We start from the raw sequence: 47,633 nt of genomic DNA on the forward strand, positions 1-47,633 counted from the left end.
TAAGTACCGCAGTTTCAGAAACTCATGCGGTGACACCCGTCACATGTCGGGATGCTTGTTGCCGTTGGTCTATGTGCGCTAGAGGAGGCTCAGGCTCCAGCGGCCCACGGGGGAAAGGGTGTTGGGGCCGGAGACGGTCATGCGGTCGGTCATGCGATCGGTCATGCGGTCGGTCACGTGGTCGGAGAGGCTTTGTCCTCGACCGCGTCCTCGGCGGCCTCCGCGCCTCGTGGGACGGAGTCCATCGCCAGCCGCAGCAGGCGGTGGCAGATCGGGCAGTGGCGGGTGAGATGGCGATACGAGGTGGCGGCCGACAGGTGCGCGCGGAGCAACGCCCGCGTCTCGTGCCTGACAGATGCCGCCATACGCCACCTCCGGGGCCGCACGAGGGGAACGAGCCCTGTTTTCTGGGTACCGGCGGAATGTGACGCCGTCAAGGGCGTGGGGCTTCGTCGGTCGGGCCGTTGTTCACAGGCGCCGGCGTTGTTCACGGGCGCCGGCGTCGATGCGGGCCTCCTCCGGGGGCTGCCTCCCCCAGACCCCCGCTTCGGCCTGAACGGCCTCGTCCTCAAACGCCGGACAGGCTGATGGGTGCGGACCGGCACTGGGCAGCGGGGGCATGGCGAAGGCCCGCATTCATCGCCGGATGCGGGCCTTCATCACTGCGGCCCTGACGGGATTTGCTTTGTCTGATTGCGGCTCCGCCGCGGGCGCGGCCTCCGCTGTGCAGAAGAGGCCCGCACCCATCGGGTGCGAGCCTCTTCTCTATGCGGTCCTGACGGGATTTGAACCCGCGGCCTCCACCTTGACAGGGTGGCGAGCACTCCAAACTGCTCCACAGGACCAGGTTTCGCGGCACTTTTTTCTGCGTTGCGCTGCGAGAACAGACTGTACAGGAGGGTGAGCCCCCGGTCGAACTCACCCAACGTGCACAGGCGATTACGGCACCACCGCGTCGATCGCCTTCACGATCCGCTTGTCCGACACGGGGTACGCCGTGCCGAGCGCGTGGGCGAAGTAGCTGACGCGCAGCTCCTCGATCATCCAGCGGATGTCCAGGACCGAGGACGGCACCGGACGGCCCTGCGGAAGCTGCTCCAGGAGCCAGGCGTACTCGTCCTGCATCTCGTGGACCTTCTCCATACGCGTGGTGTCCCGCTGGACCCCCGTCGGCATCTGCTGCAGCCGCCGGTCCGCCGCGACCAGATAGCGCATCAGGTCCGGCAGCCGCCGTATGCCGGCCCACGTCACGAAACCGGGCTTCACGAGGGCGTCCAGCTGCGCCCGAACGTCCGCCAGGTTCGCCAGCAGCGTGGGGCTCCGTACGGCCTTCAGGCGGCGCTCACAGGCCTGCCAGGCGGCGAGGACCTGCTGCACCTGGGCGACCGCACGGACCGTCGTGTCGACGATCTCCGCGCGCACCTTGTCGTACAGCTTCCGGTACGACTCCTCGTCCCACACCGGCCCGCCGAAGTCGGTGATCAGCCTGTCCGCCGCCGCCATCGCGCAGTCGTCGAACAGGGCCTGGACGGAGCCGTGCGGATTCGCCGACAGGGCGAGCTTCTGCGCGTTCGTCAGACGATCACTCGCGAATTTGGCCGGGTTGACGGGGATGTTCCGCAGGATCAGCCGCCGGGTGCCCTTCCACATGGCCTCCGCCTGCTCCTCCTCCGTGTCGAAGAGCCGTACCGAGACCGTGTCGCCGTCGTCGACCAGCGCCGGGTACGCCTTCACCGGCTGGCCGGCCCGGCGGGTCTCGAAGACGCGGGTGAGCGTGCCGATCGTCCAGTCGGTGAGGCCCTGGCGCTCCAGGGACTCCCCGCCCTGCCGCTCGGCCGTCGCCGCCGCGGCCTGGGAGAGGGCCTGGCGCGCCTTCGGCTTCAGACGGAGCTTCAGCACCTCCAGGTCCTTGTCCTCGGCCAGCTTGCGGCGCCGCTCGTCGACGATCCGGAAGGTGATCCGCAGATGGTCGGGGACCCGCGTCCAGTCGAAGTCGTCGGCCTCGAAGGGCACGCCGACCATGCGCTTCAGCTCACGGGCCATCGTGACCGTCAGCGGCTCCTGCAAGGGCACCGCCTTCTGCAGGAACGCCTTCGCGTAGTTCGGAGCGGGCACGTAGTGGCGGCGGATCGGCTTCGGGAGCGAGCGGATGAGCTCCGTCACCAACTCCCCGCGCAGGCCCGGGATCTGCCAGTCGAAGCCCTCGTCCGTGACCTGGTTGAGGACCTGGAGCGGGATGTGGACCGTCACACCGTCCGCGTCCGCACCCGGCTCGAACTGGTAGGTCACCCGGAACTTCAGCTGCCCCTGCCGCCACGAGTCGGGGTAGTCGGCCTTGGTGACCGCCTCCGCCGACTCCCGGATGAGCATCTCCCGCTCGAAGTCGAGGAAGTCGGGCTGCTCGTGCCGCTTGTGCTTCCACCACGAGTCGAAGTGGGCGCCGGAGACGACGTGCTCGGGAACCCGCTGGTCGTAGAAGTCGAACAGCGTCTCGTCGTCGACGACGATGTCCCGGCGCCGGGCGCGGTGCTCCAGCTCCTCGACCTCACTGAGGAGCTTGCGGTTGTCGGCGAAGAACTTGTGGTGCGTGCGCCAGTCGCCCTCGACCAGCGCGTTGCGGATGAAAAGCTCGCGCGAGGCTTCCGCGTCGATACGGCCGTAGTTGACCTTCCGCTGGGCCACGATCGGTACGCCGTACAGCGTGACCTTCTCGAACGCCATCACCGCCGCCTGGTCCTTCTCCCAGTGCGGTTCGCTGTACGTCCGCTTGAGGAGGTGCCCGGCGAGCGGCTCGACCCACTCCGGCTCGATCTTCGCGTTGACCCGGGCCCACAGACGGCTCGTCTCCACCAGCTCCGCCGACATCACGAAGCGCGGGGTCTTCTTGAAGAGGGCCGAGCCCGGGAAGATCGCGAACTTGGCGTTCCGCGCCCCCAGGTACTCGTTCTTGGCTGTGTTCTTCCCGCCCTCCCCCCCGGCGTTCTTCACGTCCTTCATACCGATGTGCGACAGCAGACCGGCCAGGAGGGAGACGTGGACGCGGTCGTCGGGGGCGTCCTGCTCGCTGAGGTGGATGCCCATCTGCTTGGCGACCGTGCGCAGCTGGGTGTAGATGTCCTGCCATTCGCGAATGCGCAGGAAGTTGAGGTACTCCTGCTTGCACATGCGCCGGAACGCGGACGAGCCTCGCTCCTTCTGCTGCTCGCGGACGTAGCGCCAGAGGTTGAGATAGGCGAGGAAGTCGCTCGTCTCGTCCTTGAAGCGGGCGTGCTGCTGGTCGGCCTGGGTCTGCTTGTCGGCCGGACGCTCCCGCGGGTCCTGGATGGACAGCGCGGCGGCGATGACCATGACCTCACGGACACAGTCGTTCTTGTCGGCCTCCAGGACCATACGGGCCAGCCGCGGGTCGACAGGCAGCTGGGCGAGCTTGCGGCCGGTGTCCGTGAGCCGCTTGCGCACGTCCTTCTGCGCGGGGTCGAGGGCGCCCAGCTCCTGGAGCAACTGCACGCCGTCACGGATGTTGCGGTGGTCCGGCGGATCGATGAACGGGAACTTCTCGATGTCGCCGAGGCCGGCGGCGGTCATCTGCAGGATGACGGAGGCGAGGTTCGTACGGAGGATCTCGGCGTCGGTGAACTCCGGCCGGGCGACGAAGTCGTCCTCGCTGTACAGCCGGATGCAGATACCGTCGGACGTACGGCCGCAGCGGCCCTTGCGCTGATTGGCGCTGGCCTGGGAGACGGCCTCGATGGGCAGTCGCTGCACCTTGGTCCGGTGGCTGTACCGGCTGACCCGGGCGAAACCCGGGTCGATGACGTACTTGATGCCCGGCACGGTGAGGGACGTCTCGGCGACGTTGGTGGCCAGAACGATCCTGCGGCCGGTGTGCGGCTGGAAGACGCGGTGCTGCTCGGCGTGGGAGAGCCGGGCGTACAGCGGCAGGATCTCCGTGAAGCGGTACTGCTTCCTGGTGAGCGCGTCCGCGGTGTCCCGGATCTCCCTCTCACCGGAGAGGAAGACGAGGATGTCGCCCTTCCCCTCCCCCATCAGCTCCTCGACGGCGTCGGTGATGGCCGTGATCTGGTCCCGGTCGGCGTCCTCGGAGTCCTCCTCCAGAAGCGGCCGGTACCGCACCTCCACCGGATACGTCCGCCCGCTGACCTCCACGATCGGGGCATCGCCGAAATGCCGGGAGAAGCGCTCGGGATCGATGGTGGCGGAGGTGATGACGACCTTGAGGTCGGGCCGCTTGGGCAGCAGCTGGGCCAGATAGCCCAGCAGGAAGTCGATGTTGAGAGACCGCTCGTGGGCCTCGTCGATGATGATCGTGTCGTAGGCACGCAGCTCGCGGTCGGTCTGGATCTCGGCGAGCAGGATGCCGTCCGTCATGAGCTTGATGAACGTGGCGTCCGGATTCACCTGGTCGGTGAACCGCACCTTCCAGCCGACGGACTCGCCGAGCGGGGTGTCCAGCTCCTCGGCCACGCGCTCGGCGACGGTACGGGCGGCGATACGGCGGGGCTGGGTGTGCCCGATCATGCCCCGGACGCCGCGCCCCAGCTCAAGACAGATCTTCGGAATCTGGGTCGTCTTGCCGGACCCGGTCTCACCGGCCACGATGACGACCTGATGATCACGGATCGCGGCCGCGATCTCGTCCTTCTTCTGGCTGACGGGCAACTGCTCGGGGTAGCCGACCGCCGGCACACGGGCGCGTCGCTCGCCCATCCGTGCCTCGGCCTTCGCGACCTCGGCATCGATCTCGGCGAGAACGGCGGCACGGGCCTCGGGCTTACGGATCTTGCGCGCACCCTCGAGCCTGCGCCCGAGCCGGTGCGCATCGCGCAGCGACAGCTCGGTGAGGCGGGGGGCGAGGGCGCCGAGGACGGGGGCTGGATGCGTAGACATACGCGGTCCAGGATCTCACCTCGGGGAAATTCGTGGCGAACCCTTTTGCGCGGGCCGCCGCCGCGCCTCGGACGGCCGCCCTCACCTGGGGCTTTACTCGCCGGCCCGCCAGTCGGTGAACGTCACGGGACGGTCCGTGAGCTTGCGGAAGTTTCCACCGTCCGCGGCGTCGACGACGTACGCGGCGCGTGTGCCCACGGTGTCGTCGTAGGCGTTGAAGGCGATCCGGCTGCCGTCGGGGGAGTAGACGGGGGTCTGGAGGAAGGACAGGACGCCGGTCCAGCCGCGCAGGTCGGTGATGGCTCCGGTGGCCACGTCGACGGTGTACAGGCCGTGCTCGGTGGTGAAGACGATCCGGCTGCCGTCGGGGGACCAGTCGACGGGCGTGCTCCCCACGTCGTGGCCGGTGGTGATCTGGCGCTCTTCGCGGGTCACCGTGTCGAGGAGGTAGATGTCGGTGCCCAGATCCCAGCCCTCGTCGGTCTCGTAGTACTCGCTCCTCAGGAAGGCGATGCTGCGGCCGTCGGGCGAGAAGGTGCCGTTGCGGCCGTAGGGGGTGAGCAGCTCGTCCCCGGTGCCGTCGGCGTTGATCCAGCCCAGGCCGGCTCCGGTGTCGTAGACGATCCGCTGCCCGTCGGGGGACCAGTCGGGGTGCCCGGCGTACGGGACGCCACCGCCCGTGCCGGGGACCAGGACGTGCGGGTCGCCGCCGTCCGCCGCGGCCAGCACCAGATCCGTGCCGTACGCGCAGCCCTCGGTCTGCGGGATGCAGGTGTCCTGCCGACGGATGAACGCCACCTGGGTGCCGCCGGGCGAGAGCACCGCGTCCTCCGCGCCCTGGGTGAGAGGTCCGGTGACGGATCCGCTGACGGGGTTGACGCCGACCATGGCGGGAGAGCCGGCCGAGTAGTCGGTGCCGGTCAGCCGGCCCAGTCCCCCTGTCCCTTCCGCCGCCGCGGTCCCCGCCGCCAGCGGCAGGCTCGTCGCGATCGCCAGCGAGACGGTCAACGCGGCCTTCTTGAAGTACACGTGAGCCCCTTCCTCCGTGTCAGGACCGGCGGTCCCGGCCCCAGGAGGAGGAGAGCAAAAGGATCAAGAAACGTCACAGCCCACGCACAGATAAGGCCCCCGGCAGGCCTGGGACACCTAGGCCCCTGAACCGCCGGAGCCGCCGGAGCCGCTGCCGCGGTGAGCGCCGTCCCCCAGGGCGATGGACTTGGCGGTGTTGGACACGGCCTTGATGCCTAGGTAGGCCGTGGTCAGGCTGCTGACCGCCGTGAACGCGGCCGTCAGCACACCGACGATCACCGCCTTGTCACCGTGCAGCCGCCACACCCCGAAGATCGCGACCCCCGCGATCGCGAGATTGCTGACGACCACCGCGAGCAGCCCGTAACGCGCCCGGTCCTTCTCCAACTCGGTGTCCCGAATGGCTCTCGACTCGTCCCGGCTCATCGTCCCCGCCCCCCAGAAATCCCGGCCGATCAGCCAGAACGTAGCGCTGCACGGCAGCCGTGCCAAGCGGCGCTGCGCGCATGCCCTGGATGTACAAGAAGGCCCCGATCCAGAGGATCGGGGCCTTTGCTGTGGCTGGGGCCGGGGTCGAACCGGCGACCTATCGCTTTTCAGGCGATCGCTCGTACCAACTGAGCTACCCAGCCACGAGGTTTCCGGGGAAACCTCAGCGGTCCTGACGGGATTTGAACCCGCGGCCTCCACCTTGACAGGGTGGCGAGCACTCCAAACTGCTCCACAGGACCAAGCTCTGTGTGCAACAGTGTCGCACACGATCTTGCGTGCCCCCAACGGGATTCGAACCCGTGCTACCGCCTTGAAAGGGCGGCGTCCTAGGCCGCTAGACGATGAGGGCGAACAGCCATACCGCTCTGCTTCGTCTTTGCGTTCCCGAAGGGGACGTGAGAAGCATGTGACTCCGCTTTCCCCGGTAAAGGGTTCCGCTTCTCCTCCGCTTCAGCAAAAGCTTTGGACGGTCAAGCCCTGACCGGCGCCCTTGGGCACGAACAGACTGTACTACGTGGCCTGGACGTGGGCCAAACCCGATAGCGGAGGGCGGCTCAGGGCTGGTTGTCCCCCGGGAGGTGGCGGCTGACCTCCGCCGTCGTCTGGCCCAGGCCGCCCAGTCTGATCTCGTCCCAGGCCTGGAGGCGGCGGGTGTCCCGGTCGAAGTAGAGGATCGACGCCTCGATCGGGTCGGGGTACCTGCCCTCCACGGCGCGCAGGCCGCTGCCGCCCGTCGAGCCCTCCAGGCGCAGCCGGGTGCCGTGTTTCATGAGCTCCGTCTGTTCGTGGTGGAGGTGGCCGGCCAGGACGAGGGGCACCTCGCCGTCCGTCCGGCGGGCGGCGGAGGGCTCGTGGGCCATGGCCACGTCGACGGGGGTGCCCGCGGCCCGCTGGTCGCGCAGGGCCGTGGCCAGGCGGTCGCCGGCCGTCTGTTCCACCGTGTCGCTGGCGGGCTGTACGGAGCGGTCGGGGGTGAACTGCGGGTCGCCGATGCCCGCGAAGCGCAGGCCCGCGACGGTCTCGGCCCGGCCGTCGTCCAGGACGTGTACGTTCCTCATCCGCTCCAGGTAGCGCTGGGTCAGGCGCGAGTCGTGGTTGCCCCGGACCCACACGTACGGCACGCCCAGGTCCGCGATCGGGTCCAGGAAGCCGTTCTCCGCCGCTGTTCCGTGGTCCATCGTGTCGCCGGAGTCGACGATCACGTTCACCTTGTACTCCCCGACCAGTGACGTGATGATCTTCCAGCTCGCCGGGTTGAGGTGGATGTCGGAGACGTGCAGGACCCGGATCGTGGTCGGGTCCGGCCGGTAGGCCGGGAGCGTGGAGGTGACGTCGTACAGCCTCGTCACGTTGCGCACCAGGCGCGCCAGTTCCTTCTGGTAGACGTCGAATTCGGTGACGATGCTGCGTGCGTTGCCGACCAGGGAGGGTGCGGAGGAGAGCAGGCCGGAGAACTTCGGTTCCAGGACTGACTTGGGGTTCCAGGTGGCGTACGCCGTGGCTCCGGAGGCGGCGAGGAGGGTCAGGGCCAGGCCGCCGGCGGTGAGGGCGCGCCGGGGGCGGCGGTAGACGGCCAGGCCGAGTGCCGTGGCTCCGGTGACGACGGCGACGCAGGACCGTAGGGCCAGGTCGAGCGTGCCGTGTTCGACGTCCCGGGTCACCTCGTCCTGGAGGCCGGAGAGGCGTTCGGGGTGGTCGACGAGGGCCTGTGAGCGGACGGGGTCGAGCTGGTCGACGTTCACGTCGAGGCGGACGGGTGCGGCGTGGCTGTCGAGTGTCAGTACGCCCAGCGGGGAGATGTTGATCTTCGTGCCGCCGGTGAGGGACGGACGCAGGGCCATGGTCGTGTTCATCGGGCCTATCGGGGCCCGTACGTTGCCGACGATCAGCAGACCCAGCCAGGCGCCGACGAGGACGACGGCCGTCATGCCGAGGGCGCGTGCCCAGGGGTGCGGACGGTTCGTCGGTTCCGGGAGGAGGGGGGAGGGGCGGGCGGGGCGGGTGCGGCGGGTGGGGCGTTGTGGGGTGAGCGAGCGGATGCGGTTGAGGGCTGCGACGGGGACGCGGGCCATTGGTCCCGTATGCCCGGGCCCGGGGTTGGATATGCGGCGGTTCGCGGCCGGCGTGGGTGGCGGTTCACGGCTGACGTGGTCGACGGTCGCGGCTCTCCTACGGCCGTCCCGGACGTCCCGTATCGGACAATGACCCTGTGCTGGAGATGACGCGCGAGGAGTTCGAGGAACTGGTCGCCGAGGCGCTGGACCGGATTCCGCCGGAGCTGACGCGGCTGATGGACAACGTCGCGGTGTTCGTCGAGGACGAGCCGTCCGCCGACGAGCCCGAGCTGCTCGGGCTCTACGAGGGGACCCCGCTGACCGAGCGCGGCGAGTGGTACGCGGGCGTGCTGCCGGACCGGATCACCGTCTACCGGGGGCCGACGCTGCGGATGTGTGAGACGCGGGAGGACGTCGTCGCGGAGACCGAGGTCACCGTGGTGCACGAAATCGCCCACCATTTCGGGATCGATGACGAACGGTTGCACGCGCTCGGATACGGGTGACGGCCGGCCGCGTGTCCTCCTGTGGGCGGCGGGAGTTGGGCACGGCGACTCCTTCATCCTCCCCCGGAGGTGGCCGCCGTGCGCCCCTTGTACGTACCCGTCCGTCTGGCCGCCGCGGTGTTGGTCGTGGCCGCTGCCGCCGGCTGTGTGAACGTGGGCGAGGACGGTGGCCGGGCCGCTCCCTCCCATTCGGCGGGGCGGCGGGGCGGCGGGGCGCCCGACGGGGGCTCGGCGGTGTCGGAGGGCGGTTCGGGGGACTCGGGGAGGGCGGGCGACGGCAAGCGCGGGCACGGGGGGAAGGGCAAGAAGAAGCCGGGGAAGTCGGCGTCGGCGTCGGCGAGGCCGTCGGAGGCGGGTGGCAGCGCGTCCGTGGCGCCGGTCAGGACGAGGAGCAGCCCGAAGCCGGCGGATCCGGCGCCGACCCAGGCGGAGCCGACCCCGACTCCGACGCCCCCCGCGCCGGAGCCCCCGGCGTCGTCGGCGCCGCCGCCCGTGACGGAGCCGCCGCCGGCCGAGCCTTCGGCGTCGGCGCACGAGGAGGCGGGGCCGCAGATGGAGCAGCGGGAGCCGGCGCCGGAGGCCGGGTTGCCGGCGTAGGAGGGGGCGGGACGGAGGACGTGACCGGCGTCTCCTGCTCTCGGTTTGCCTTGGGGGGTGGTGGGTGCGTATGGTGGTAGATCGTTTGATCCCATTTGCCCGGCGCCAACGCAGAGCGCGCCGTGTGGCGCGTACTCTCCCTTGCCGTGGCTGACCGCATTGAGGCGGTCGTAATGCGAACACGGAGTTGACGGGCGCGTGCCGACGAGACTCCGGAAGGTTTCGCTTACGCATGTCCATTTCCAGTACTGATCACGCCGTCCTGCCCGAGAACATCGAGGTCAGCGACGAGATCACCGAGACGGCCGACGCCGTCGTGGCCACCGAAGCTCCCGAGACCCCCGAGGCCCCCCAGATCACCTTCGCCGACCTCGGCCTGCCCGAGGGCGTGGTGCGCAAGCTCGCGCAGAACGGCGTGACCGTCCCGTTCCCGATCCAGGCCGCGACCATCCCGGACGCCCTGGTCGGCAAGGACATCCTCGGCCGTGGCCGTACCGGCTCCGGCAAGACCCTCTCTTTCGGTCTGCCGACCCTGGCCACGCTGGCCGGCGGCCGCACCGAGAAGAAGCGCCCCCGTGCCGTCATCCTCACGCCGACGCGTGAGCTGGCCATGCAGGTGGCGGACGCCCTCCAGCCGTACGGCGACGTCCTCGGCCTGAAGATGAAGGTCGTCTGCGGCGGCACGTCGATGGGCAACCAGATCTACGCCCTGGAGAGGGGCGTCGACATCCTCGTCGCCACCCCGGGCCGCCTGCGCGACATCATCAACCGCGGCGCCTGCTCCCTGGAGGACGTGCAGATCGCCGTTCTCGACGAGGCCGACCAGATGTCCGACCTGGGCTTCCTGCCCGAGGTCACCGAGCTGCTCGACCAGGTCCCGGCGGGCGGCCAGCGGATGCTGTTCTCCGCCACGATGGAGAACGAGATCTCCACGCTGGTCAAGCGCTACCTGGTCGACCCGGTCTCGCACGAGGTGGACGCCGCCCAGGGCGCGGTCACGACGATGTCCCACCACATCCTGATCGTGAAGCCCAAGGACAAGGCTCCGGTCACCGCGGCCATCGCCTCCCGCAAGGGCCGCACCATCATCTTCGTCCGCACCCAGCTGGGCGCCGACCGGGTCGCCGAGCAGCTGCGGGACTCGGGCGTGAAGGCGGACGCGCTGCACGGCGGCATGACCCAGGGCGCGCGTACCCGGACGCTGGCGGACTTCAAGGACGGTTACGTCAACGTCCTCGTCGCCACCGACGTCGCCGCCCGTGGCATCCACGTCGACGGCATCGACCTGGTTCTGAACGTTGACCCGGCCGGTGACCACAAGGACTACCTGCACCGCGCGGGCCGTACGGCCCGCGCCGGCCGCACCGGCACGGTCGTTTCGCTGTCCCTGCCGCACCAGCGCCGTCAGATCTTCCGTCTGATGGAGGACGCGGGCGTCGACGCGGCGCGCCACATCATCCAGGGCGGCGCCGCGTTCGACCCGGAGGTCGCCGAGATCACCGGCGCCCGCTCCATGACCGAGGTCCAGGCCGAGTCCGCGGGCAATGCCGCCCAGCAGGCCGAGCGTGAGGTCGCCCACCTCACCAAGCAGCTGGAGCGGGTCACGCGGCGCGCCGCCGAGCTCCGCGAGGAGGCCGACCGCCTCGTCGCCCGGGTCGCCCGTGAGCGTGGTGAGGACCCGGAGGCCGCGGTGGCCGAGGCGCAGGAGCAGGCCGAGGCCGAGGTCAAGGCGGCGATCGAGGTCTCCGTCCCGGAGCAGCCGGTGGCGCGGGACGTCGACCGTGGCGCCCGCGAGGAGCGTCCGGCGTCCTCGTCGTCGTACGAGCGCCGTGAGCGTCGTGACGACCGGGGTGGCCGTTCGTTCGAGCGTCGTGACGACCGTGGTGGTTTCAACCGGGACCGCGACAACCGCGACAGCCGTGACCGCGGTGGCCGTTCCTTCGAGCGCCGCGACGACCGGGGTGGTTTCAACCGCGGCCGTGACGGCCGTGATGGCCGTGACAACCGCGAGCGTGGCGGTTTCGGCCGTGACCGTGGCTTCGAGCGTCGTGACGACCGCGGTGACCGCGGCTTCGAGCGTCGTGACGACCGGGGTGGCCGTTCCTTCGAGCGTCGTGACGACCGCAGTGGCACCGGCTCCTTCGGCCGCCGTGACGACCGTGGTGGTTTCAACCGGGACCGCGACAACCGCGACAACCGTGACAGCCGTGACCGTGGCTTCGAGCGCCGTGACGACCGTGGTGGCTTCCGCCGGGACGAGCGCGGTGGGCACCGTGGCAGCGAGCGTCCGTTCAACCGGGACCGCCGTGACGACCGCCCCGGCTTCCGCTCCGCCGGGCACGACCGCCCCGCCGGGCACGACCGCTCCGCCGGGCACGACCGCCCCTACGGCCGTCGTGACGACCACCGCGGCACCGGCTCCTTCGGCCGCCGTGACGAAAAGCCGCGCTGGAAGCGCAACGGCTGACATCGGCCGACGGCATCTCTGAGCGCCGCGCCCCCTGCCCGATCCGGGCAGGGGGCGCGGCGCTTTGTCGTCCATGGCGCGTACAGGGGTACTTTCTGGCCACCTTGTGACGCATGTCACGCCACCGGCGAGGGAATTGCTGGGGGCATGACAGATGACGCGACAGTGCGCGGGCCGTCGGACGAGGAACGGCTTGCCCAGCTCGGTTACACCCAGGTCCTCGCCCGCAGGATGTCGGCGTTCTCCAACTACGCCGTCTCCTTCACGATCATCTCGGTCCTGTCGGGCTGTCTCACCCTCTACCTCTTCGGGATGAACACGGGCGGCCCCGCCGTGATCACCTGGGGCTGGGTCGCGGTCGGCCTGATGACGTTGTTCGTGGGCCTCTCGATGGCCGAAATCTGCTCGGCGTACCCGACATCGGCCGGCCTGTACTTCTGGGCCCACCGCCTGGCGCCGCCGCGCTCGGCCGCCGCCTGGGCCTGGTTCACCGGCTGGTTCAACGTGCTGGGCCAGGTGGCGGTGACCGCGGGCATCGACTTCGGTGCCGCGTCCTTCCTGGGCGCGTACCTGAACCTCCAGTTCGACTTCAAGGTCACCCCGGGCCGCACGGTGCTGCTGTTCGCCGGGATCCTGGTCCTGCACGGCCTGCTGAACACCTTCGGCGTCCGCATCGTCGCCTTCCTCAACAACGTGAGCGTCTGGTGGCACGTGCTGGGGGTCGCGGTCATCGTCGGCGCGCTCGCGTTCGTGCCGGACAAGCACCGGTCGACGTCCTTCGTGTTCACCCACTTCGTGAACAACACGGGTTGGGGCAGCGGGGTCTACGTCGTCCTGCTCGGCCTCCTGATGGCCCAGTACACCTTCACCGGCTACGACGCCTCGGCCCATATGACGGAGGAGACCCACGACGCGGCGACGGCGGGCCCCAAGGGCATCGTCCGCTCCATCTGGACGTCATGGATCGCGGGCTTCGTCCTCCTCCTGGGCTTCACCTACGCGATCCAGTCGTACGACGACGAACTCGCCTCCCCGACCGGGGCACCTCCGGCCCAGATCCTGCTCGACGCGCTGGGCGCGACCGCCGGCAAGCTGCTCCTGCTCGTGGTGATCGGGGCGCAGCTGTTCTGCGGAATGGCGTCGGTGACGGCAAACAGCCGTATGATCTACGCCTTTTCGCGTGACGGCGCGCTGCCCTTCTCGCACGTCTGGCACACGGTGAGCCCGCGTACGCGCACGCCGGTGGCGGCGGTGTGGCTGGCGGTGGCCGGGGCGCTGGTCCTGGGCCTGCCGTACCTGATCAATATGACCGCCTACGCGGCGGTGACGTCGATCGCGGTGATCGGCCTGTACATCGCGTACGTCGTCCCGACCCTGCTGCGGGTCCGCAAGGGTGACGCCTTCGAACGCGGCCCGTGGCACCTGGGCCGCTGGTCGCAGCCGATCGGCGTCGTGTCGGTGGTCTGGGTCGGGGTCATCACGATCCTCTTCATGCTCCCCCAGGTCTCCCCGGTCACCTGGGAGACCTTCAACTACGCCCCGGTCGCCGTCCTGGTGGTTCTCGGCTTCGCCGCGGCCTGGTGGCTGGCCTCGGCCCGCCACTGGTTCCTCAATCCCGACCACACCCGCACCGTCACCCGGGAGGCGGCCCGTTCCGGTGTCGCCAAGACGGTCGATCCGTAACAGTTTCGGCCTGTTCCGCCGTCCGACGCGGCCGGGTCTCCGATACCCGATCGGAGACACGGCCTCGTCCGGCTATGCTCGGGGAGGCAACATCGCCTGGGCCCTTAGCTCAATTGGCAGAGCAGTGGACTTTTAATCCATTGGTTGTGGGTTCGAGTCCCACAGGGCCTACCCGCTGGACCCCAGCTCAGAGCAGTACAGAGCTGGGGTCCTGTCCGTTTCGGACGGGCCGAGTGATCGTTAGCTCGGCCCAAGCTCGGACGAGACGCAGACGATCAAGACATGGAGCGGCCCGGCCGGATCGGCGTCCGACCGGGGCTGTGGGTACTGCGATCAGGGCTTGGGCGGGATGATGAATCCCCGCACAGGCTTCGGCTCCGGGTCACGGGAAACTGGCTGCTGCGCACGCTTCCACGCCGCCACCAGGTCCGCGTAACGCGGGTCGATCCACTCGGACATGCGGCCTCCCTTCACGGGGGCTGGACCACGCCGTCGGGCTTCGGCTTCGGCCTGGGCGTGATCACGATGGTGCACTCCGGGGCGTGCCGGCACTTCGCCGCGACCGACACCAGGGTCTCGTCCGACGGCGGGCCCCACAGTTCCGGGGCCGCCTCCCAGCCGAGTTCCAGGCCGGTGTTGCGACGACCGATTGAGTCGAGGCTCATCACTCCCCGTCTGGCGCGTCTCGTCGGGCACGACTGCATGTTCGACGCCGCGCACAGGGGGGCTTGCTCGACCGATTCGCCGAGCACGCCGTGGAGCTGTGGAACTGTGGAGCCGTAGCGTGCCACTCTCGGAAGTCTCCGCGTAAGCCCATTGAGCAGCCGCATCCGGGCCACCAGCAGGCATGGCGAAACGCCCCCTGCACAGCCCGCGTCGGGGCCGTGCAGGGGGCGTTCGAGGTTCAGCGCATGAACAGGGCGGCGGCGCCCGTCGCGGCGCCTGCCAGGCCGACGAGGACGCCGATGGTGGGCAGAGGCCGGCTTCCTCGCTCCAGGGTGCGGAGGCGGTTTTCGTGGTCGGCGACGTCCTCGCGGTCACCCAGCGCCCGGTGAGCGTGCAGGCCCTGACGGCCGAGCTGTCCGGCGAGCCGGCGTGGCGTACCGTGCCGTCGTGGGCGCTGATCGCGACGCAGGACAACGCCATCCCCGCCCAGGCGCAGGAGTTCATGGCGGAGCGCGCCGGATCGCACGTGGTGCGCGTCGAGGCGTCCCACGCGGTGTCCATCTCGCAGCCCGGCGCGGTGGCCGACCTGATCATCGAGGCGGCCAAGAGCACCCGCTGAACCCGAGCGGACCTCACTGGGAACAAGGCACTTGGCGGGAACCCAAGAAACACCTGGTCGGCTTTGGCTAGGACTTTCAATCCGTTGGTCGTGGGTTCGAGTCCCACAGGGGCTACCGGATGAAGGCGGAGGTCAACCCGTCTGACCTGCTACGCAGCGCTCGGGCCGGCTTCGGCCGGCTCGGGCGCTGTTTCGTTTTCGGGGCGGGTGCAGCCGGTCGCCCTCGCGCGCGGTGATCGGCGAACCGGTGGGGGATGGAACGAAGACCCAGTGGATCGCATCTAACTGCCCGGCGCGAGAAGTGCGCCCAGCGGCGTGGGCAAGCTGACAATCGATAATGGACGCGACATGTACACATCAACTGTACAGTTGCGCCATGATCGTCAGATTCCCCCCGCGCGGTCTCCACGGATCCGGTGCGCGTCAACAGCGGCACCGTGCGGCCGACTTCGGCATACGCGTCCGGCGAAGGTCCGGTGCCTGATGGCAACCGCCGTTCGCGCCGAGGAGTCGGGCGCCGCCCCCGCCAAGTCGCCGCGCGTCGCACGACGGTGGGACTGGCCCCTGCTGGTGGTCTGCGCCGTGTCCGCACTCGTGGTGGGTCTGCTGTCGCCCGCCGACACCTCGCAGGAAGCGTGGGGCCTGGCCGCCGCATTGGGTTACGGCTGTGCCGCACTGGTCGCGGCGAGGTCGTCCGCACCGTGGGCGCCGGCTCCCGCCGTGGTCGCGGTCGTCGGCGCGATCGTCGTGCCCCTGCTGTACCTGACGGTGATCAGCAAGGAGCAGATGGAGGTCGGCGTCGTGGAACGGGCGGCCGACCTGCTGTTCTCCTCCGGTGTCCCGTACCACCACACACCGCACGTGGTGCGGGACTTCAATCCCTACCTCCCCGGCATGGCGCTCTTCGGCATACCGCACATGCTGTTCGGCAACATCCCGTTCACCAGCGCCCGGTTGTGGTTCCTCGTCGGTTTCCTGGCGGCCGTAGCGGGCGCGATACGGGTGCTGACCGGCGGCCGGGACGCGGACGCCGGTCCGGTCAGCACCCCGCGCGGGGTCACCGGCAGGACGGGCGTGTTGTGGCTGTTCGCCTGCCCCGTCGTCGCGCTGCCGCTCACCATCGGTGGCGTGGACCCGCCGGTCATCGGGCTGATGTGCCTGGCCCTGGCCTTCACGCAGCGGGGCGATGCCGGACGGGCCGGGCTGGCCCTGGGCGCGGCGGCCGCGCTGAAGTGGACCGCCTGGCCGGCCATCCCGGTACTCGTCGCCGTACTGGCGGTGCGCGGCGGGCGGCGTGCCGCGGTCAGGTGCGCGGCGGGAGCCGTGGGCATCGCCCTGGTCACCGTTCTGCCCGTGGCCCTGACGGACAGCGTTGCCTTCTACCGCAACGTCGTCCTCTACCCGTTGGGTCTCGGTCCCACGGCGTCGTCCGCGCAGAGCCCCTTGCTGGGGCATCTGATCACCGTGCTGGTCCCGCACGGCGACGCGGTCACGATGGCACTCATCGCGCTGAGCGCCGCGGGTGTGGGCCTCTCGCTCGTCATCCGCCCGCCGCGGAGCGCCGTGGCCGGTGCCGACCGACTGGCACTCGGTCTGATCCTGGCGATAGTGCTGTCCCCGGCGACCCGCATCGGCTACGCCATCTACCCCATCGTCCTGCTGGCTTGGCCCCGCTTCGCCGCCGCCCTGTCCGCGGACGTGCCCGACAGGCAGCCCCACGGGACGGATCAGGCGGCCGACCAGCGGGCCTGACGGCACGAACCGGCGTGTCTGCTTCCCCCGTAACCGGGGCAGAACGTGCCTTCGACGCTAAGCCGTTTGCAAGATCACGAAAGTGATGTGATCATGACAAGCAGGCGGAGGTGTTTCACCATGCCTTCGCAGTCAATGATCGATAACGGGGGCAGCATGGTTGGGGCCGCAGCGGGGCAACGCCGCGGCCCCGCCCCCGTCATCGGTCTGCACATCAGGAGGAGACAGTGATGACGGAGCACACTCAGCCCGCAAGACGAGTGCGGAATACCATAGCGCGCGTCGCCGCGCTCGCGGGTGTGGCGGTCGCGGCCGTCGCCCTTGCCACGCCGTCCGCGATGGCCGGTACGAGCGCCAAGCTCAACGGTTGCTACTCCACGTGGGGCAGCACCGGTTCGGTGGGTCACTGTGCCAGGGTGACGACGACCGGCAATTTCAAGAACCGCGGTGTGTGCACCTTCGGTAATGAGGATTCGCTCTGGGAGTTCTTCGGGGCCGGCGAGTCGCACCCGAAGTGGGGCGGAGTCGAGTGCACGTTTGACATCGAGAAGTCCTTCATCATGTTCTCGAATTAAGGCGCCTCGACGGCCAGAGGTATGTGACCGGGTGCTGCCTTCGGGCGGCACCCGGTCACGCACGTGAAAGGAACAACGTGGAACCGATCGCGTCGCTGTCGGGAATCGCGCAGGGCTACGGCCGGCACCAGGTGATCACTGGACTCGACTGGGATCTCGACGTGGGGGTCTATGGACTTCTGGGCCCCAACGGTGCGGGAAAGACGACACTTCTCCGCACTCTCGCCACGGTTGCGCCTCCCGAGGCGGGGACCCTGGAGATCTGCGGCAGAAAGGTGCACTCCGAGCGATCGGCGAGGGCGGCCCGCCCCATGATCGGCTACCTGCCTCAGGAATTCGGATACTATCCGTCCTTTTCCGTCTACGACTTCGTCAGGTACTGCGCGTGGTTGCGCGGGATTCCCGACGGCGAGGCCCACGGCGCGGCTCTGAAAGCAATCGAATCCGTCCTTCTCGACGGACGAGCGCAGGCCAAGATGAAGTCCCTCTCCGGCGGCATGCTGCGTCGCGCGGGCATCGCCGCGGCCATCGTCGGCTCGCCGCGACTGCTGCTCCTGGACGAGCCGACCGTCGGCCTGGACCCGGAACAACGCCTCCAGTTCCGCGAGCTGATCAGATCGCTGACGGGTTCGGCGATCGTGCTGAGCACACACCTCGTCGAGGATGTGGCGGCTGTCTGCGACCAGGTCGTCGTCATGCAGTCCGGAAGGTTCCTCTTCCGGGGCACCCCCGAGGACCTTGTGGGCAACGCCCGGTCGGGAGTGGCGGGCGACAGCCCGTTGGAGCGCGGATACATGGCGGCCCTGTCGGGACAGGGGGTGCCTTCCTGATGCGCATCCTCTTGATGGAGTTGCGGCGCTCTCCCCTGCGATGGTGGTTCCCCGTCCTCGTCGCCCTGGACGTGGCGGTTCTCTTCGGACGGTCCCAATGGTGGATCGGCGTCTGGCCGCAGGCCAGCGCGGCTGCCCAGATACCCTCCTTCTACCTCGGCCCGTTCCTGGCGGCCTACGCCGCCTGGGCCGCCGGCCGGATCCAACGACTCGGGTTCGAGGACCAGCACACCGCGGGAACCCGGCCCAGATGGCAGGTCGAGGGAACTCAGATCGCGGCGGTCGCCGTTTACGGCGCCGCCGCCTACGTCGTGGGCGCGGCGGTTGCCGCCGCAGTCAGTTACCGCGACGCCGGACCCGGATTCCTGTGGCCCAGCTACCTGCTGCTGGGGGCGGCGCTCATCGTTCTGTGCATCGCCGTCGGCCACCTCGCCGGGCGCTGGTTCCCGTCCGCTTTCGCCGCCCCGGTCATCAGCGGTCTGGCCTGCTTCGTGGTGGTGACGATGAACGGCGGCCCGGTGCAGGCCGGTCTGTTCGTGCTCTCCGGCGCCCCTGCGGTGGAAGTGACTCCGCAGAGTCTCGCCATTCGATGGGCTCTGGCGCTGTCCGCGGTGGCCGTCGCCGTTCTCACGCCCCGCACGCTGCCCGGATACACCGGCGAACGCGGGAAGGTGAGCGCCAGGCTGCCGGCCATCGGCTGCTCGGTGCTGGTCGTCGCGTGCCTGGCGGGCGTGGTGACGGCAGGACCGGTGCAGACGGCGCGGGCGAATCCGAGTACTCCGCTGTGCACGCGTACCGAGCCGAAGATCTGCGTATGGCCCGAAGAGCGGATGTACCTGCCGCGCCTCGAGGCGATGGCCAGGCGCGTGTCCGAACTTCCTCCCTTCATCAAAACCCCCTCGGTGTTCTACGAGGAAGGACTGAGGGGCAGCAAGGGGCAGGACACCGACTTCACGATCTTCGAAGGGTCCATGTGGGAGGTGGCCGACAGCATGTCCATCGCCATCACCCGGACGTCCACTCCCCGCTTCTGCGAGGCAACGGACAGCAAGGCCGACGACCGGCGCATGATGGCGTACTTCGAGCTCGACTCGTGGCTCACAGCCCGGGTCTCGGGCGCTGGACGACCGTCCGACATCCACGGGGGGCCGCCCGGTGTCGACCAGAGGGCGATCGCAAAGCTGATCAAGCGACCCGAGTCGGTGCAGGAGGACTGGGCGAAGAAGTGGTTCAAGGTGATCGAGGGTACGCGCTGTGCCTGATCTCAGTGAGTCCTGGATCCGCTACCTGCAGGCTCATCGCTTCCGCGGAATCGCTGTCGGCGGGGCGCTGGTGATCGTGTGTGATGTGGCGTTCGGGTCCGCCCGGCTCGTTTTCCCCTTCAGCGGCGGCGGATCCGCAATTCCTCTGAGACATGAAATTCCCCTGGCCCTGGCCGTGATCGCCGTAAGCGGCCTCGGCAGCGCCATGGACTCCCTGGAGGAGACGGCGGCGAAGGGCTTCAGGCGGGTCGAGATCGCCGGACTCGTCGGGGCCGTCTCAGTGGCGGCGCTGCTGCTCGTCGCGGCAGAAGCGCTCGTGAGCCCCGTGGACACCGTTCTGCTGCTCCTCCGCGGCTTGCTGATCTGGGTCGGGCTCGCCCTGTTGTCCGGGCGGGTATGGGGATGGCGACTTTCCTGGATCCTTCCGCTGGTCACCCTGTTCCCCCTGACGTACTGGCAGGTCGACGGCCTGGGACGGTTCCGGTGGTGGGACTGGACGGATCAGCCCGGATCCTCGGCTCCCTGCTGGGGAATCGCAATCGGCAGCCTGCTTGCGGGCGGGGTCGCGATGGCGCTGACTCCATGGCGCGTCATCCGGTTGCGGCGCGTATTTCTGCGGGGCAGGTAGCGGGCAGAGGAATTGATTGCGGCGTACGCGATCCTCTGATCGTCCATGCGTACGCCCGATGGACGCACTGCAGGGGTGCCCCGAGTCGGGACACCCCTGCAGTGCTGATCTCGCCTCGCGTCTTACGAGTGAATCTTGAAATTGATCCAGGACCTGTTGGCGGAGATGGTGCACTCCGCGTAGCCCCAACCGTCGTGGGAGGAGTCCTTGTGGAAGTAGTACCAGACCGACGAGTCTCCGCCGAGGGCGCAGTCGACCTCGTTCTGGAAGTCACCGGTACGCGTCACCGTCTGGCAGTGTCCGAGGGACCCGGTGTTGCCCCAGCTGGAATAGCAGCCGTACAACTTGCTGCTCGTGCCGGCCAGCGCGTCCGGGGCGGTCACCGCGACGGCTGCCGCGGCCAGACCCGCGATCGCAAGCGCTTGCGCCATCGTCTTCCGTGCTCGCGTCGCGGATCGAGTGAGCTCCGCCATATTCATTTCTCCTGATGTGCAGACCGGCGGCGGGTCGGGATAGCGACGTTGCCCCGCCGTCACCCCAACCGTTGTTCCGCTGCCGGTGGTTGGCTGAAAGGCGTGAGCGGTGGAACGCTCGCGCCACCTGTCATGATCGCATCAGGATGTCCGTTTCGCAACGACAACGGAGCGAGGGCTGTCCGATATTGATCAGAACGGCAGGTGCTCCGGGCCGCTCCGTGTATGAGTGAACTTGCGGTGGTGGCTCGGCAGTTGTCGCCGTCGGCGCGGAAGGCTCTTCGGCTGCGGGCGGTGGCGGTGGCGGTGTCAGCGGCGGGCCGGACTCGCGAGGGTGTCGCGGCGGTGTTCCAGGTTCCGGGCCCTTGGAGGCCGTTGAGGCTGTCCCGCTGGGGTAGGCGTTTGCCCGCCGTCCCTAGAGGCTGAGCGGGAGTGGGTCCTGGTGCCAGGACTGCTGCTCAGCCGCGTGTCCCGAACGGTGTTGGGCACGCTGGTCGCCCGCGTTCGCTCCGCGTCCGGACGCCGGGCGTAGTCCGGTCCTGTCCGGAAACCCAGGGAGTGTCCGTGACAACCACGCTGGGTGAAGTTCATTCCGTGAAGCGCCGGACCGTCGCGCTCACGTCTCGAGTCCCACAGGGCCTACGGCAGAGCCCCGGTCCGGATCTTGTCCGAACCGGGGCTCGTTTCGTGTGCAGAGGCGCCGTGTGCAGAGGCGTCGGCGTGGAGCCGATCAGCCCACGCCGAGCTCCGTCAGTTCGCCCAGCGGCAGCGTGTGCTGGGTCTGCAGGACCTTCGCCCGCAGATAGCGGACGTTGTGGGCGGTGGTGAAGACGCCCGTCGGGACGCGGTCGTGGACGGCGATGCCGAGGGTGCGCAGCTGCTGCGACTTGTCGGGGTTGTTGGAGAGGAGGTCGAGCTCCTCGATGCCGAGAGCCTGCAGCATCTGGGCGGCGGCCGTGTAGTCGCGGGCGTCCTCGGGGAGGCCGAGGGCGGCGTTCGCCTCGTACGTGTCCAGGCCCTGGTCCTGGAGGGCGTACGCGTCGAGCTTGTTGTAGAGGCCGATGCCGCGGCCCTCCTGACGGAGGTAGAGCAGGACGCCGCCGCGGTCGGCGATGCGCTCGACCGCCTCGCGCAGCTGCGGGCCGCAGTCGCAGCGGGCCGAGCCGAAGACGTCGCCGGTCAGGCACTCGGAGTGCAGGCGGACCAGCGGGACGGGGCCGGGCTCGCCGAGGACGACGGCGACGTGCTCCTGGCCGTCCGCCAGGCCGTGGAAGGTGACGAGTTCGGCGTCGACGCTGTAACCGTCGTGGAAGCGCAGCGGTACCCGGACGCGGGCGCGCGGCGTGGCGGCGGGGGTGTCGGGCATGCGGGTCTCCCGGGTGCAAGGAGTTTCAGATTTGAAGCAGATGCCGGAACCCTACCCCATGCTTTAAATTTGAAGCAACCGATTTGCGGATCTGATGCCGGTGTCACGAACAGGACTTGGGCGACCGGCGCCGCCACGGCACGTCGTCCGACGCGCACCCCGCGTCCTCGCCCTGGAGCGCGTCGGCGACCGAGCCGAAGATCTCCTCCAGCTGCCGCACCTGCTCGGGGCTGAGGTGGTCGAAGAGGGAGGCGCGTACGGTCGCCACGTGACCCGGTGCCGCACGTTCCAGAACGGCCATCCCGTCGTCGGTCAGCGCGGCGGTGCTGCCCCGCTTGTCGGTCGGGCACCCCTCACGCCGTACCAGGCCGTCCTTCTCCAGCCGGGTCACGGCGTACGTCAGCCGACTCCGGGTGATCTTCGACTTCTCCGCGAGGTCGGTCATGCGCAGCTTGTGCTCCGGCGCCTCGGAGAGGTTGGCCAGGATGGAGTAGTACAGGTGCGGCATACCGGTGTCCTGCTGGAGCTGCCGGTCGATCGCGTCCTCCAGGAGCAGGCTGCCGGCCATGTAGGCGCGCCAGGCGCTCTGCTCCTCGGGGGTGAGCCAGCGGGTCGTCATGCCGCCAGTGTAAGTTTGTTTCAAACTTGAACCAAGACCGCACGTCAGTCCTCGTCCATCAGTCCCCCTCCATCAGTCCTCGTCCGTCAGCCTTCGTCAAGGAGAGCGCGTCGATGCCGTACCCGTACGTCCTGTTGTCCGCCGCCGTCTCCCTCGACGGCTACCTGGACGACACCGGCCCCGAGCGGCTCCTGCTCTCCAGCCCGGCCGACTTCGACCGGGTCGACGAGGTGCGCGCGTCGGTCGACGCGATCCTGGTCGGCGCCGGCACGATCCGCGCCGACAATCCGCGCCTCCTGGTCAACTCGCCCGAGCGGCGGGCCGCCCGCCTGGCCGCAGGCCGGCCCGAGTACCCCCTCAAGGTCACCGTCAGCGGCTCCGGCGATCTGGACCCGGACGCGAAGTTCTGGCACACGGGCGGCGAGAAGGTCCTCTACACGACGGAGAAGGGCGCCGAACGCGCACGGGGACTCGGCCTCGCCGCCGACATCGTCCCGCTGGGCCCCGACCTCGACTGGCGAGCACTGCTCACGCACCTGTACGCGGAGCGCGGGGTGCGCCGCCTGATGGTCGAGGGCGGCGGCACCATCCACACCCAGCTGCTGCGCCAAGGCCTCGCCGACGAACTCCAGCTGGTCCTCGCCCCGCTCTTCGTGGGGGATCCGGGGGCGCCCCGGCTGTTCGGCCCCGGGGGCTACCAGGGCGGGCGGCTGCGGCTCGCGGAGACGCGCCGCATCGAGGACGTCGTGCTGATGCGCTACGAGCCGACAGCGCCCGGCACCGGGGCGTCGGTCACCGCGGCGGACCGGCACTGGATGCGCATCGCCTGCGAGCTGGCGGCGCTGTGCCCGCCCTCGGAGACGGCGTTCAGCGTGGGCGCGGTCGTGGTCGCCGCGGACGGGACCGAGCTGGCGCGGGGCCACTCGCGGGAGGGCGACGACCCGGTCGTGCACGCCGAGGAGGCGGCGCTGGCCAAGATCGACCCGGCCGACCCGAGGCTGGCCGCCGCCACGGTGTACAGCAGCCTGGAGCCCTGCGCCCGGCGGGCCTCGCGGCCCGCTCCCTGCGCGCGGCTGATCCTGGAGGCGGGGGTACGGCGGGTGGTCACCGCATGGCGGGAGCCGGACACGTTCGTGGCGGGGGCCGACGGCAGCGGGCTGCTGGCGGGCCAGGGCGTCGACGTCGTCGTACTGCCCGAGTACGAGGGCCGGGCCAAGGCGCCGAACCGCCATCTGCTGGCCCGCGAATAAACCCGTGCACTTGCACCCCTGAGCATGGCGTATGCTTAAGGCACACCGACGCGGGGTGGAGCAGCTCGGTAGCTCGCTGGGCTCATAACCCAGAGGTCGCAGGTTCAAATCCTGTCCCCGCTACTCAAGGCTCAGGGCCGGAATCCAGTACACGGATTCCGGCCCTGAGTGTTTGCTGTGTTTTCTGTGTGTTCCGTGAACCAGCCCGTGGACCGGCCCGTGAACCAGTCCGAATATCACGAAGAGTGACCGGATGGCAGCCCTCCGCGTAACATCCGAGTCACCATCAAAACCGCGGTGACTCATGTACCGCGGTCAACTCGCCCGTTTTTCGCCGGTCATGGCGTGTAAGTCCCGCACGAAAAACATTAACGATCAAGCAGAACAGCTTGGAATCTGACACGGGGGTCTATTAACGTTCGATAACGCAGCGCGGTCGTCCCAGCCGTCACAAGAGTCGGCTCCGTGCGCACGCGCCGAATCCCGCGAGGGAACCGGGGAACCACCACCTTGGGGTGAATCACGCGGAAGCCGCCGTGGAGCAACGGCCGGTATACGCGCGTAGGAGACCTTCCTGCTCCGAACCCGTCAGCTAACCCGGTAGGCGGCGGAAGGAAAGGAGTGCGCCCGCGTGGCGTCCAACCGGCCTGCCCCCACAGCCCCGTTCGTGCCGAGTGAGCACACCGAGACCTTCGGTTACGGCAGCTACCGCACCGACGAGGGCCCCTGGGAGGAATGGAACCCCACCGAGGAGTCCATCAGCCCGGTACGCGGCCGGCACCGCGTCGCCAAGCAGCGCGGCGGCGGCGGACTCGCCCGCAGCTCCACGGTCCTGGGCGTCGGCGTCATAGCCGCCGTCGGCGCGGGCGGCATGGCCAGCGCCAACACCGGCAAGCCGCCGGTGTCCATCTCCATGCCCGACCTGCCCTCCGTCGGCTCCCTGCTCGGCGACGACGCCTCCTCGGACGCCCCCAAGGGCTCCGCCACCCCCCTCAGCAACGTCGGCATGACCTCCGCCGACAGCGCCCAGGGCGCCTCCGACGCCGGTGAGGCGCTGCGCAACCGCATCATGGCCCAGGCCGAGAGGCAGCAGGGCCAGGTCGACAGCAAGGCCGCCGCCGCTGTCGTGGCCGCCGCCGACAAGCAGGTCGCCGACGCGGCCGCCAAGGCGGAGAAGGCCGCCGCGGCCAAGGCCGCCGACAGCAAGGCGGCGGCGGAGGCCGCGGCCAAGAAGAAGGCCGAGGCCGAGCGGCTGGCCCGGCTGGCCAAGCAGTACACGCTGCCGACCTCCTCGTACACGATCACCTCGACCTTCGGTGAGGCCGGCGCCATGTGGTCGTCCGGCTACCACACCGGCCTCGACTTCGCCGCGCCCACGGGCACGCTCATCAAGGCCATTCACAGCGGCACGATCACCGAGGCGGGCTGGGCAGGCTCCTACGGCTACCGCACGATCCTCACCCTCGACGACGGCACCGAGCTGTGGTTCTGCCACCAGTCCTCGATCAGCGTCTCGGTCGGGCAGAAGGTCGGCACCGGCGACGTCATCGGCCGCGTGGGCGCCACCGGCAACGTCACCGGCCCGCACCTGCACCTGGAGGTCCACCCCGGCGGCCAGGCCACCGGCATCGACCCGATGACGTGGCTCCGCAGCAGGGGCGTCAACCCCTGAGACACCTCTTCGATCCCCGGCAGTCCTGACGACACCCCCCCGACGTCAGGGCTGCCGGTCAGGTGTTTACGGGATCTTTGCGGGTGCGTCCGGAATCTTCCGTTCTGCTGTGGCCGTTGTCACAGAACATGACTTCCCTTCGTAAACTCGGCTCCTCCGACCTCGAGGTCTTCCCGCTCGCCCTCGGCGGCAACGTCTTCGGGTGGACCGCCGACGAGGCCTCCTCCTTCGCCGTCCTGGACGCCTACGCGGCCGCCGGCGGCAATTTCGTCGACACCGCGGACTCCTACTCGGCGTGGGTCGAGGGCCACACGGGCGGCGAGTCCGAGACGATCGTCGGCAAGTGGACCAAGGCCCGCGGCAACCGTTCCGACGTGGTGATCGCGACCAAGGTGAGCCAGCACCCCGATTTCCAGGGCCTGTCCGCCGCGAACATCAGGGCCGCGGCCGACGCCTCCCTCCGCCGCCTGGACACCGACTACATCGATCTCTACTACACCCACTTCGACAAGCCCGAAGTGCCGGTCGAGGAGATCATCGGCGCGCTGGACGAGCTGGTGAAGGCGGGCAAGGTACGGCACATTGCCGCCTCCAACATCACCCCGGAGCGCCTCCAGGCCTCCCTGGACTTCTCCGACCGCGAGGGCCTGGCGCGGTACGTGGCGCTCCAGCCGCACTACAACCTCGTCTCCCGCGACACCTACGAGGGCCCCCTGCAGGACGTCGTCATCCGCAGCGGCCTCGCGGCCGTCCCGTACTTCGCCCTGGCCGCCGGCTTCCTCACGGGCAAGTACCGGCCCGGTACGACGGTGGACAGCGCGCGTGCCCAGGGCGCCGCGAAGCACCTCGCCACCGAGCGCGGCCCACGGGTGCTCACCGCGCTGGACGAGATCGCCGCCGCGCACGGGGCTCCTGTCGCCACGGTCGCCCTCGCCTGGCTGGCCGCCCAGCCGACGGTGACGGCCCCGATCGCCTCGGCACGCACGGTGGAGCAGCTTCCGGCGCTGCTGGAAGTGGCCGAGCTGCGGCTGTCGGAGGAGGAACTGGGGAGGCTGACGGAGGCGTCGGCGTAACCGGCCTGCCGTTCCTGCCGGCCCGCTACGACCGGTAGGGGTTGTATGCGGGATACGGCGCCGTCGGGTATCCGTACGGGAGTGGCATCCCGTACGGCACCGGTGGCCCGTACACCGGCCGTGGCGCGGCCGTCCGTGCCGCGTACTCCATCGCCGGACGTGCGACGTGCCGCAGCTCCCACAGCTCCGCGAGCAACTCCCGCTCCCGTGCCACGTAGTCGGCCCCCGCACGGCCCCGCAGCCCGCGGCGCCGCAGGAACGCCAGCTTCGTCGCGTACGCCTCGTACTGCCCCACGGCGCGCGCCGCCGGCTTGCCCAGGTGGTGGCCGGCGTAGTCCCGGGCCATCTGGCGCGCCCGCATCGAGCCGAGCACGAACGGCTCGGCGGGGCCCAGCCACCCGGCGAAGACGTACGCCGGCAGCTCCTCCCGTACGGTCCGCAGCTCGCGCTGCCGCGTCCAGATCGCCAGCCAGGTCAGCAGCCCGAACGAGGGCACCATGAACGCCCCGTACACGGCGAAGAATCCGTACGGTCCGAAGGTCGAGGAGCCGTTCCAGAACGCGTGCATGCTCATCGCGAGCAGCAGTCCGCCGAGCGGCAGCAGCACGCGCCGCACGTGCTGCCGCTCGGCGGAGAGCGCGGCGATGCCGAAGCCGATGCCGGTGAGAACGGTGAAGAGGGGGTGCGCGAACGGGGACATGACGACGCGCACGAAGAAGGTGGCGGCGGTGACGGAGGCGATGCCGCGGTCGCCGGTCAGCTGGTCGGTGCCGAAGGCGGTGCCGAGATAGAGGATGTTCTCGGTGAAGGCGAACCCGGTGGCGGTGACCCCCGCTATCACCACGCCGTCCACGATCCCGGTGAAGTCCCGTCTGCGGAACAGGAAGACGAGGAGCACGGCCGCCGCTTTGGAGGACTCCTCCACGATGGGTGCGATGACGGTGGCGCCGAGGGTGTCGGCGCCGGCCGGGTCGGCGGTGGCCGTGGCTATCCACCTCGTCGCGAAGCTGTTGGCCACGATGGCTATCAGCGCCGCCGCGCAGGCGCCCCACGCGAACGCGAAGAGTGTGTTCCGCCAGGGCCCGGGTTCGACCCGGTCGAGCCAGCGGAAGGCGGCTATGAGCAGCGGCACCGGCAGCACGGCGAGGCCGATTCCGACCAGGAACCCTTCCGTGCCGGTCTGTTCGCGCACGAGCGCGAGGATGACGAGCCCGGAGAGCGCGAGCAGGGTGATCAGTGCCCCGTACCGCACCCATTTGCGCTGCCACCAGTGAGGGTGCCGGAGCGCACCGTCGACCGGGTCGGTGGGGTGCGTCGGATACGGGGGGAAGGTGGCCACGGCATTGACCCTAACGTCGCTGCTGCTCCCGGTGCTGTACGCGTCGGAAGAGCAGATCGTTCACCACATGACCCTTGTCCAGTCCCTGGCCCTCGAAACGGGTCAGCGGCCGGAAGTCGGGACGCGGCGCGAAACCGCCGTCCGGCCGGGTGTTCTCGAAGTCCGGGTGGGCGGTCAGTACTTCCAGCATCTGTTCCGCGTACGGCTCCCAGTCCGTCGCGCAGTGCACGATCGCCCCCGGCCTGAGGCGGGTCGCGGCGAGGCTGAGGAACTCCGGCTGGATCAACCGCCGCTTGTGGTGCCGCTTCTTGGGCCAGGGGTCGGGGAAGTAGACGCGCAGTCCGTCGAGCGAGTCGGGGACGAGCATCTCGCGGAGCAGGATGATCGCGTCGCCGTTCGCGACGCGGACGTTGGACAGCCCGCCCTGGTCGGCGAGGTTGAGCAGGTTGCCCTGCCCCGGGGTGTGCACGTCGACGGCGAGGATGTTGAGGTCGGGGTTGCCGGCGGCCATCTGTGCGGTGGCCTCGCCCATGCCGAAACCGATCTCCAGCACGACGGACTTGTCGTTCCCGAACAGCTCGCCCAGGTCGATGATCCGCTGCCCGTCGATGTCGAGCCCCCACTTGGGCCACAGCCGCTGCAGCGCGTCCGCCTGCCCCGCGGTCACCCGGCTCCGCCGTGGCTGGAAGCTCCGGATCCGCCGCTCGAAGTGCGATCCGGCGGGATCGGCCCTGGGCCCGTCGGGGAAGCGGGGCTCGCCCTTGGCGCGGGTGTGCCGGACGGATGCGCCGGGGACGTGCCGGGGAGGTTCGGGGGTGTTCAGCGAGTCAGCCACAGTGGGACCGATTTTACGCGAGCGGTGAGACGGGCATTCCGTCACAGCGAGCCCAGCACGGCCAGTGCCCTGCGCGCCACCTCCCTCCCGATCGGCAGCGATGCCGTGGCCGCGGGCGACGGAGCGTTCAGCACATGCACGGCCCGTGCCCCCTCCTGGATCAGGAAGTCGTCGACAAGCGTCCCGTCCCGCAGGACGGCCTGCGCCCGCACCCCCGGGGCCGCCCGCACCAGGTCCCCCGGCTCCACGGCCGGCAGCAGCCGCCGCACCGCCTGAGTGAACGCCCCCTTCGACACCGAGCGCCGGAATTCCCCGGCCCCGTACCTCCAGTGCCGCCGGGCCATCGCCCACGCTCCGGGCCAGGCCAGCGTCCCCGCCACCTCACGCGGCCGCACGACCCCCCACCCGTATCCCTCGCGGGCCAGGGCGGGCACCGCGTTGGGGCCGACGTGCACACCGCCGTCGATCCCGCGCGTGAGATGCACCCCGAGGAACGGGAACGCCGGATCCGGCACCGGATACACCAGTCCCCGCACCAGTCCGGGCCGCGCCAGCTCGTAGTACTCCCCCCGGAACGGCACGATCCGCACCTCGGGCTCGTCCCCGGTCAGCCGGGCCACCTCGTCGCAGTACAGCCCGGCGCAGTTCACCAGCACCCGGCCGCGCACGATCTCCCCGCCCGCTGTCCGCACGGCGACACCCAGTTCCGGCCGCCGGTCCACCCGCACGACCTGTGCCCCGTAGCGGATCTCCGCCCCGGACGCCTGCGCCAGCTGCCGTGCGACCCCGACGAAGTCGGCCACGCCGGTCGTCCCGACGTGTATCGCCGCGAGTCCCCGCACCTCCGGCTCGTACTCCGCGATCTGCGCGGCGCCCAGTTCGCGCACCGGGATCCCGTTCTCCCGGCCGCGCTGCACCAGCGCGTGCAGCCGGGGCAGCTCCTCCCGCTCGGTGGCGACGATCAGCTTGCCGGTGACGGCGTGCGCGATGCCGTACTCCGCGCAGAACTTCACCATCTCGGCGGCGCCACGCACCGCGTACCGCGCCTTGAGCGAGTCCGGCCGGTAGTAGATCCCGCTGTGGATGACGCCGCTGTTGCGCCCCGTCTGGTGCCGGGCGGGACCCGGCTCCTTCTCCAGCACCGTCACCCGCGTGCCCGGCCGGGCACGCGTGATCGCATACGCCGTCGACAGACCGACGATCCCGCCGCCGATCACCAGCACGTCGCAGTCGTACGCGCCCTCCCGCACCTGCACCACCTCCGGCTTCGATAGTGCACTGCGCCACTGACAATTCCTTAGTGCAGTACGCCACTGACAGTGCCTTCAAACCCGGGAGGTGTCGGGGTGCCGGTGCCGGGAGGCTCAGGCCGGGGCCATCAGCAGCGGCCGCGCCCGCTCCCGCAACTCGACCACGCGCGGTTCGTCGCCGTACGGCTCCAGCCGGTGGAGCAGGTCCTTCACGTACTCCGTGGTGCGCGCGGACGATATCCGCCCGGCCACCTCCACCGCCCGTACGCCCTGCTCGCACGCCGCGTCCAGATTGCCCGACTCCAGTTCGGCGACCGCCGAGACGACCAGCCGCAGCCCGTGCGAGCGCACGAACTCCTCCGTCGGCTTCGACAATGCCTGCTCGGTGAAGCGCCGGACCTGCCGCGGTGCCTTCAGATCGCGGTAGCACTCCGCGGCGTCGGCGGCGAACCGGTCGTAGGAGTAGAAGCCGAGCCAGGTCGGGTCGTTGTCGCCCTCCCGGGCCCGCTCCAGCCAGCTCTCGGCGGCCTTCAGGGCCGCGCCGGCCGCCTGCGCGTCACCGGCGCGTGCGTGCGCGCGTGCCTCGACCAGGCGGAAGAAGCTCATGGTGCGGGCGGTGGCAAGACTCCGGTTGCGCTCCACGGCGGCCTGGGCGAGGTCGACGCCCTCGTCGCCGAAGCCCCGGTAGGTCGCCTGCAGCGACATGGACGCCAGGACGTAGCCACCGAGGGGGACGTCGGCGGCCGCGCGCGCAAGGCGCAGCGCCTGGATGTAGTACCGCTGGGCGGCCTCCTGCTGGCCCGTGTCGAAGGCCATCCAGCCCGCGAGCCGGGTGAGTTCGGCGGAGGCCCCGAACAGGGCCCGGCCGACCTCGTCGGAGTACGAGCCGAGCAGCAGCGGCGCCGCCTCCACCCTTAAGCACTCCGGCACCATGGACGAACGCCAGTCGCCGCCTCCGTACTTGGAGTCCCAGCGCCTGGCGTCCTCGGCGGCCTCCCGCAGTTTCTGCACATCGCTGTGGCCGACTTTGATCGGTGCGCCGGAGCCCTCGGAAGGGTTCGCCTCGCGTGCCACCGAGCTGTCGGCGGGGGTTATCAGCCACCGTGAGGCGGGCGTTGCGTATGCGCTCACCGCGAATGATCCGGCCAGCGACTGCCAGATGCCGCCGGAGCCGGCCCGGCGTCCGGCGAGGTCGAGACGGTAGAGCTCCGTCGCCGACCGCACCGCCTGTCCGACGTCTCTGGGGAAGGCGAGGCCCACTTCGGGCGCGGGATCCGCGTCCGCCAGGCCGATCTCGTGGAGCGGCACCGGGCGGCCGAGTTTCTGGCCTATCGCGGCGGCGATGAGGTGCGGCGCGGCGCCCTGCGGCACCATGCCCTTCGACACCCAGCGCGCCACCGACGTCTTGTCGTAGCGAAGAGTCAACCCGCGTTGAGCGCCAAGATCGTTGACGCGTCGCGCGAGCCCTGCGTTGCTGATTCCCGCGAGGGCGAGAACGGCGCCGAGCTTTTCGTTCGGCCCGCGTTGCTCCCTGGACATGCGCCACCCCTCGACACAGACGGCTGCCGCGCTGGCATAACCACGCGGCATTCGTAAACCCAGCGTAGTTCGCCGCATCCCAAGCGTTAAGGGGCATTGTTCCGGATGGCGGGATTGTGGTCCGCGCGGAGGCGCGGGCCCTTTACGCACCGTGCACGGGCTGTCGCGGCGTGCCCCCGCCGTGTGGCCGTGCGCCTGTCCGTGCGCTCTTCTCCGGCCATGCGGGGAGCGGTTCCATGGATCGTGCGTGGGTCGGCCCGCTGTACTGGATCCAGTGGGCTGGGGGACACCGCCACCTTCATCCCCGCGGGTGGCGGACCGGTCCGGGAGGCGATGCCCGCCTCCCGGACTGCGCGCTGTCCGTGCACCGCGCCGAGCCTGTACGGAGCGTGCGCAAGCCTGTCCCGCCGCTGCCGATTTGGCTGAAAATCGACCCCGTCTCTCGCGGGCGATTACGGCTCCCACCATGGAAGTTGAGGGCGCGAAAGGCGTTTTGGGGGAGCGTACCGGGGGCGCATTCGAGTCGCAGTTCCCCTGTGTCGTACGGGGGTTCGCTTCTGTGCGGGCACGCGCGCATGGGCGCGTGTCATCGGCCGAAGGCGGCGCCGTAGCCCCTCGGGGGCGCGTTCTTCATGGCAGCATGGTGAACCGGTTCGTACGGTGCACTGGTTGTCCACAGCCTGTGGAGGCGTCGATGCGGTGGTTGGTGGGATGGAGCAGCACCGCCGCTGCGGCCGGAATCGGCTCCGCCGGCGCCACCGGTCACGACGGCGAGACCGTGCACCCGGTCGGCTCCCAGCTCCTGTGGGGCGACCCCGATCCCCTGTGGGCGGTCGGCGACTGGCGCCCGGACGAGGTACGCGTGGTGGAGGCCGACGCGCAGAACCGGATCGCCGTCCTGGGCACCTGCGGCGCCTCCGACGAGGAACTGCGGCTCGGCCTGTTCACCGCGCGCGGAGGGGCACTTCGGCATCTGACGGCCTGGCCCGGCAGCTACACGGCCGTCGTCCAGGTCGGCCGCCGCGTCACCGTCTGCGGCGATCTCGCGGGCGCCCGGCCGGTGTTCCACACTCCCTGGGCGGGCGGCACGGCGTACGCGACGGCCGCGCTTCCGCTCGCCGACCTCATCGAGGCCAACCTCGACTTCGGCCACCTCGCGGCGCTGCTCGCCGCTCCCGACGTACCGGCCGCGCTGCACGACTCGACGCCGTACGAGGGTGTGCGGCGGGTTCCGCCGGGGCATGCGCTGATCCTGCGCGCCGGAGCACGTGAGATCGCGGGGTACGAGCCGGTCACCTCCCTCGCGGTGGCGGCGCCCTCGGCAGACCCGGACAGCGCCGTGGACGCCGTGCGGGACGCGCTCGTGGAGGCGGTGCGGGCCCGCCTCTCCGCACCCCGGCACGTCCCCGGCATCGACCCCGGCCCGGTGCCCGGCATGGGACCGGCCGAACGGCGCGCCGCGCGCGGGATGCCCGTGCCCGGGATCGGCGCGGACCTGTCCGGGGGCCCTGCCTCGGGGACGCTGGCCCTGCTGGCCGCCGGCCTCCCGGGCAGGCCGGGCACGGTCCTCGGCCACGGCACCGGCTCCGGCGAGCGGCTGCTCGCCGTCACCTTCAACGACCTGGCCGTCGGCGGCCGCGAGGCCGAGCTGGAGCGGGCGGGGACGCTCGCGGCCAACCCGCGCCTGCACCACGTCGTGGTGGCCGGCGGCGAGGAGGTGCTGCCGTACGCCGACCTGGACGGCCCGCTGACGGACGAACCGGCACCGTCACTGGTGACGGCGGGCCGCCATCGCGCACGCCTGGCGTCGGGCAGCGCGGACCACTTCACCGGCTACGGCGCCCGCCAGGTCCTGGACGCCCACCCGGCCCGCCTCGCGGACCTCCTGATGGACCGCAAACGGCGCCATCTGGTGCGCCCGGTCGCGGCACTGGCCAGGGCGGACGGCTCGGTGATGGTCCCCGCGCGCGTGTACAGCGCGGCACGGCGGCTGGCGCGGACGCCGTACCGGGCGGGCGTGGAAGTGCTCGCCGAACGCCTCCTGCGCCGCCGCTTCGACGAACCCGGAGGCGCGGTCGGAGCGTCCCTCGCGGCGCTCACCTGGGCCAGACCGGGGCCCGCGGCGCGCTGGCTGACCGGCGAGGCGCTCGCTGAAGTATCGGTTCTCCTCCAGGGCTCGGCGAACCGCTCCGGAGTGGGCCCCGGCCAGCGCCCCGGCGACTACCGCGCGCGTGCGGCGCTGGCCCGGTACGCGGCGGACATCCGGGTGCTGGAACAGGCCGCCGAGATCCGCTCCCAGCGCCTGCACGCCCCGTTCCTCGACAACCAGGTGGTCCGCGCCTGCCGCGAACTCCCCGAGGCCCTCCGGGTGCAGCCCGGCGCCCGTGCCGCCATCCTCCGTACCGTCCTGGAGGGCGCGGGCGTCACGGACCTCCCGCCCGGCTGGGGCGCCCCCTCCCACGCCTCCTCGGCCGCCGCCGCCCGCACGGGCCTGCGCGTGGCCGCCGACTCCCTCGTCTCCCTGTTCACCACCCCCCTGCTCGCCGATGCCGGTCTGATCGAGGCCCGCGTGGTGCGCAAGGCCCTCCGCGGGGCGGCGGCGGGCGAGCCACTGCCGCTGGACGGCCTGGCCGACCTGGTCTCCCTGGAGCTGTGGCTGCACCGGCTGCTGGCGCGTCGGGGGACCTGCTGGACCGGCACCCCGGCACGCGCGCGTGCGGTGCCCGCCGGGATCACGCCGAGGCGCGGGGCGCTGGCCTCCGGCGGCTGAGCCGGGTACCCGCATGGCTGCGGGCAGTCGTGCCTCCCCTCAAGAGCTCGGGGGAGGCCCGCAAGCTCCGGGGCCGCGCGACCCACCCCCGCCCAGCACCGGGCGGTCGATCGCCCGACGGCAATCGAAACCCCATCGCCCCGCGTCGCACCCCCGGCGACAATGACCCGGTGCGGTACAGAATCCTGGGCCTGACCCAAGCGACGGACGACCAGGGAACCCCCATCCCCATCGGCGGCTCCCGCCTCCGCGCCCTGCTCACCGCCCTCGCCCTCCGCCCCGGCCGCACCACGACCCCCGAGACCCTGATCGACGAGGTCTGGGCGGACGACCCGCCCCAGGACGCCCCGGCCGCCCTCCAGGCACTGGTCGGCCGCCTGCGCCGTACCGTCGGAAAGCACACCGTCACCTCCGACCCCGGCGGCTACCGCCTCGCGGCGACCCGGGACGACATAGACCTCCACGTCTTCGAGCGGCTGGTGCGCGAGGGCGCCTCCGCCCTCGACCGGGGTGACCCGGTCGCCTCCTTCCGTGCCCTCACCGAGGCCCTCGCCCTCTGGTACGGCCCCGCCCTCGCCGACCTCCCCGACCGCACCGCCGCGACCCGCCCGGAGGCCCTGCGCCTGGAGGCGACCCGCGCCCGAGCCGCCGCAGCCCTCGAACTCGGCCGCGCCCACGACGTCGTACCGGAGCTGAGGGAACTGACCACGGCCCACCCGTACGACGAACCGATGCACGCCCTCCTCATCCGGGCCCTGCGCGACACCGGCCGCCCCGCCGACGCCCTCGCCGCCTACGACACCGCGCGCCGCACCCTCGCCGACGGCCTGGGCGCCGACCCCGGACCGGAACTCAGAGCCCTCCACTCGGAGTTGCTCACGCAGGAGGCGGCTCCCGCCCACTCCCCCCTTGTCCAGTCCCGCGAACGAACCGGCAACATCCGCCCCCGTCTGACGTCCTTCGTCGGCCGGGAACCCGAGCTCGCGGCCATTCGTTCCGAATTGCGCAGGGCCCGCCTCGTCACCCTTACCGGACCGGGCGGCTCGGGCAAGACCCGGCTCGCCGAGGAGGCCGCCGCCGGGCTCCCGCAGGCCTGGCTGGTCGAGCTCGCCCCGCTCGACCGGCCCGAGGCGGTACCGGGCGCGGTGGTCAGCGCGCTCGGACTGCGCGAGACCGTGCTCATGACCAACGAACTGGCGAGCCCCCAGGCAGACCCGGTCGCCCTGCTCGTCGAGTACTGCGCCCAGCGCAGCCGACTCCTGATCCTTGACAACTGCGAACACGTCATCGGCGCGGCCGCCGACCTCGCCGAGACGCTGCTCACCCGCTGCCCCGGGCTCACGATCCTCGCCACGAGCCGTGAACCCCTGGGCGTCCCCGGTGAGTCGGTGCGCCCGGTCGAGCCACTCGTCCCCGAGCAGGCGCACCGCCTCTTCGAGGAGCGCGCGGCGGCCGTCCGTCCCGACGCCGCCACCGTGCTCCGGGACACGGAGGCGGTCGACGAGATCTGCCGGCGCCTCGACGGGCTCCCCCTGGCCATCGAGCTGGCCGCCGCCCGGCTGCGGCTGCTGACGCCCCGGCAGATCGCCGACCGCCTCGACGACCGCTTCCGCCTCCTCACCTCCGGAAGCCGCACGGTCCTGCCCCGCCAGCAGACCCTGCGCGCCGTCGTCGACTGGTCCTGGGAGCTGCTCGACGAACGGGAGCGGACGGTGCTGCGCGAGGTGTCGGTGTTCGCCGGCGGCTGGGACCTCGCCGCGGCGGAGACCGTGTGCACAGGCCCGGCGGCGGAGCTGATCGGGGCACTCGTCGACAAGTCCCTCGTCGTCGCCGCGCCGGGCGGCCCGGACGGCTCCGACGGCATGCGGTACCGCCTGCTGGAGACCATCCAGGAGTACGCCACCGAGCGCGCGGCCGAGCTGCCCGGGCTGCGCGCGGAGGCCGAGCTGCGGCACCGCGCGTGGGTGCGCGCCCTGGTCGAGCGGGCGGAGCCGCTGCTGCGGTCCGAGGCGCAGATGCCGTGGATCTCCCGCCTGGAGGGCGAGCTGGACAACATCCGCGCGGCCCTCGACCGCACGCTGCGCGCCGGCGACGAGGAGGCGACATGCGCGATCGTCCTGGCCGCCGGATGGTTCTGGTGGCTGCGCAACTACCGCCAGGAGGCGGGGGACTGGGTGCGCGCGGCACTGCGCCTGGGCGTCGCCCTGGACACCCTGCCCGACGGCGCCCCGGCGGACGCCCTGGAGCGGCTCGTCGCCTCGGCCGACCCGGTGGGCGCCTTCCTCGCCGCCCCCGACGCCGATGCGAGGCATCCGCTGCGCGCCCTGCGCATGGATCTCCGGATGCTCCACATGTTCCTGACGTCCGAGTCCGGTTCGGAGGAACTGCGGACGGACGAGCGGGCCCCGGAGTACGTCGCGCGCGTGCGGGCCGCCTACGAGACCGGGGGGCCGCACGCCGCCCGGATGCCGGGCATCCTGTGGCCACTGACCTCCTACTATCTGGGCGGCCCGGTGGAGCTGGGACCGGACTTGGACGCGGCAGTCGCCAACTGCCGCGCCCACGGCGAGGACTGGGCGGTCGGCGTCACCCTGATGTACCGCGCCCACACGGTCGTCGACTCCCCCGGCAATCTGCGGGGCGTCGACGAGGACCTGGCGGAACTGCGGGTGCTCAGCCGACGCGTGGGGGACCGCTGGATGCGGGCCCAGGTGTGCAGCGCGGCCGGCGAGGCGGACATGGCGCGCGGCCGGTTCGAGGAGGCCGGGCGGGAGTACGAGGAGGCACTGCGACTCGCCTACGAGGTGGGCGCCTACGCCGAGTCGCCGTTCCTGATCGCGCGGCTCGCCGAGATCGCCTATCGCTCGGGCGACCGGACGGCGGCACTGGCCGCCCTGGACGAGGCGGGCGCGGCCGCCGACCAGTACGGCGTGGCGGAGTCCAGGGCGTTCGTCCTGCTGCTGCGCGCGCACATCGCCCAGCACGACGGTGACATGGCCCGCGCGCGCGAGCTGTTCGAGGCAACCCGCGCGGCGACACGGGGCGGCACCCCGCCGCCCCAGTTCACGGCGGCCCTGGGCGTGGTCGAGGCCTTGATCACGGCCGACGAGTCCGGTCCGGGGCAGGGGCTGCCGATCGTGGCCGAAGTGCTGCGCGAGGCCGTGGAGCGGCGGTGCGCCGAGGCGATCACCGCGGTACTCGTGGACACCGCGGCCGACCTGCTGGCCCGGCTCGGCGACCTGGCGGGCGCGGTCCGGCTGTTCACCGCCGCCGACCACTGGCGCGACGGGCATCTGCGCCCCGAACCGGATCGCACCGGTGCCGAACGCGTCGACGCCACCGCCCGCGCGGAGCTGTCCGCCGAGGACTACGCGGCCGCGCGCACCCGGGGAGCGTCCTTCACCGTCGACGACGTGCTGCGGGAGCTGGACCGGACGCCCACCTCCACCGGCGGCCGGCCGGCCCGCGGCTGACCTACTGGCAGGTGAACCGCGCCTCGGCCCAGTCCGCGAGCGTCACGGAGTCGAAGGCGTTGCTGTGCGGCTCGACCACCAGCCGTACGGTCCTGTGCCCGGCCAGGTTCACATGGACGGGGACGGCCGGGTTCCCGCCCTTGACCATCCCGGACCGCCACAGCCGGGTGCCGTCCGCGTAGACGGAGAAGTAGACCTTCCCGAGTTTCAGGTTCAGGTCGTCGACGCCTGCCATCGCGTCGAACGCGGAGCACTCGCGGTTGAGGTCGACGGTGACGGAGGAGTCGCCGTGGACGGTCACGCCGCGCGCGTACTGCTTCTCGGCGACGGACAGGCCGTAGCGCCGCCACACCCAGCTGCTCTCGGCCAGCCGCATCTCGGGCCTGCTGCCGTCACCGCTGACGTCGTACCGCAGGTCGCTCCACTCGTACACGACCGGTGCCGGCGGGGGAGCGGGCGTCGGAGTGGGTGTCGGCGTCGGCGTGGGCCTCGGCGTCGGCTCGGGCGCGGAGGTCGGTGCGGGGGCCGGCGTCGAAGTCGGGTTCGGTGTCGAGCCTGGGATCTGCCCCGGGCTCTGCCTGGGCGTGGGCGACGGGGTGGCATTCGGCGTCGGCGTGGGAGCCGGCATCGCGGCCGCCGCGGGGGCGACGACCGGTGTCCTCGGCCCGGGTTCCTTTTTCGAAGGCGTGGGGGCCGGAGACTCCGGCTGGACGACCTGCGGCGACGAGGACGGCCTGGCGACCTCCTTGGCCGGATGACTGTCGTGCATCAGCGCGAGCGCCACCGCGGTGACCCCGACCGCCACCACACCGGCCGCGACACCTGCCTTCACCGGCGCGGCCAGCCCCTCCGCGACCGCCGAACCACCGCCCGCCCCCGCCCCGCCGGACGAGCCCCCACTCGCCGCGGCGCCCGCGGCCCCCGCCCCGGCACCACCGGCGATGATCCCGAGTGCCTTGGCGTACCCGGCGGCGCCGAACCAGCCGATGACCGCGACCGGGACGACGGCGGGGATCCCGCCCGCCACCTCCTCGATCTGTGCGGCCGCCAGCCGGCACCTGGCGCACTCCTCCAGATGCTTGCGCAGGCCACGCTCGGCACGGATGCGCAGCTTGCGGCGCGCGTACGTGCCGAGCTGGTCGGCGTAGCGCGCGCACTCCTCGTCGCCGGCGAGCGCGGCGCTGACGTGGGCCTGCAGATAGGCCTGCCGCAGGCCCTCGCGGGCGCGGCTGGCGAGCACACGCGTGCCGTTGGCGTCCAGCCCGAAGAGGACGGCCACCTCGCTCGGCGACTCGTCCTCCACCTCGGTGTGCCACAGCACCGCCTGCCAGCGCTCGGGCAGCGAGCGGAAAGCCCGCATGGCCATGGACTGCTCGGCCTCGTGCATGGCCCGCACATCGGCGCCCGGATCCAGAGTGCCCTCGTCCGACACCTCGGAGGTCCGCGAAGCGTGCGCGGCGAACACCGCGAAGTCGTCCACGAGCTGCTCGCGCCTGGACGACCTCGTCCAGTGCGCGGCCACGCGCCGCACGGAGGTGAGCAGATAGGCGCGTACGGCGTGCTCGGGTCCCGAGCCGCCGCGCACCGCCTGGAGCACGCGGGCGAAGACCTCGGCGGTCAGGTCCTCCGCGGTGTGGGCGTCACGGCAGCAGGTGCGGGCGTACCGGCGCACCGCGTCCGCGTGCCGCCGGTACAGCTCCTCGTACGCGCTGTCGTCGCCCGCGCGCATCCGCTTGATCAGCTCGCCGTCGGCCGGCACCGGCTCGCGTGGCGGCGACAGGGCACTGCCGTCGCGCTGCGCCGGGACGCTGCCCTGGGCCGGTCCGGCGGGCCGAGGCACGTCCGTCCGACCGCCCTGGCTGGGTACCTGAGGCGAGGTCAGCCCGCCGGCCTCCGCGTCACCGTCACCGAGGGACTCGTCCCACCCGTCAACGCCCATCACGGATAGCCCCCGACGCCTGCCAGCCCGACCCGATCACACGGGTCAGACTGCCACACCGGCTTTCGTTCAGGACCCCCCGAGCGCGACCGTCCACTCATCCGAGGGGACTTGCCGCTCGGCGGTACTCGCCGTCACCCGGACGGGGAGGGCTCAACCTGCCCGCCCCGCCCGGAACTTGGCCAGGTTCCACCGGTCACGCGGGGCGCGACCGCAGCCCCTCCAGCAGGATGTCCAGCAGCCGTGCCGAGGCCGCCGCCTGCTGGGCCGCGTCCGGCAGCGACGGCGCCGCCGTGGCGATGACCAGCAGGACGTCGGACACCGACACGTCCGGCCGCAGCGCGCCTGCCGCACGGGCCCGCTCCACGAGCCGGCCCACCACGTCGAGCAGCGCCGCCGCGCCCGCGTCGTCGACGGCGGCCGACGGCTGCTCGGACACCAGCCGCAGCTCACCGGCCGCCGGCTGGGTCCGCTGCTGCGGCACCCGCGCCTCGTCGGCGCCGTCCTCCTGGACCCCGACCCGCAGCACCTGCGGCGGCAGCAGCCGCCCGGCGCCCGAGGCCACCGATGTGCGCAGGAAGCGGGACAGCGCCGACCACGGCTCGTCCTCCTGCCCGAGCGCCGCCCGCGCCTGGTCCGTCAGCCGGGAGGTCTCCTCCTCGGCTATCCGCCGGACCAGCACGTCCTTGCTCGGGAAGCGCCGGTAGACCGTGCCGACACCGACCCGCGCGCGCCGCGCCACGTCCTCCATCGGCGCGCCGTAACCCAGCTCGCCGAAGACCTCGCGCGCCGCACGCAGCACGTGCTCCAGATTGCGCTGTGCGTCCACCCGCAGCGGCGTCGAGCGCGGCCCGTCCGCGCGTCCGTTTCCCGCCGTCGCGGCCACCGCCCCGCCACCGGGTGCGATGGCCGACGCGGAAGACCAATGAGTGTCCTGAATATGCATAAGCGTTCCCCCGGTTAATGACGTCTCCCCCCGGAGACTCTCCCCGTCACTGAGTCCGGAGTGCGCGGAACTGGTCCCGTTCCGTGACCGGGACCGCCCGTCGCGGACCCGCTCGACCACATCCCCTACACCCCGTCGACACACGAACATAGTTGAGAGGGGGTCAATTCAGAAGGGGCAGGTTCCGCACGGAGCGCCCCTCGATCGGAGTACGGAGCACATACGTCCCGTTTGTGTACCCTCGCGCCCTCCTGTCCGCCCCCGCTGACCTGCCCGCTTTCTCCCCGCTCCGGCGGCCCCGGCGCCCCCGCGCACGCCCGGCCGTCGGTCACACAAATTGCCGGGGCTGTGGACAAACAAGAGCGCCGGGTGCGTCATGGGATGGTGAAGGAACGTGCGCGCATTCTCGTTGTCGGCGGCGGCTACGTCGGGATGTACACGGCCCTGCGCCTGCAGCGGAGGCTGAAGCAGGAGCTCAGGCGGGGCGACGTCGACATCACTGTCGTCACTCCGGATCCGTACATGACGTATCAGCCGTTCCTTCCCGAAGCGGCCGCCGGTTTGATTTCCCCTCGTCATGTCGTCGTACCGCTGCGCCGCGTCCTGGACCAGTGCCACGTCGTCATCGGCGAGGTGATCGCCGTCGACCACACGAAGCGGACCGCCACCCTCACCACGCTCGCCACCCAGGAGGAGGGCAAGGGCGCCGAGTACCTGACGTACGACGAACTCGTTCTCGCCCCCGGCTCGATCGCGCGCACCCTCCCCATCCCCGGTCTCGCCGAGTACGCCATCGGCTTCAAGACCGTCGAGGAGGCCATCGGCCTGCGCAACCACGTCATCGAGCAGATGGACATCGCCTCCTCCACCCGAGACCCCGCGATCCGCGACGCGGCCCTCACCTTCGTCTTCGTGGGCGGCGGCTACGCCGGAGTCGAGGCACTCGGCGAACTGGAGGACATGGCCCGCTACGCCACGCGCTACTACCACAACGTCCAGCCCGAGGACTTGAAGTGGATCCTCGTCGAGGCCTCCGACCGCATCCTTCCCGAGGTCGGCGAGGAAATGGGCCGCTACACGATCACCGAACTGCGCCGCCGCAACATCCAGGTGCTCCTGGGGACCCGTCTCGAATCCTGCGCCGACCGCATCGCCGTACTCAGTGACGGCCAGCGCTTCCCGACCCGTACGGTCGTCTGGACCGCCGGCGTCAAACCCCACCCGGTGCTCGCCGCCACCGACCTCCCGCTCGACGGCCGCGGCCGCCTCAAGTGCACCGCACAGTTGACCGTCGACGGCGTCGACCACGCATGGGCCGCGGGCGACGCCGCCGCCGTCCCCGACGTCACCGCCGGGGAGCCCGGCAGGGAGACCGCCCCCAACGCCCAGCACGCGGTCCGTCAGGCCGGGGTCCTCGGCGACAACATCGTCCACACCCTGCGCGGCGAGCCCCTCGACACGTATGCGCACCGATACGTCGGCTCCGTCGCCTCGCTCGGACTGCACAAAGGGGTCGCACAGGTCTACGGACGCAAGCTGAAGGGCTACCCTGCCTGGTTCATGCACCGCGTCTACCACCTCAGCAGGGTGCCCACCGTCAACCGCAAGGCCCGCGTGCTCGCCGAATGGACCCTGTCCGGGCTCTTCAAACGAGAGGTCGTCTCCCTCGGGTCACTCGAACATCCCCGCGCGGAGTTCGAACTCGCGGCCGGTGGAAAGCCTCAAGACAACCCCTCGGACGACCCGAAGGGGTCGTCCTGACCGGACCGAGGAACTCCACGGGCCGCCCCGGCGTCTGACGGATGTCGCCGCGGTCGGCCACCCTGCCAGACTGCCCCACGACCGTGGACGGGCACCCGCCCGCCCGCAGCACCCATGAGGCTTCTTCCCGAGTACCGCAATTCCCGGGGCAACCCCCCCGACCCCGGCCGGATCCGGTGCTGGCCGACGACGACGACACGAGGCAAGGATTCGTGAACTTCACGCGCTGGAGCGCCCGGCTCCCCGGAACGCAGCGCCGCGCCGCAGCGCGGACCGAGCACGCGGTCTCCCCGGACCGGCGGGGGGAAGGCTCCGTGCCCGCGGCCCGCGCCGAACAACTGACCGACGAGGAACCGCCCGTGCCCGCCGTCGACGAACTCCCCGCGCGCGAGGTCCTCGACCGCGTCCCGGCCCTCGTCGCCCTGGTGCACGGCCCCGACCACTGCATCGCGTACGTCAACGACGCCTACGTTGCGGCCTTCGGCGAACGCCCGCTCGGCGAGCCGGCCCGCGAGTCCCTCCCGGAGCTCGCCGAACTGGGCCTGCTCCCCCTCCTCGACCAGGTCCTGCGCAGCGGCAAGCCCCGCACGCTCAAGTCCCGCAAGGCCCCCGACGGCCGCTCCTACACCTTCACCTGCACCCCGGCCGCCGAACACGGCGACCGGGACGGCGGCGACGGCGCGGTGCTGGTCTTCGCCACCGATGTCACCGACCACGCCGAGGCCGCCGAGCGCCTCCGCGCCAGCGAACGCCGCCAGCGCGAGACCGCGGTGACCCTGCAGCGCAGCCTCCTCCCCCAGGAACTGGAACAGCCGGACGACCTGAGGATCGCGGCGACCTACCAGCCCGGCGGCACCGAGTCCGCGGTCGGCGGCGACTGGTACGACGTGATCACACTGGGCGGCGGCCGCACGGCTCTGGTCATCGGCGACGTGATGGGCAGAGGAGTACGGGCGGCGGCCGTCATGGGCCAACTCCGCACGGCCGTGCGCGCGTACGCCCGGCTCGACCTGCCCCCGCACGAGGTCCTCCAGCTCCTCGACGGCCTCGCCACGGAGATCGACGCCAACCAGATCGCCACGTGCGTGTACGCCATCCACGACCCCAACGAGGGCCGGCTGGTGTACGCCTCCGCCGGGCACCTGCCCATCCTGGTCCGCGACGAGAGCGGCACGGTGCTGCGCGCCGACGAGCCGACCGGCCCCCCGCTCGGCACGGGCGGCTGGATGCACGCGTCGGGCTCGGTCCCGCTGGGCCCCGGCTCGACCGCGGTCCTCTACACCGACGGTCTGGTCGAACGCCGGGACGAGGACCTGGACGAGGGAATCGCGTCGCTGGAGCGGGCCCTGGCCGGCGCGACGGGCACGCCCCAGGTGATCTGCGACCGCCTCGTCCGCTCGGCCGGCGTCATGGCCGACCACGACGACGACGTGGCGGTCCTGGTCCTCCAGCACCCCGCCCGCACCGGCTCCGACGGCGAGCTCTTCCGCAACGCGGCCCTGGAACTCCTCGGCGGAGTGGAAGCGGCCCCACGCGCGCGTGCGTTCGCTTCCGGCGTGCTGACCAGCTGGCGCTTCCCCGCCGACCTGCACGACCTGGGCGTCCTCGCCACCAGCGAACTCGTCGCCAACTCCCTCCAGCACGGCACCCCGCCCATGCGCCTGCGGCTCCGCCGCACCGACCGCCGCCTGATCGTCGAGGTCACGGACGGCGACGACCACCTCCCGCGCCGGCGGCGCGCGGAACCGGGGGACGAGTCGGGCCGGGGCATCGCCATCGTCGCGACGATCGCCTCGAACTGGGGATCGCGGCGGACCCCGGGCGGTGGAAAGGCGGTGTGGTGCGAGTTCGTGTTGCCGCGCGCCACCTAGGCGAACCCGCTCCGCGGTGCTACTAGCTCCCCATGGCAGACGAACCGGGGTTTCAACTCAAGGGAAGCGCCCCCGAGCGCTACGAGCAGTACGTCGCGCCGCTGATGGCGCCCTTCACGACGGCATTGCTCGACGCCGTGGACCTGTGCCCGGGCGATGTCGTCCTCGACCTCGCCTGCGGCACCGGCTTCGCCGCCCGCGCGGCCGCCGCCCAGGTCGGCCCCACCGGCCGCGTCCGGGGCGCCGACGTCAACGCGGGCATGCTCAAGGTGGCCGTCGCCCATCACCCACGCCTGTACCCCGACATCGAGTTCACCGAGGCCCCCGCCGACCGGCTCCCCTACCCCGACGCAACCTTCGACGCGGTCGTCTGCCAACAGGGCGCCCAGTTCTTCCCCGACCTCACCGAGGCCCTCACGGAGACGGCCCGTGTCATGCGCCCCTCCGGTCGCTTCGCGGCCACGGTCTGGGCCGGCATGAGCCTCTCGCCGTACCTCACCGCCCAGTACGAAGCCATCAAGGAGTACGGCGGTGACGCGGCCGCGGCCGCCTTCACCACGGCCTTCGCCTGCACGGCCGACCGCCTGACCGACGCTCTCGGCAAGGCGGGCTGCCACGACGTCACGGCACACGAGATCACCTTCGGAATCTCCCTGCCCCCGCTCGCGGACTTCGCCCCGGGCCATCTCTCCGTCCTGCCCTGGGGCCAGCAGATCGCCGACGCCCACGGCGAGGAGACGCTCGTCGCCGCGGGCCGCTCGGTCGCCGCCCGCCTCGCCGACCGGGTCCTGGGGGTCCCCCCAGGCCTTTCAGGCACTGGGGGAGGCACGATGACACTCCCCTTCACCGCGATCCTGGCGACCGCCGTCCGCTGACACGACGAAGGCGGCCGCCACCCGGAGGTGACGGCCGCCCACGTCCGGCTCACGCCTCGGCGACCACCGGCTCCACGGGCGCCGCAGCCCGCGCGACAACCCGGCTCCGCGCCTGCCAGGGCTGATCCTGTACGGCGGTGAGCCGCCTCCCCAGCCGAAGCGCCAGGACGGTGATGCCCAGCGAGAACAGCAGGAACGTCACGATGTACGGCGCGTGCAGCGAGGCCCCCATCGGCCCGCCCACCGCCGGCCCCACGGCCAGCGCGAGCTGCTTCACCAGGGCGAAGGCGGAGTTGTACTGCCCCGCCATCCCCTCCGGCGCCAGATCGGCCACCAGCGGGGCGACGGTCGGCGACAGCATCGCCTCACCCAGCCCGAACAGTGCGTACGTCGACACGAACGCGGCCGCGGCCATCTCCCGGCTGCCGTGCCCGAGACCCGCGTACCCGGCCACGACCCACGCCACGGCCCAGATCAGCCCCACGGCGGCGATCACCCGGGACCGGCGACGGCGCTCGACGAACTTCAGCGCGGCGAACTGCGCGACCACGATCATCAGGGTGTTCGCGGCCAGCGCCGTACCGAGCGCCGAGGTGGAGATCCCCGCGGCCTCGACACCGAACGCAGCCAGCCCGGACTCGAACTGCCCGTAGCAGGCGAAGAACAGCACGAAGCCCAGCACGGACAGCTGCACCATGGCCCGGTTGCCGAGCAACTGCTTCCAGCCGCCCTTCGCCGACCGCGCCGGAGCGTCCCCGATCCGCGGCGAGCGCGGGATCCGCACCGTCGACATGATCACGACGAGCAGCAGGAACATCGCCGCCTCGATCGCGAACAGCAGCGTGAAGGAGGAGACACGCGTGGTGTCGACCAGATGACCGCCGATGAGCCCGCCGACCCCGAGACCGAGGTTCTGCAGGAAGAACTGCGTCGCGAACGCCCGCGACCGCGTCTCCGTCGACGAGCAGTCCACGATCATCGTCGCCAGCGCCGGCTGCATCACGGCCTGACCGGCCCCGAGCACCGCCGCCGCGAGGAGCACGGCCGGCACGTTGCCCGCGAGGCCCAGGCCCAGGGCGCCCAGCGCGGCCATGACCAGGGCGGTGAGCAGGACCGGCAGCGGGCCGCGCCGCACGAGCGCCCGGCCGGCGAACGGCAGCACGATGAGCGCGGCCACGGCGAAGACGGCGAGAACGAGCCCCGCCGTCACGGCACCGAGCCCCCGCACCTGCGCCACATAGACGTACAGGTAGGGGACGGTGAAGCCGAGCCCGAACGCGCTGAGTGCGTTGCCCACGTGGATCCGGCGCATCGCTGCGCCCATCGCCCTGGTCACGTTCACCTCTCTCAGGTAGTTGCATGTATCAGTACTTAGAACCGAAGACTTCGAAGATAAATTTCGAAGCTAAAGAGTACACATCCAAGGACTTCGACGCCAAGCGACCCCATGCGATACTTGCGCCCATGGGTGACACCCCCGGCAGCCTCGGCATCGGCAGCGAGCCGACCCTCGAAGAGCAGATCGCCGCCTACCAGCGCGAGTTCCAGGACCTCGACCCCCAGGTCGAGAAGATCGTCTCGGCGCTGTCCCGCCTGAACCGCCGTATGAACGTCGCCTACGGCCGCCAGACCGCAGCTCTCGGCATCAGCAACGCCGAGTGGGAGGTCCTCAAGGCCCTCGTCCTCTCCGGCGCCCCCTACCGGATGGGTCCCAGCGACCTCGCCAAGCGCCTCGGCCTCACGCCGGCGGCGATGACCCACCGGATCGACCGGATGGTGGCGGAAGGTCTTGTCACCCGTGAGAGGGACGAGTCCAACCGCGTTCGGGTGATCGTGGAGCTGACTCCCGAAGGCCGTGAGAAGTGGCTGGAGGCCATGCGTCTCGCCTCCGTCTTCGAGGAGGACCTCCTCCAGGACCTCTCCCCGGAGGAGCGGACGGTCCTCGGCGAGGCACTCACCCGCCTCCTGCGCCGGGTGGAACACGCTCAGCCGGATGCCGGTGGGCGCCTCAGCGACCTGGACTGACCTGGTCGGACCCCTCGAAGAAAAGATCTTGACAGGGAGTGCTTGACAGCCCCCTCTCGGATCCGTACAGTTCTTCGGGTTGCCACAGAGCTGTAACGGCTCTTCGGCAGCAACTCCCGCCGCGACAGCGGCAATCCAAACCACCAGCACGATCACCCAGCCGGGTTGTTTTCGGTGTGCCCGAATTCAATCCGATTAATGGGACTCGGTGACGTCCGGTCAGGTCGGAAGACTTGATTGGGAATCGCCGGGAGAATCCGCTAAGGTTTGGGACGTCGGAACGGCCCAACAGCCGTAGAAGACAAACCCCGCTGACTGGGAATCAGGGCCGAAAGGATCTGATAGAGTCGGAACCGCCGGAAAGGGGAACGCGAGAGCGGGAACCTGGAAAGCGCCGAGGAAATCGGATCGAGAAAAGGTCTGATAGAGTCGGAAACGCAAGACCGAAGGGAAGCGCCCGGAGGAAAGCCCGAGAGGGTGAGTACAAAG

36 protein-coding genes, 6 tRNA genes and 1 riboswitch are annotated in these 47,633 nt (G+C 70.9%); of the genes, 20 read left to right on the forward strand and 22 right to left on the reverse strand.

Annotation, left to right across the window (positions count from 1 at the left end; all coding sequences use genetic code 11):
* Positions 1-173: 173 nt before the first annotated feature.
* From ACIPSA_RS24455 to ACIPSA_RS24495, 9 genes are all read right to left on the reverse strand, one after another.
* Positions 174-365 carry a DUF6274 family protein gene (locus ACIPSA_RS24455; protein ID WP_402638091.1) on the reverse strand — a complete coding sequence of 64 codons (192 nt, stop codon included), beginning with the start codon at positions 363-365 and terminating at the stop codon, positions 174-176.
* Positions 366-770: 405 nt separating this feature from the next.
* Positions 771-845: transfer RNA gene (locus ACIPSA_RS24460), tRNA-Asp, on the reverse strand.
* 94 nt (positions 846-939) lie between these two features.
* Positions 940-4,908 carry an ATP-dependent RNA helicase HrpA gene (gene hrpA, locus ACIPSA_RS24465; protein WP_402638092.1) on the reverse strand — a complete coding sequence of 1,323 codons (3,969 nt, stop codon included), beginning with the start codon at positions 4,906-4,908 and terminating at the stop codon, positions 940-942.
* A 93-nt stretch (positions 4,909-5,001) separates the two neighbouring features.
* The gene (locus tag ACIPSA_RS24470; protein WP_402638093.1) at positions 5,002-5,937 is read right to left on the reverse strand and encodes a hypothetical protein; all 936 of its coding nucleotides are present in this window, start codon (positions 5,935-5,937) and stop codon (positions 5,002-5,004) included.
* A 117-nt stretch (positions 5,938-6,054) separates the two neighbouring features.
* On the reverse strand, positions 6,055-6,363 hold the full coding sequence (locus tag ACIPSA_RS24475) for a hypothetical protein (protein WP_402638094.1): 309 nt from the start codon (positions 6,361-6,363) through the stop codon (positions 6,055-6,057).
* A 132-nt stretch (positions 6,364-6,495) separates the two neighbouring features.
* Positions 6,496-6,569 (reverse strand) — tRNA-Phe (locus ACIPSA_RS24480).
* Positions 6,570-6,593: 24 nt separating this feature from the next.
* A tRNA-Asp gene (locus tag ACIPSA_RS24485) sits at positions 6,594-6,668 on the reverse strand.
* A 37-nt stretch (positions 6,669-6,705) separates the two neighbouring features.
* Positions 6,706-6,778 (reverse strand) — tRNA-Glu (locus ACIPSA_RS24490).
* A 205-nt stretch (positions 6,779-6,983) separates the two neighbouring features.
* Positions 6,984-8,501 carry a metallophosphoesterase gene (locus ACIPSA_RS24495; RefSeq protein ID WP_402638095.1) on the reverse strand — a complete coding sequence of 506 codons (1,518 nt, stop codon included), beginning with the start codon at positions 8,499-8,501 and terminating at the stop codon, positions 6,984-6,986.
* Positions 8,502-8,638: 137 nt separating this feature from the next.
* Between ACIPSA_RS24495 and ACIPSA_RS24500 the strand changes: the two genes are divergently transcribed.
* Positions 8,639-8,989 (forward strand): metallopeptidase family protein, encoded by a 351-nt coding sequence (locus ACIPSA_RS24500; protein ID WP_402638096.1) that lies wholly within the window; start codon positions 8,639-8,641, stop codon positions 8,987-8,989.
* A 53-nt stretch (positions 8,990-9,042) separates the two neighbouring features.
* Here ACIPSA_RS24500 and ACIPSA_RS24505 read toward each other — a convergent pair whose 3' ends face one another.
* Positions 9,043-9,681 carry a hypothetical protein gene (locus tag ACIPSA_RS24505; RefSeq protein ID WP_402638097.1) on the reverse strand — a complete coding sequence of 213 codons (639 nt, stop codon included), beginning with the start codon at positions 9,679-9,681 and terminating at the stop codon, positions 9,043-9,045.
* A 137-nt stretch (positions 9,682-9,818) separates the two neighbouring features.
* On the opposite strand from ACIPSA_RS24505, the gene ACIPSA_RS24510 reads away from it, so the two are divergent.
* From ACIPSA_RS24510 to ACIPSA_RS24520, 3 genes are all read left to right on the forward strand, one after another.
* Entirely contained in the window at positions 9,819-12,053 is a 2,235-nt protein-coding gene (locus tag ACIPSA_RS24510; protein WP_402638098.1) for a DEAD/DEAH box helicase, read from the forward strand.
* A gap of 147 nt (positions 12,054-12,200) precedes the next feature.
* Complete coding sequence (locus tag ACIPSA_RS24515) at positions 12,201-13,736, forward strand: amino acid permease (protein WP_402638099.1); 1,536 nt, start codon at positions 12,201-12,203, stop codon at positions 13,734-13,736.
* A gap of 98 nt (positions 13,737-13,834) precedes the next feature.
* Positions 13,835-13,907: transfer RNA gene (locus ACIPSA_RS24520), tRNA-Lys, on the forward strand.
* A gap of 162 nt (positions 13,908-14,069) precedes the next feature.
* Here the strand turns inward: ACIPSA_RS24520 and ACIPSA_RS24525 are convergent.
* Positions 14,070-14,195, reverse strand: a complete 126-nt coding sequence (locus ACIPSA_RS24525) for a hypothetical protein (protein WP_402638100.1) — start codon at positions 14,193-14,195, stop codon at positions 14,070-14,072.
* 11 nt (positions 14,196-14,206) lie between these two features.
* A complete protein-coding gene (locus ACIPSA_RS24530; protein ID WP_402638101.1) occupies positions 14,207-14,401 on the reverse strand; it encodes a hypothetical protein in 195 nt (64 codons plus the stop codon).
* Positions 14,402-14,583: 182 nt separating this feature from the next.
* On the opposite strand from ACIPSA_RS24530, the gene ACIPSA_RS24535 reads away from it, so the two are divergent.
* From ACIPSA_RS24535 to ACIPSA_RS24560, 6 genes are all read left to right on the forward strand, one after another.
* Positions 14,584-15,021 (forward strand): alpha/beta fold hydrolase, encoded by a 438-nt coding sequence (locus ACIPSA_RS24535; RefSeq protein ID WP_402638102.1) that lies wholly within the window; start codon positions 14,584-14,586, stop codon positions 15,019-15,021.
* Positions 15,022-15,504: 483 nt separating this feature from the next.
* Positions 15,505-16,773, forward strand: a complete 1,269-nt coding sequence (locus tag ACIPSA_RS24540) for a glycosyltransferase 87 family protein (RefSeq protein WP_402638103.1) — start codon at positions 15,505-15,507, stop codon at positions 16,771-16,773.
* A gap of 230 nt (positions 16,774-17,003) precedes the next feature.
* Positions 17,004-17,348 carry a hypothetical protein gene (locus ACIPSA_RS24545; RefSeq protein ID WP_402638104.1) on the forward strand — a complete coding sequence of 115 codons (345 nt, stop codon included), beginning with the start codon at positions 17,004-17,006 and terminating at the stop codon, positions 17,346-17,348.
* 77 nt (positions 17,349-17,425) lie between these two features.
* Positions 17,426-18,178 carry an ATP-binding cassette domain-containing protein gene (locus ACIPSA_RS24550; protein WP_402638105.1) on the forward strand — a complete coding sequence of 251 codons (753 nt, stop codon included), beginning with the start codon at positions 17,426-17,428 and terminating at the stop codon, positions 18,176-18,178.
* Positions 18,178-19,440: an ABC transporter permease gene (locus ACIPSA_RS24555; protein WP_402638106.1), complete on the forward strand. Its 1,263-nt coding sequence runs from the start codon at positions 18,178-18,180 to the stop codon at positions 19,438-19,440. Before ACIPSA_RS24550 ends, ACIPSA_RS24555 begins: the two co-directional genes overlap by 1 nt.
* Complete coding sequence (locus ACIPSA_RS24560; protein ID WP_402638107.1) at positions 19,433-20,068, forward strand: hypothetical protein; 636 nt, start codon at positions 19,433-19,435, stop codon at positions 20,066-20,068. The genes ACIPSA_RS24555 and ACIPSA_RS24560 overlap by 8 nt, the downstream gene beginning before the upstream one ends.
* A 122-nt stretch (positions 20,069-20,190) precedes the next feature.
* Here ACIPSA_RS24560 and ACIPSA_RS24565 read toward each other — a convergent pair whose 3' ends face one another.
* The 3 genes from ACIPSA_RS24565 to ACIPSA_RS24575 all read right to left on the reverse strand — a co-directional run bounded on the left by ACIPSA_RS24565 (position 20,191) and on the right by ACIPSA_RS24575 (position 22,526).
* Complete coding sequence (locus ACIPSA_RS24565) at positions 20,191-20,499, reverse strand: hypothetical protein (protein ID WP_402638108.1); 309 nt, start codon at positions 20,497-20,499, stop codon at positions 20,191-20,193.
* 772 nt (positions 20,500-21,271) lie between these two features.
* The gene (gene ribA, locus ACIPSA_RS24570; protein WP_402638109.1) at positions 21,272-21,907 is read right to left on the reverse strand and encodes a GTP cyclohydrolase II; all 636 of its coding nucleotides are present in this window, start codon (positions 21,905-21,907) and stop codon (positions 21,272-21,274) included.
* 103 nt (positions 21,908-22,010) lie between these two features.
* On the reverse strand, positions 22,011-22,526 hold the full coding sequence (locus ACIPSA_RS24575) for a MarR family winged helix-turn-helix transcriptional regulator (protein ID WP_402638110.1): 516 nt from the start codon (positions 22,524-22,526) through the stop codon (positions 22,011-22,013).
* A gap of 113 nt (positions 22,527-22,639) precedes the next feature.
* On the opposite strand from ACIPSA_RS24575, the gene ACIPSA_RS24580 reads away from it, so the two are divergent.
* The 4 genes from ACIPSA_RS24580 to ACIPSA_RS24595 all read left to right on the forward strand — a co-directional run bounded on the left by ACIPSA_RS24580 (position 22,640) and on the right by ACIPSA_RS24595 (position 26,521).
* Positions 22,640-23,776, forward strand: coding sequence for a dihydrofolate reductase family protein (locus tag ACIPSA_RS24580; RefSeq protein WP_402638111.1), 1,137 nt, complete (start codon positions 22,640-22,642; stop codon positions 23,774-23,776).
* Positions 23,777-23,825: 49 nt separating this feature from the next.
* Positions 23,826-23,899, forward strand: a tRNA-Met gene (locus ACIPSA_RS24585).
* A 341-nt stretch (positions 23,900-24,240) separates the two neighbouring features.
* A riboswitch (cyclic di-AMP (ydaO/yuaA leader) is annotated at positions 24,241-24,400 on the forward strand.
* A 7-nt stretch (positions 24,401-24,407) separates the two neighbouring features.
* A complete protein-coding gene (locus ACIPSA_RS24590) occupies positions 24,408-25,448 on the forward strand; it encodes a M23 family metallopeptidase (protein ID WP_402638112.1) in 1,041 nt (346 codons plus the stop codon).
* A 128-nt stretch (positions 25,449-25,576) separates the two neighbouring features.
* A complete protein-coding gene (locus tag ACIPSA_RS24595) occupies positions 25,577-26,521 on the forward strand; it encodes an aldo/keto reductase (protein ID WP_402638113.1) in 945 nt (314 codons plus the stop codon).
* A gap of 25 nt (positions 26,522-26,546) precedes the next feature.
* Here the strand turns inward: ACIPSA_RS24595 and ACIPSA_RS24600 are convergent, their stop codons facing one another.
* The 4 genes from ACIPSA_RS24600 to ACIPSA_RS24615 form a co-directional block, all read right to left on the reverse strand.
* Positions 26,547-27,860 carry a PrsW family intramembrane metalloprotease gene (locus ACIPSA_RS24600; protein WP_402638114.1) on the reverse strand — a complete coding sequence of 438 codons (1,314 nt, stop codon included), beginning with the start codon at positions 27,858-27,860 and terminating at the stop codon, positions 26,547-26,549.
* 10 nt (positions 27,861-27,870) lie between these two features.
* Positions 27,871-28,695, reverse strand: a complete 825-nt coding sequence (gene trmB, locus ACIPSA_RS24605; RefSeq protein WP_402638115.1) for a tRNA (guanosine(46)-N7)-methyltransferase TrmB — start codon at positions 28,693-28,695, stop codon at positions 27,871-27,873.
* A 41-nt stretch (positions 28,696-28,736) separates the two neighbouring features.
* A complete protein-coding gene (lhgO, locus tag ACIPSA_RS24610) occupies positions 28,737-29,954 on the reverse strand; it encodes an L-2-hydroxyglutarate oxidase (protein WP_402638116.1) in 1,218 nt (405 codons plus the stop codon).
* Between the two features lie 105 nt (positions 29,955-30,059).
* Positions 30,060-31,484, reverse strand: a complete 1,425-nt coding sequence (locus tag ACIPSA_RS24615; protein ID WP_402638117.1) for an MFS transporter — start codon at positions 31,482-31,484, stop codon at positions 30,060-30,062.
* A gap of 694 nt (positions 31,485-32,178) precedes the next feature.
* On the opposite strand from ACIPSA_RS24615, the gene ACIPSA_RS24620 reads away from it, so the two are divergent.
* Together ACIPSA_RS24620 and ACIPSA_RS24625 are read left to right on the forward strand one after the other, a co-directional pair.
* A complete protein-coding gene (locus ACIPSA_RS24620; RefSeq protein ID WP_402638118.1) occupies positions 32,179-34,254 on the forward strand; it encodes an asparagine synthase-related protein in 2,076 nt (691 codons plus the stop codon).
* 170 nt (positions 34,255-34,424) lie between these two features.
* Complete coding sequence (locus ACIPSA_RS24625; protein ID WP_402638119.1) at positions 34,425-37,727, forward strand: BTAD domain-containing putative transcriptional regulator; 3,303 nt, start codon at positions 34,425-34,427, stop codon at positions 37,725-37,727.
* A gap of 1 nt (position 37,728) precedes the next feature.
* Here ACIPSA_RS24625 and ACIPSA_RS24630 read toward each other — a convergent pair whose 3' ends face one another.
* Positions 37,729-39,666 (reverse strand): sigma-70 family RNA polymerase sigma factor, encoded by a 1,938-nt coding sequence (locus ACIPSA_RS24630; protein WP_402638120.1) that lies wholly within the window; start codon positions 39,664-39,666, stop codon positions 37,729-37,731.
* Positions 39,667-39,862: 196 nt separating this feature from the next.
* Complete coding sequence (locus ACIPSA_RS24635; protein WP_402638121.1) at positions 39,863-40,612, reverse strand: TetR/AcrR family transcriptional regulator; 750 nt, start codon at positions 40,610-40,612, stop codon at positions 39,863-39,865.
* Between the two features lie 381 nt (positions 40,613-40,993).
* Between ACIPSA_RS24635 and ACIPSA_RS24640 the strand changes: the two genes are divergently transcribed.
* From ACIPSA_RS24640 to ACIPSA_RS24650, 3 genes are all read left to right on the forward strand, one after another.
* The gene (locus ACIPSA_RS24640; RefSeq protein ID WP_402638122.1) at positions 40,994-42,373 is read left to right on the forward strand and encodes an NAD(P)/FAD-dependent oxidoreductase; all 1,380 of its coding nucleotides are present in this window, start codon (positions 40,994-40,996) and stop codon (positions 42,371-42,373) included.
* A gap of 212 nt (positions 42,374-42,585) precedes the next feature.
* Positions 42,586-44,244: a SpoIIE family protein phosphatase gene (locus ACIPSA_RS24645; protein ID WP_402638123.1), complete on the forward strand. Its 1,659-nt coding sequence runs from the start codon at positions 42,586-42,588 to the stop codon at positions 44,242-44,244.
* Between the two features lie 32 nt (positions 44,245-44,276).
* The gene (locus ACIPSA_RS24650; protein ID WP_402638124.1) at positions 44,277-45,119 is read left to right on the forward strand and encodes a class I SAM-dependent methyltransferase; all 843 of its coding nucleotides are present in this window, start codon (positions 44,277-44,279) and stop codon (positions 45,117-45,119) included.
* A 49-nt stretch (positions 45,120-45,168) separates the two neighbouring features.
* On the opposite strand, the gene ACIPSA_RS24655 is transcribed toward ACIPSA_RS24650, so the two are convergent.
* Complete coding sequence (locus tag ACIPSA_RS24655; protein ID WP_402638140.1) at positions 45,169-46,443, reverse strand: MFS transporter; 1,275 nt, start codon at positions 46,441-46,443, stop codon at positions 45,169-45,171.
* Positions 46,444-46,583: 140 nt separating this feature from the next.
* Here ACIPSA_RS24655 and ACIPSA_RS24660 point away from each other — a divergent pair, with 140 nt between their 5' ends.
* The gene (locus ACIPSA_RS24660) at positions 46,584-47,144 is read left to right on the forward strand and encodes a MarR family winged helix-turn-helix transcriptional regulator (protein ID WP_402638125.1); all 561 of its coding nucleotides are present in this window, start codon (positions 46,584-46,586) and stop codon (positions 47,142-47,144) included.
* The last annotated feature ends 489 nt before the right edge of the window (positions 47,145-47,633 follow it).

Origin of the sequence: Streptomyces sp. NPDC086549, from assembly GCF_044746205.1 — a bacterium.
Classification (GTDB): Bacteria; Actinomycetota; Actinomycetes; order Streptomycetales; family Streptomycetaceae; genus Streptomyces.

Excerpts from the sequence above, each read along its gene's own strand:
- ACIPSA_RS24545 (WP_402638104.1), top strand. The coding sequence starts at position 17,004 with ATGACGGAGCACACTCAGCCCGCAAGACGAGTGCGGAATACCATAGCG.
- ACIPSA_RS24530 (WP_402638101.1), bottom strand. The coding sequence starts at position 14,401 with ATGAGCCTCGACTCAATCGGTCGTCGCAACACCGGCCTGGAACTCGGC.
- ACIPSA_RS24455 (WP_402638091.1), bottom strand. The coding sequence starts at position 365 with ATGGCGGCATCTGTCAGGCACGAGACGCGGGCGTTGCTCCGCGCGCAC.
- ACIPSA_RS24575 (WP_402638110.1), bottom strand. The coding sequence starts at position 22,526 with ATGACGACCCGCTGGCTCACCCCCGAGGAGCAGAGCGCCTGGCGCGCC.
- ribA (WP_402638109.1), bottom strand. The coding sequence starts at position 21,907 with ATGCCCGACACCCCCGCCGCCACGCCGCGCGCCCGCGTCCGGGTACCG.
- ACIPSA_RS24555 (WP_402638106.1), top strand. The coding sequence starts at position 18,178 with ATGCGCATCCTCTTGATGGAGTTGCGGCGCTCTCCCCTGCGATGGTGG.
- ACIPSA_RS24580 (WP_402638111.1), top strand. The coding sequence starts at position 22,640 with ATGCCGTACCCGTACGTCCTGTTGTCCGCCGCCGTCTCCCTCGACGGC.
- ACIPSA_RS24515 (WP_402638099.1), top strand. The coding sequence starts at position 12,201 with ATGACAGATGACGCGACAGTGCGCGGGCCGTCGGACGAGGAACGGCTT.
- ACIPSA_RS24565 (WP_402638108.1), bottom strand. The coding sequence starts at position 20,499 with ATGGCGCAAGCGCTTGCGATCGCGGGTCTGGCCGCGGCAGCCGTCGCG.
- ACIPSA_RS24615 (WP_402638117.1), bottom strand. The coding sequence starts at position 31,484 with ATGTCCAGGGAGCAACGCGGGCCGAACGAAAAGCTCGGCGCCGTTCTC.
- ACIPSA_RS24475 (WP_402638094.1), bottom strand. The coding sequence starts at position 6,363 with ATGAGCCGGGACGAGTCGAGAGCCATTCGGGACACCGAGTTGGAGAAG.
- ACIPSA_RS24640 (WP_402638122.1), top strand. The coding sequence starts at position 40,994 with ATGGTGAAGGAACGTGCGCGCATTCTCGTTGTCGGCGGCGGCTACGTC.
- ACIPSA_RS24495 (WP_402638095.1), bottom strand. The coding sequence starts at position 8,501 with ATGGCCCGCGTCCCCGTCGCAGCCCTCAACCGCATCCGCTCGCTCACC.
- ACIPSA_RS24525 (WP_402638100.1), bottom strand. The coding sequence starts at position 14,195 with ATGTCCGAGTGGATCGACCCGCGTTACGCGGACCTGGTGGCGGCGTGG.
- ACIPSA_RS24635 (WP_402638121.1), bottom strand. The coding sequence starts at position 40,612 with ATGCATATTCAGGACACTCATTGGTCTTCCGCGTCGGCCATCGCACCC.
- ACIPSA_RS24660 (WP_402638125.1), top strand. The coding sequence starts at position 46,584 with ATGGGTGACACCCCCGGCAGCCTCGGCATCGGCAGCGAGCCGACCCTC.
- ACIPSA_RS24540 (WP_402638103.1), top strand. The coding sequence starts at position 15,505 with ATGGCAACCGCCGTTCGCGCCGAGGAGTCGGGCGCCGCCCCCGCCAAG.
- ACIPSA_RS24510 (WP_402638098.1), top strand. The coding sequence starts at position 9,819 with ATGTCCATTTCCAGTACTGATCACGCCGTCCTGCCCGAGAACATCGAG.
- ACIPSA_RS24620 (WP_402638118.1), top strand. The coding sequence starts at position 32,179 with ATGCGGTGGTTGGTGGGATGGAGCAGCACCGCCGCTGCGGCCGGAATC.
- ACIPSA_RS24505 (WP_402638097.1), bottom strand. The coding sequence starts at position 9,681 with ATGGGATCAAACGATCTACCACCATACGCACCCACCACCCCCCAAGGC.
- ACIPSA_RS24650 (WP_402638124.1), top strand. The coding sequence starts at position 44,277 with ATGGCAGACGAACCGGGGTTTCAACTCAAGGGAAGCGCCCCCGAGCGC.
- ACIPSA_RS24535 (WP_402638102.1), top strand. The coding sequence starts at position 14,584 with ATGGCGAAACGCCCCCTGCACAGCCCGCGTCGGGGCCGTGCAGGGGGC.
- ACIPSA_RS24630 (WP_402638120.1), bottom strand. The coding sequence starts at position 39,666 with ATGGGCGTTGACGGGTGGGACGAGTCCCTCGGTGACGGTGACGCGGAG.
- hrpA (WP_402638092.1), bottom strand. The coding sequence starts at position 4,908 with ATGTCTACGCATCCAGCCCCCGTCCTCGGCGCCCTCGCCCCCCGCCTC.
- ACIPSA_RS24655 (WP_402638140.1), bottom strand. The coding sequence starts at position 46,443 with ATGGGCGCAGCGATGCGCCGGATCCACGTGGGCAACGCACTCAGCGCG.
- ACIPSA_RS24595 (WP_402638113.1), top strand. The coding sequence starts at position 25,577 with ATGACTTCCCTTCGTAAACTCGGCTCCTCCGACCTCGAGGTCTTCCCG.